We start from the raw sequence: 57,671 nt of genomic DNA on the forward strand, positions 1-57,671 counted from the left end.
CAAAGCCAGATCCCGGAACACCCATTCCGCAAACTCCTGCATCTGCCGCAGCGCTACGACCGCGAACATATTACCCGGAATATTGTAGTGAAAATCACAGGCATCATCACTGGAACGGAAGCCGGACCAGATCAACCCCGTATAGTTCACCGGCATGCCAAGCCCCTTGTTACGCAAAGAATCTGTCGGGATGCCGTTATTACGTGTGAAGCGGTAAGGAGATAACTGCGCATGATGCTGCTCGGTTTTGAACAGGTCCACAATTTTGCGCAGAGCGCCTTTAAAGCTGGCATCAAAAATGTCCGTTAATCCGGTTTCCTTCCAATATAGATAGGCCAGACGAATGACAAAGCATGGCGAGTCAATCTCGAATTTGCGCTCCCATACCCACGGAGACATGTCTGTTTCGTCTGTCGTATTCCAATGCCAGTCATTTGCCGACTCGTTAAAGGCATTGGCATAAGGATCAATATGAAGATATTGAATATGCCTTTTGATCAGACCGCCGATGATGCGCTGTAGATCCTTATCGTCCTTAGCCAGTGGGATATAATGAATGACCTGCTCCACAGAGTCTCTTAACCAGGAAGCCGGGATATCTCCGGTAATAACGAAGGTTGTCCCATCCTCCATCAGCTTGGTGGTCGTTTCCAGCGTGTTCGGAAAACAATTTTGGAATAATTGCAGCAGCTTCGGCCTGTCCTTCAGTTGCTCTTCGGCTTCTTTCAGCACTTGCTGAACAGCGCCGGGCAGTTCAAGTGTTGGCATCGGGATCTGGGGTAGTCGGAATTGTTCCATATCTAAAAATTTTGCACTCCTTTTCATCCATCTGTTTAGACGGGATCCTTCATCGGATAAGTATCGTCTTGATCTCGTACGGGGCAAAGCTCAGCTCCATCCGGCCGTCCTGCACGGAGATCGACTCCTCCGGCTCTTCCAGCGCATTGGAGAGCCAGGCCTGCTCATAGGGACGCGGCCATTGCAGTGATATGCGCTCACGCTTCCCGGACGATTCGTAGAAACGGAGGATCGTACCTTGCCCTTCTTCGGTGGTCTTGACTGTGTCGAGCACAACATGCTCACCGTCGAAGGTAAGCCATGAGCCTGTGCTTGCCGGGACTCCGGCATTCAAGGAACCGGTATTTGCAATTCGGATACGGTCGTCTCCTTCTCCGGTGTGGACGGATTCCTGCTGCTCCACAGCATACACGGTAGCTTCATGGTTCAACTCCGCAGCCTGGCGCACAGTATGGGCACTACGCCAATCTCCTTCATGCGGATACAAGGAATAGGTAAAATCATGCTCGCCCAGGTCTGCCGTCTGGTCCGGCCATTTGGGCGCACGCAGCAGGGACAGACGAATCGTGCTGCCCTGCACATCATAGCCGTATTTGCAATCATTCAGCAGGCTGACTCCGTAACCGTATTCGGATACATCCACAAAGCGGTGCCCGCATACTTCAAACTGGGCCTGCTCCCAGCTCGTATTGCGGTGTGTCGGACGCTCCAAGGTGCCGAATGGAATCTCATAGGTCGCTTTTTCGGTCCTCACATCGACAGGGAAACCAACCTTCAGCAGCTTATGATTTTCATTCCAGCTCACATGTGTCTTGAAATCAATGCGGCGCTGGTAATGATAAAAGATGATGTCCTGTGTAATTTCAGACTGATGCAGCCGCCAACGAAAGCGCAGCACATCCTTCGTCGCACCGGAGAGCAGCAGCCGGGATTCCAGCAATTCAGCTTCTCCCGCAGCCTGCTCTTCATACCGTGGGTCGATATCCCAGGCATCCCAGAGCGTCGGACGGTCGTGGAAGAAATGAAAACGATTCGCCCGCTCGCCGAGCTTCAGCACCTCACGTTCAGCGGCTTTATCGAACAGGCGAGTCATTTCGCCTTGTTCATTGAAGCTGACCTGGTACCATTCCGTTTCCCAGGTATGGATGAAGTCCCCTTCCGGCAACGTCACCTGTGCTTCAGACTCGGTAACAGGATTCTCTGTCACCATCTGCAGCCAAATCGTCTTATAACCAAACGCGGGAATGTCCGGCACAAGCACAGAGACGCCGCCTTCCTCCATATCCGACTTCAGACGATTGCCCTGGCTATCTAACGCGACCCACTGCTTTGTCTGCTGCGGCTGTGCAACTGCAGCTCCCACATCAGCAACTTCGTCAACCGGAATATGAATGACCGTGCTGCGGCTCCAGCCCAGACTGTTGAAGACCACGTATGGTGTTGCATTCGCCGGCCCCTCTTCTGCACGAATGGATGGAGCCAGCGCCTTCAACCCTTCCTGCAAAGCCTGCTGCCCCAGCTTGAACACCTGCTCATACTCCTTGTCCGAGGTCACGTAGGATTCGGTGATGGCCGAGCCTGGAATAATATCGTGAAATTGATTGAGCAGGATCAGCTTCCAGCCCGCGTGCAGCATAGAATAGACCTCTCCCTGCTGCTCCTGCCTCATGCCCGGCCAGGCGATCGTATTCCACAGCTCCGCTTCCCGGTACAGCACCTCTGCCTTGCGGTTGTTCCGCTTGTTGCGGCCATGTGTCGTATACGTGCCCCGATGCAGCTCCAGATACAGATCGCCGTGCCATTCGGGAATGCGTGGCTGCTCCCGCTCTATACCTGCAAAAAACTCAGCGGCCGTGCTGTAACGACTGGCAGGCTGACCAACCATCAGCTCAGCGCGGTCGATATATTCGAGCATCTCACGCGTGACCCCGCCGCCGCCGTCGCCGTGTCCGTAGAGCAGCATTTGCTCGGGATGGGCGGCTTTTTCCCGATAGGATTGCCAATGATCATGAATGTCCTTCGCATGCGTATGCTCGTTCACACCATGATTGAGGTAAGACAGCAGCGAAGTGCCGTCAATGCCCACCCAATGGAACAGATCATACGGGAACCTATTGGTATCATTCCAGCCCAGCTTGGTGGTCATAAAATATTGCACCTTGCCGTGCTTCAGAATTTGCGGCAGCGAGGCGCAATAACCGAACGTGTCCGGCAGCCACTCGATGCGGGAGGTCATGCCGAATTCCTCCTGATAGAAGCGCTGTCCGTACAGCATTTGACGCATCAGGGATTCACCGCTCGGAATATTCAGATCAGGCTCCACCCACATACCCCCGACCAGCTCCCACCGTCCCTCTGCAATTCTCTGCTTCACCCGTGAATACAGCTCGGGATCATGCTCCTTGAGAAAGGCATACAGCAAGGGCTGACTCTGTGCATATTTGTATTCGGGATACTCATTCATCAGAGCGTCCACAGTAGAGAACGTGCGGCTCGTCTTGCGCACCGTCTCCCGCACCGGCCACAGCCAGGCAATATCAATATGGGATTGGCCGACCATATGCTCCAGTCCTTCAGCATGACCTCCGATAGAACGAACGTCCTGCATGAGCTTCTCTTCAATAAAGCGTATGCTGCCGCCCGCGCGGACAGACTCTTCGTTCAGGTTGACGAATGCGTCCATAGCGGTATACAGCGCTGCAAGCAAACGCACCCGCCGCAGGTCTGCTTCAGGCAGCAGCGCAGCCGAATCTCTTATGACCGTCACGGTGTACATCAAGCTCTGTACCGCTGTATTCGGTCTGACCAGAAGACTGCGGATCGACATAATGGGCGGCTGTATGACAGCCTGCTGATTCAGAGGATCGACAGGCTCAGGCACCGGGTCGAACAATTCAATCTCAAGCTCAGGTGACATACCCACTCTGGCCGGATCAAGCGTTACATAAGTATGATTACGGTCCAGCCCCTGATAAGAGCGTCCATTCACACGCAGCAGTCCTTCCCCACCCGATTCAAAGACAAGCCCAAATGGAGAGGACTGCCATGCGGGAGGAACCTCCAGGCGTGTTCTAAAAAAATAAGTCGTTCCCTGCTCGCTCGGATAATGGTTCAAGTCTTCTCCCTGCGGATAAGGCTCTATATCCCTATAATCGCCCGGCACGTTATAATAAGCCCGCGTAATGTCCCAGCCGCGCAGCTCTTGCTGCTCCAGCCATTGCCGTTCGGACAGCTCGCGGATGAATCGTCTCATTCGTTCCATAAGTTATACCTCCCGTACCCATAAATCGACGGCCTGCGTATCATTCACATGTCTGCCTACATGCAGCTTGAATTGTCCCGGTTCTACGACAGGCGTCAAATCACGCCCGATATATTGCAGTTGTTCAGCTCCCACGCTGAATGTAACTGTCTTCGTCTCCCCCGGCTGCAGTGCAATTTTGCTGAAGCCCTTCAGCTCCTTCACCGGTCGTGTCATCGAGCTGACCGTATCGGATACGTAAAACTGCACAACCTCCGCCCCCTCGCGGTCTCCCGTATTGGTAACATTGACCGTTAATGTGACCGTTTCTCCAGCCCTCATGGAAGCAGCGCTCAGCTTCGGTTCGCTGTAATGGAAGCTGGTGTAGCTGAGACCATAGCCAAACGGATACTGCGGCTGCAGGTCCTCTTCCAGATAGCGCTTGCCACGCGAACGTTTGCCGTTGTAGTAGACCGGAAGCTGCCCGACATGCTTGGGAATGGAGAGGGTCAGACGCCCGGAGGGATTCACATCCCCGAAAATAATGTCTGCAATCGCTCGCCCACCTTCCTGACCGGGATACCAGGCCTCCAGAATGGCATCCGCATGCTCACCCACCCACGGTTCGGCAATAGGACGCCCGTTCATGTAGATCACGATCAGCTTCTTGCCCAGCTTATGAATCTCCTGCAGCAGCTCGAGCTGCACACCGGCAAGCCCCAGCGTCATCCGGTCGATGCCTTCACCACAATCCATATCATTCCAGGAATGATCCGATACGTTGGATGCCCCTGTCCGCAAATCAATGGTGCCCTCCCCGAAGTCTCGTGCGCTGGAACCGCCCATCACCATCACTACGGTATCGGCCTGCGCTGCTACGGCCAGAGCAAGCTCGAAGCCTGCACGGTCGTCTCCCTTGATCCGGCAACCCGGGGCATAGAAGACCCTGTCCGGTTCATCCGCCAGCTTACGGCGGATTCCATCCAGCACCGTCGCTACCTTGGATCTTGGCTGCGGGGAGGTATAGTCTCCCAACTGGTTATATGCCTGATCAGCATTCGGCCCGATCACGGCAATCCGCCCCCTGGAGCCGGACAGAGGCAATATGCCTTCCTCGTTCTTCAACAGCACTATGCCTTCCGCCGCTAATTGACGTGCCAGGCGAATATGCTGCTCCGCCCCGATGACCTTCTCCGCCCGGTCAGGATCGACATAAGGATGGTCGAATAGACCAAGCGTAAATTTCAGGTTCAGCACCCGCCGCACAGCCTGGTCCAGAACGGCGGGCGCAAGCTTGCCCTCAGCAAGAGCCTGCAGCAGATACTGACCGAACATTTCGCCCGACATTTCCATATCAATACCGGCCACAAGCGCCTGCACAGCAGCGTCCAGCCCGTTTTCCGCCACATCATGCCCACTCGCAAGCATATCAATGGCTCCACAGTCGGTAATGACCATGCCGTCAAAGCCCCACTCCTTGCGCAGCACGCCCTCCAGCAGCTCCGTATTCACCGTGCACGGGATACCGTCAATCTCATTGTAGGCAGGCATGATCGAACAGGCCCCTGCCTCAACTCCCTTCCTGAACGGATACAGATCGACCTCCCGCAGCTCCCGCCAGCCCATATGCACAGGCCCCGCATTACGTCCGCCTTCGGAGCTGCCATAGCCCACAAAATGCTTCAGCGTAACCGCTACGCTGTCTTCCTGATCCAGCCGCTCGCCCTGAAGTCCCTGCACAGCGGCCACCGCAAATTCCCCGATCAGATAAGGGTCCTCGCCAAAGCACTCCTCCGTCCGTCCCCAGCGGGGGTCCCGCACTACATCAAGCACCGGCGAGTAGGTCACTGCTCCGCCTTGGGCACGAGTCTCACGTGCCACCGTCCGGCACATTTCATAATACAAGTCCACGTTCCAGGTGCTTCCCAGCGAGAGCGGCACCGGAAATACCGTTCCGTCAATCGCCATATGCCCATGCGAGCATTCCTCGCCAAACAGGATAGGAATGCCCAGCCGCGAATGCTCGACCGCATAACGCTGAATTTGGTTGACCGCCTCAGCTCCTTGCCTGGCAGACAGGCCGTTGTCCAGCGTGACCCCTGTCCAGGGGTCTGCCCGCAGTACGCCATACAGTGAGCCTATGCCGCCCTGCTTGACCTTTTCTTTGAAATCTTCCGTTAATGTAATGCGTCCCTCATGCTGCTCATATATTTGCCAGCCGAAAGGCTGCGCCAGTTGACCGACCTTCTCTTCTGGTGTCATCAGGCTTAACAGATGCTCTGTCCGGTCGGCAATGGATTTCGTCTTGTCCTTGTAAGTCATCGATCGATCTCTCCAATCCAACTTCGTGATCTCCCTATTCCTTGACTGCTCCGACGGTAAGTCCCTGCACAAAATAACGCTGGAAGAACGGATACGCAAAAATAATCGGCAGTGTCGCCAGCACCACCATGGCCATACGCGACGTATCCTGCGGAATGGACTGCAGCGCCTGCAGGCTCATGGCACTGCCCGCTGAATTTTGCTGCAGGAACTGAATGCTGGACTCAATCCGCATCAGCATCGATTGCAGCGGCACCAGCTTGGGATTATCAATATACAACAGTGCATTAAACCAATCGTTCCAGTAGCCTAGTGTGCTGAACAAACCAATGGTAGCCAGACCTGGCAGCGACAGCGGAACTACAATTTTCAGAAAAATATAGAACTCCCCGGCCCCGTCAATTTTCCCGGACTCGATAAGGGCATCCGGCACGCTCGTGGAGTAGAAGGTCCGCAGAATAATGATATAAAAAGCATTCATAGCCAGCGGAAGAATCAGCGCCCACAGCGTATCCTTCAGACCGAGCAATTGAGACACGACCATATACGTAGGAATCATCCCGCCGTTGAACAGCATCGTCAGAATGGCAAAGACGGAGAAGAACCTCCTGTAGCGGAAGCTCTTGCGTGAAATCGCATAGGCGTAGAGCGACATCAGAATCAGACTGATGATCGTTCCCAGTACGGTAACCAGGATGGTCACCCCGTAAGCGCGAAGCAGCGCATCCCCGCTCTGCCATACAAATTCATAAGCCGCGAAGCTCCATTCGGCCGGAATCAGCCGGTAGCCGTCCCGCGCCAATGCCTTCTCATCCGTCAAGGAAATAATGACCACGAACAAAAAAGGAAACACGCATATAAAAGCAAACAAACCTGCAATGATATTCAGGATGATGTTCCATCCACGGGATATGTTATGAAAGTCCTTTTTTTTAGCTGCAGCCTGCGCCATCCCGGATCACTCCCCTCATCTTGTGTTTAGAACAGACTACTGTCTTTATCCATTCGGCGGACGACATAGTTGGAAATGAGGACAAGCACAAAACCGACCACAGACTGATACAGCCCCGCAGCGGTGCTCATCCCGATCTCGCCGGTCGTCTTCAAGCCACGGTATACATAAGTATCAATGACGTTGGTAGCCGCATACAGCGTGCCTGAATCACGCGGAACCTGATAAAACAGGCCAAAATCGGCATAGAAAATCCGGCCCACGGCCAGCAGCGTCATAATGATGATGATCGGCGAGAGCAAAGGAAGCGTAATGTTGCGAATCTGCTGCCACTTGCTGGCTCCATCGATCATGGCTGCTTCATACAACGACTTGTCAATGCCCAGAATGGAGGCCAGATACACAATGCTGTTGTAGCCCACGGCCTTCCAAAGAGCTACGAGAACGAGAATATACGGCCAATATTTCGCCTCCGAGTACCATTGGATTGGCTGAAGTCCGAACCAGCCAATGACCTGATTCAGCATGCCCCGGTCGAAGCTCAGGAAGCTGAATACGAAATATCCGACAATGACCCAGGACAGAAAGTAAGGAAGGAACATACCTGTCTGATAGATTTTGGCCAGCCGCTTGTTGATTAGCTCGGAGAGCAAAATCGCGAGGCCCACGGCAAAGATCAATCCCAGAAAAATAATCGCCAGATTGTACAGCAGTGTATTGCGCGTAATGAGCAATGCGTCATTGTTGCTGAAAATAAATTTGAAGTTGTCCCAACCCACCCAGTCACTCTTAGCCAAACTGGCCCAGAAGCCCTCACGGCTGAACCGGTACTGCTTGAAGGCAGCAACGGTTCCTACAAGGGGCAGATATGAGAAAAAGAAGAACCAGATAGCGCCGGGCAGCACCATGAGCAGCATGACTTTATTTTTGAGCAGGTTCTTGAAAAATGCGGCCATTCGTTATCCCTCCTGTCATGGGGTTGATATATAAAAGGACCGGGCGCACATGCGACCGCCCGATCCTTTCCTGTGACTTACTGATTTTCCGCTTTCCAGGCATCAAGCTGGGTTTGGGCTTCGGCCATCACTTTCGGCAGACCCGCCTCGTTAAACTTGTCGATCACCTGATCCAGATTCTGCTCGGGATCCAGTGTGCCGGTCATCAAGGCAGCCCAGAATTGCTCTTTCACATTTTGCACGGCTGCGAGCTCTGTGGACACCTTGCTGGCATCGAAGTTGAAGCCCAGGATCGGGGAATTGACGCCTTCTGCATTGAATTTCTTGAATTCATCCCATTTGTTATCAGGGTCATTGGCATTCAGGTACAGCAGCATATTGTTACCGAGTGAATACGACGGCATGTCGTAGCTCTTGGACTCCGGCAGATTCTCCATATACTTGTCATCAACCTTCTTATAATGGACTCCTTCAATGCCGGAATCCACCATATTGCGCAATACAGGATCGGTATTCAGCAGATTCAGAAACTGCATCGCTTTCTCCGGATATTCCGAATTGGCCGAGATGGCCATGATCGAGCCTTGTACCGACATATTCGTGATGATCGCATCACTTGCCGGCGTAGTTACGACCGGATAACCATAACTTGCAGACCATAGATTTTCCGCCAGGGGCTGTGTCTGTGCACGGTCCAGGAACCAGTTGCCCGAGGTGGTCAGATCATTGGTCGAACCCGTCGTGGCCGCTTCTGGTGACACATAACCTGCTTTGTAATATTTGTGCATCGTCTTGAGCGCGGCTTTCATTTCGTCTGTTTCGAGAATGTTGACGATCTTGTAGTCCTGAGTGTCCAGCTTCACAGCCATCGGCAGATTCTGGATAATATAGTCGTACGGCACATAAGGCACATACTGTTTATCCATGGCAAACGCCGTGACGGTAGGCTCTTTCTCCTTGATCGTCTTCAGCAGCGGCTCCAAGCTGTCCAGTGTGCGGACATTCGAGATATCCAGGTTGTATTTGTCCAGCAGCGTTTTGTTGAAACGCCATACCTCCTGCTGCGGCAGCTCCTTGTTGGCAGGGATGCCATAATTATGTCCGTCAACCTTGGAGCCGTTCAGGAAGGCCGGATCCAGGACCTGTGTCAGCTCCTTGCCATGTTGCTCAAGCAGCTCATCCAGCTCCAGGAAAGCTCCCTTGCGGGCATTCTGTACATAATCAAATCCGCCGGAAGAGGTAAAGAGAATATCCATCGGCTCACCGGAGGCTACATTGACCTGCATCTTTTGCGCGTAGTCGCCCCAATCCACCATTTTCATGGTGACGGTAGCATTGATTTTCTCCTGGGTATACTTGCTGACTTCCTCCATAACCCTGTCCACGTCTTTTTGCGGAGTACCGATGGTGTACCAGATGAGCTCGACCGGTTTTTCACCACTGGAGCCATCCGCACCGCTATCACTTCCGCCACCTCCACCACAGGCGCTCAGGACAAGCACGAGCGACATCAGTGACGCCAGAACGAAGGACAATCGTCTTTTCTTCTTATTCATCGAATTATGATCCTCCCTTTTGCAAATGCCTTTAGCTCTATCGTTTGCTTCTTTAACTCTAACGAATGAAAGCCGTTTCATAAAGAATACAAACTTAATAAATCCGGGTACAAATTAAAGGGAAGCCCCGAATTTCTAACACAGAGCTAACCCAGCGTTTTGAAGTCGGTAGGCGATATTCCCACATACTTGCGGAATTGCTTGTAAAAATATCCCGTCTCCCAATAACCCACATTACGTGCGATCTCATGAACCTTGAGGCTGGTATTCTTCAGTTGCTCCTTGGCCCGCTCAATACGGTATTTATTGATATACTCCGCGAAGGTCTCTCCTGTTTCCTTTTGGAACAATTGTCCCAGATATACCGGGTGCAGATGATACTGCGCGCCCAGCAGCTTGAGGGACAACTCGTCCGCGTAGTGGGTATGTATATGGTTCAACACCTGGCTGACCGTCGGATTTTTCATATCCTGCAGCAGAGACTGCACGGTCGCCGCACCCACTTCCTGCACAGCCAGCACCAGCTCCTCCAATGTCGTACTGGACATTACCCGCTGTAGCCCAGTCTGGAAGATGGCCGATTCATCCGTATGCTTGATCTGCTCCAGCTCCATCTTGAAGCGGATGACCAGCTCCAGCGCGGCATGCTGAAGCTCGGCGGGGGTAATCCCGTCACTGTGCCGCTCAAAATCCGTCCGAATTCTGCTGGCGATCCCTGCCTGATTTCTGGCCATCATCAGCTTCGCGTAATCACTCCATGACACGGTAAAAGCCGGCGCCCCGAAATGGCCAGCTCCAAGCCGTTCGTAATCAATGATCTGCAGCTCGGGATAGACCATGACATACTCCATGGCTTTCTTCGCTTCACGGTAGCTCGTCGGAGCACCCTCCAGGCCCTGGGTAATGCCCCCAATGCCGATCAGCAGCGACGGATACGCCGGTGCAAGCTCCGCCGCCATAACCGTAAGCCAGTCTTTGAAGGCCTGAGCGCTCTCGTCGCGATTTGGCAGATTGGCAATGATCACGGTATCCCCGTCCACATCGTGGAATAGAACCGGATACGCCGCCTCCAGCGCCCGCTGCTCCACTCCTTCGAATAGGGTCGTTTGCTTGGAATCCGCATGTATGGAGGCTACTCCGATATAAGGACCATCCAGCGTAATGCCCATGAACTCGGCGCGCTCCTCAAACTCTCTGCATGCAATCTGTCCGGTTAATAGCCGGTGCAGCGTATTATCCTTCAGAATCTGCATACCGTAAGCATCATTTGGTGTCCTTTTGTCCAGATTGGTCACGATGTTGCGCAGCGTGGCCTCCAGCTCCTCAATATTAATCGGCTTCAACAGATAATTGTCGATCCCGAGCTGCATGCCTTCCTTCAAATAATCAAAATCATTGAACCCGCTAAGAATAATGACTTTCAGCTCATGCTGCCTTTGTCTCATCTCACGTATTAATTGCAGGCCGTCCAGCACCGGCATGGAGATGTCGGTAATCAGGATATCCACCGGCTGGGACGACAGACGCTCCAGCGCAAGCTGCCCATGGCCTGCGTGACCCACGATTTCCAGCCCAAAGGCAGCCCAGTCCACGATATCGTACAGCCCTTCAATAATGAATGGCTCGTCATCTACAATGAATACTTTATACATCTAAGCATCTGTCCCCTCTTCAACAGGATAACGCACCTGAATGGTTGTTCCTTCATCCGGCTTGCTCTCTATGGTGATGCCGTAGTCTGGCCCATACAGGAACCGCAATCGGCTATGCACGCTGCGCAATCCGAACATCCGCCCCGATTCCTCCTGGCACGCCAGCTCCTGATGGATTTCGTCCAGACGATCCGCCGTTATTCCTTTGCCATTATCACGCACTTCGATCATCAGCATGCCTCGCGCTTCCTTTACCTCAATGTCCAGCCTGTTGTCCGCACGCTCGGTGCGGATACCGTGGATGACATAATTTTCGACAAGTGGCTGCAGCGACAGCTTGACGGCCGGGCAAGCATAGAACCTGGAATCCACCTTGATCTTATAGATAAAAATATCTTTATAGCGAATGCGGAATAACTCCAGATAGAGACGGCAGGCCTCCAGCTCATCCTTCAAGGTATGATTGCTCTTTTGCTGTACCTGGCTCTTGAATAAAACGGACAGACTGTAGATCATATCCCCAACGTCTCTGGCTCCCTGCGACACAGCTCTCATGCGGATGACCTCCAGCGTATTGTACAGAAAATGCGGATTGATCCGCGCCTGCAGCGCCACCAGCTCCGTCTCCTTCTGCCGTATTTCGGCTTTGTACACACGCTCTATATATTGATTCATCTCTATGAGCATATCGTTGAAGCTGCTTGCAATCTGCCCCAGCTCGTCCTCACGCGGATCATGGATACGAGCAGTCAGATCGCCTTCCTTCACTTTATGCATGAACCGGATAATTCTGCGTGTCCGTTTGGCAAAATTCATGATGAATAACGCCGGTACCAGGACGGCAAATAAAAGGCACAGGAAACTGAGCAGCAGAATCGTATGACGAATGCCCGCATAGGCCTCTACAATTTCGCTTGCCGGGACGGCCCCTATCACGACATAACCCTCATCAGCAGAGATTAACTGATTCACATACCGGTCCTGAACCTTGTTGGCGGTACCTGATCCTCTGCTGTCAAACAGAGCCTCCTCCACGTTCACATAAGGGTAGCTGTGCCCGTAATATTGTCCACTGGAGTCGAAGAGAACTGTGCCCTGCGCGGATAACACGACGATATCTCCCTTGAGGCTGTTCGTGTAGTTCGCAAGCGCCTGGCCAACCGACTCCGAATCGAGAAACACCATGAACTGCCCGACATTTTTGAGCGTCTGTTTATTGTTGATCGGCACACGAATCGCATAAAGCGCAGGGTCCCACTCATCAATGGACTTTCGGACCCAGTAGTTTGGTGCGCTGATATTAGGTGTCTCCATCGCCATCACGTCAGGCACAAAAGAATGGGCAGCATTCACATACCGCTGCTTGAACTCCATGTTCCGGCTAAAATTCGACAGATATTGCTGGTCCGCGCTGTACAGCAGCACATGACGGATACTTGCATGCTCAACCACCAGGTTCTGAAAATGAGTCTGTGCATCCGTGGAGTAATCATCCCTGTTGGTGTAGAAGCCTTCTGTCAGATGCTGTACATAATCGGCATAAGGATGCTCCATGAAATAGGAGGTATTCGCCGACAACGCCTCATTCCGGTGCAAATCGCTCACCATATCCTGCACCGCCTCATACTGCTGGCGGATATAGCGGTCCACGCTCTCCATAGCTGCTTTCTGCACTTCAAGCTCCCGGCGAATCGTTGCATCCGCAACGGATCTGAATACGATATAGGACAATGTGATAATCGTAATAATGGAGATGAATGAAAAAATGAACAGCATTCTCATGAACATGTTGTTTTTAATGTAATGCCTGTAAACGCTCACAATTTTAAAAATACGGCTCTACCTCCCATTCACCCAAAAGTATAGCATCCTGCCTCTCACATGAACCTATCACATTCATATTTTCTTTAGTTTGCACCTGAAATCTTTAATTTGGCCCTATTTGAAATGGCTTTCTTCCAGTATGTTATCCATAAGCTTTTGCAGCAATGGAAGCGAATACATAAACACCATTCCATTATGAAGGAGGAACTACATGACACGCAAAAGGTTAAACAACAAGCGTATGCCCAAGATGACTGCGCTGGCACTGTCGGCTGTGCTGCTGAGCCAACTCTCTGCCACACCGGCTCTCGCCGGAGATACGCTGCCTTATGAGGGCATCAGCGCCAAAGGAGAGAACCAGCCCTATCAGCATGGCTATACCAGCGCCCAGATCATGGACTGGACCCCGGAAAGCGATATCTACGGAGAACTGCTGCGGGCACGTGTGCCGCTGCAGCCGCGCAATGCTGCGTTCGCCCCTACCCAAGCCTCCCCCGAGCTTAGCCCGGATACACAGATGTTCACCATGAGCGGAGATTATGGCAACGCATTCTTCGACAGCACACCGTACACCAATAAATTCGGCCAGTATTTGTATAATTATTGGCAGTACACCGACTATTACGGCTATTGGCACGGGATGGCGTCCGCAGGCGTGCCTGAGGAGCTGTACGATCCGAAAAAGGATTGGACCGAGCGCTACTTCGAGTTTGGTATCCTGAACATTCCCAATCCCGCTTATACGAACGCTGCTCACAAAAACGGCGTACTCTCCATCGCCAATATCTTTTTCTCGGACAATGACCGCGGACCTCAAACCTACAAGCAGATGCTCGTACAGGATGAGAACGGAGAATTCCCTGTGGCCAGGAAGCTGGTGGAAATGGCCGAGTATTACGGCTATGACGGATACTTTTTTAACCAGGAAGAGGTCGCCAAAGGCGTAGCTCCTGCGGATATTCCCACCTACAAAAGGTTCATGAAATACATGAGAGATCAGGGAATGTACGTGCAATGGTATGATTCCACTGTGGATGGTACCGGGAAGATTGCGTATCAGAATGAGTTTAACTCCGCTAACAGCCCGTTTGTAAAGGATGCTCAGTTGGGGCAAGTATCGGACTCGATTTTCCTGAACTACTGGTGGAACCATGATATGCTGACGAAATCCCGGTCGCATGCGGAAAGTCTGGGGCTTGATCCGCTGGAGACCGTCTTCGCCGGCGTGGAGGGCGGGAACGACAGCTTCGGACGCTGGAAGCAGAAATACGACCTGCGCTGGAACCTGGATGAGAACGGCCAGCCAATGAACAGCATCGCTACACTTGGCGCAGACTTCACCCACAATGGACTGGATGAAGATATGGGCAATTCGAGCGCCAATCACCGCGCGGACAGCGAGTACCAGTGGATGACCTTCGTTCGTGACCGGGCATGGTGGTCAGGACCGAACCAGGACCCGACCGATGCCCGCCGGAACGCAAATGCCAACCTGGCCGATGTGTACGCATCCGGCGCGAATTGGGACGGCATTGCCGCCTACATTGCCGAGCGTTCCGTCATTCGGGGCGGCAACTTCTTCACAAGCTTTAACACCGGGCATGGCCTGGACTATGTGAGGAACGGCACCGTGTCCAGTGATCAGGAATGGTCCAATATCAACATTCAGGACATTCCGGTGACCTGGCAGTGGTGGATCGATACCGCAGGAGAGCGGCTTGACGTGGACTTCGACTACGGTCCGAAGTACGAGAAAGGCGCGCGCTACGATTACCAGTCCATCGGCGCTTATAACGGTGGCAGCTCCCTCGTGGTGAACGGGAACCTGAATGCCGAGAACTTCCTCCGCCTGTTCAAGACAGATTTAACGGTCAATGAGCACTCCAAGGCCACTCTGACTTACAACAAACCCACCGCTGCAGACGCGTCTTCCCTGAGCCTGGGATTGATCTTTGCGGAAACGCCGAATGAAGTCGTCAAGGTCGAAGTGCCGGATTCCGGGCAGCAGACAGACGGCTGGAAGACCGTGTCGCTGGACCTCAGTCCTTATGCTGGCAAAAACATCGCCGCGCTTGGTCTGTCCTTTGATAACAACGACAGCACTATCAATACGTACCAGATGAATATCGGCGAGCTGCGCATCACGGACGGCTCCGCAGCCAAACCTGAAGCGCCGGAGGGCTTCCGCATCGACAAGGCCCTGACGAACACCGACGAAATGGTGGTTACTTGGGATATCGAGGATTATGACAAAGTGAAGCAATATAATCTGTATGAGAACGGCGCCTTCGTCGGCGGTATCTACGATTCCACGTACTACATCAAATCTCTGAAGCATATGCGCGGGGAACTGGCCATCACGGCTGTTGCAGCGGACGGCACGGAAAGCGAGCCCACCACACTGCCTTACGATCTGACGGCCGGGGTGCAGGACGTGGAGGTCGCATTTGATGTGTACGGAGATGCGTCCGTCACCTGGAAAAATCCGGATGACACTGCCGGACCGATTGAGTTGACACTGGAGACCGAATATACGAACGAGCCGTTCACCACCACTGTTCAAGCAGACGCCGGTGAACAACAGGCCGTAATCACCGGCCTGCCGAAGAACGGGCAGCATTACGTCCTGAATATTTCCATCGACGGCCAGGCTCCGGTCACCGTCACGGGACAACTGGCCGATCTGGAGATCACTCCTTATGCTAAGGAGCTGGTTACCGTAACAGGCAAAACCTATACGCTGGCTCTGCCTACCTTGACTGACTGGCATCGTCTCTACGTGTATGAGAATGACGTACCGAGGGAATTCGGAGTCACCTATGTCAGCAAGAAGTTTCCGTATATTGTACGGGGCAGAACAAAGCTCAGCGAGCTCACCTTCACACCTGCATCTACGACCAGCTCCCTGAAACTTGTCATTGAGGACTATGCCGGGAACCGGGCGACCACGATTCTGAGGTAGTTTGCTATAGGCTGCAGAAGAATAAAATTTGGGATACACAGAAGCGGAAAATGAACCACTGCTGCCACGAAGACAGCAAATAAAGCAGCCTCAGTCCGGAATCTCCCGGACTGAGGCTGCTCTACGTTCAGACTCAAGATAAATATGTTTCGGTTAGTTCAAGTATCAATGTAGTTTTTTTAAAGATAATCGTCCCGCCTGAACTGAATTTTACAGGAGCAATTCCAGCAAAACGAGCCAGCTTATAAAGACAGGAAAATCGGTGAATGTCTCCGATCTCATCTACTTTTTCGATAGAAACCCATTATGAGATATTGAACTTTTGTTTAATTTCCTCTAATCGAGCTTCAACCTCATCCTTAGCATTCGGATGTCGAATTAAATAATCCGTGCTTGCTTCTTTTAAATAATAATAGAAAGTAGGGTAATCCAATACTATAGTCTGGTCTTCGTCTACTGCAGGGTAGTCAAAAAAATAACAAACTCCCGTCTCCCCAAAATACCCTTCATCCCATTCCTCTAACTCACCTGCAAAAACACACCAAACGCACTCACTTCCACCAAACCCATTTCCGTTACAAAAATTTTTAAGTGCATCTAAAAAATATCTTCCTTCCAGATGTCGATAGTACATGTCCATTAATTCTTTTTCTGCTAATTTTGGCATTCGGCAAATCACACTCCTAAAATTATTCTGATATGGTCGGGAAGAAATTCGTCACTTTTCCGTTTTCATCAAGATACCCTGTGAATTTAAGCCCATTTGATGCTGTTCCTCGAATTTCCCTTCCTACAATTTCGCCATGCTCCGTCGCTTCTTTACCCCATTTTATCATTTGATCATTCGAGATCACATTTGGATCATATACAGTTTTAGGGTGTGGAATATTTTTATACTGACCAGGTATTACGTTTAACTCTCTATCAAGAGCTGGAAGTCTATATTGAACCTGATATACTCCAGGAACTGTTGGATGTGGGGTTCTTGAAATCATGATATCATCTAGCTTCCAGCCTTGATCTGTTAGAATCTTTTCGAAGTTTTCTAAATTATGGCCTCCGACAACGCCTTTATTCCCTTTTCTAACAATACCTTGTGCATTTATCATGTGATCATCAAAGCCATTTACAAACTCGAAATTGTTCTTTATTACTGGGACAGCATTACCCATCCCCTCAGAAATCTTATCTTTTAATTTATCTTGATCCTCTCCTCCAAGTGTATATTTTCCCCCGTCTCCCAGCCTCCCCTTGATACCTACTCTTCTACCAAGAAACTGAACAGCCAATGTCGAGGCTGCTGTCCCCGTATAAAAGGCCGCACCCTGCTCCTCGAATTGTTGTTTTTCCGTCTCTATATATTCTTTTGCCTGTTCCCTCGCTCCGCCCGTGCCCCAGAGAAAGTTCCACCCGAAAGTCGCACCGTTCACTGCACCTTCGACTGGGGCGGCGATTGTATCTCGTGCCATTCCGCCAATCGTGCCTACCGGGTCTTCCTCTATCTGTTCGCCCAGTTTAACTATATTATCATTCAATGTGCTGAGCGGTTTCCATGCCCCTTCGAAAAAATCATGAACATGGTCACCGAACCCTTTCTCCGGTTCTTCTCGCGGTGGTCTTTCGGTAGAATCGTTTCTAACATTAGACAGCTCATTCAGTGGCGCAAAACCGGTATGCGCAGGCCCAATAGTTCCAAAGTCCGGTTTGAAAAAATCTCCAGCATAATCATAAATGCTCTTCGTCCCAATGAGATCTGGAATATGGACTATGCCTGAGTCTGCATCAACAAACTTGTTTACAATGCTTTCTAATTCTTCCGCTGCTCTTTGCAGATTTGCCGGGACCAGGCTCAGTGTTCTCGCATTCTCTTCGTGCAGGGATCGGAACCTTCTCGCTGTCTCTCCTTCAAACTCATTCAACAATGCGGTCGTTCTTGAAAAATTCTGCTCCAATATGTATTTTAACTGATCTTTCCCAACTCTGATCCTTCGTGCTACCTCCATCATCAGATCCGCAGGTATCTGTATTTTCCCCATGACCCTACTCTCCTACTTCTATTTTATGGAATTCAATTCTACTAAAATAGAAACTCATGGCACAGCGGCATTAGGTCCAACTTTAATGTGACTTTCGTGCTATTTCTTTCCCTCCCCCGTGTTCGATGTTTTATGATGGTTTTTTTAGTCAGAATAATCTCCAACGGTTCATTTTCGAGAAGTAAACAGCCTGCGTCCCGGTAGCCCAACTTTCGATAAAAATGCTGTGCTTCCTCGTTGGCCAGGGTTGATGTCATGACCAGCTTATAGCCGTTATTTTTTCATTCTATCTTCCCAAAAGCGGACAACCATCCTCCCCTACCCCGATAGGATTCGTCGATCCAGAGCCCGGCATGCTGCTAATCCCAATCATAGGACAGCTTTTTTTGAGAAAAAGAGCCGCAGGAAGCGGCCCTCTACTAATAGGTTTAGGAGTTTACACCATTTATTTTACAGACTCTTCTTGTTAAGGTTGTAAATCCTATAGAATAATTATTCGTAAACAATAAATACCTTGTTTCCAATGTCATTTGCTTGCTCTAAGAATGTAATAATATCACTCGTAAGTGTTGGAAGTATAGATTTTATGTTCTTTGATGCTTTAACCCCATCTTCTTCTGTTAATTTATTGGGATCAAAAGATTTAAATAATTGTATTGCTTGTTTAATGTTTTTTATTTCCCAGGGACTTTCCTCATACCAGCCCTCATAAGCGCAATATTCATGCAAAATTCCACTTCGGTCATTTGCTTGCTCAATCAAACAATCTAATAGGGTCTCAAAGTATCCATTCCACAGTTGTAACTCGTATCTAACATTTAAATTTTCATACATGAATATTAACTGAGGCTCTCCTTCAAACCCAACGTAATATGAGTTATTTATCATTTCTGAACTCACCATAATTACTCCTTCCAATGTCCTTGATCCAAAATTCTCATTTGTTCAGGGGTAGCAGTTCCCGCTTTTCTAGCATCTATTGCATCATACCATTTAGATCCTTCTGCCCACTCATCCTCTCCAATCTTAAAAAAGGTCTGTGGTTTCTGTCCGCCACTACCAGGAATCTTCCTCTGAATAACCCATGTATTACCTTGATCAATTGGAGCGCCCGGAGTTCTAGTATGCCACCTCACTTCATACTTATATGTCCCGTCATTCCAAGTATAGGTTATTTGTTCATAGCCAACATTCATTGATTTAGCCTTCATGTTTGCATTCTCTGGAATTCCAATTGGTGCTTTTTGAGCATACTGCTTTGCTACGGCTAATTGTTCATCGGCACTCATATCTGAGAATTTTTTATTAGCATTAGGCGTCCTCTCAGAAACCTTGCCTCTTAACCTATCTTGATCCTCTCCTCCAAGTGTATGTATATTTTCCCCCGTCTCCCAGCCTCCCCTTGATACCTACTCTTCTACCAAGAAACTGAACAGCCAATGTCGAGGCTGCTGTCCCCGCATACAAAGCCGCACCTAATCCTGATCATAGGGCAGCTTTTTTGAGAAAAAGAGCCGCAGTAAGCGGCCCTCTACTAATAGGTTTAGGAGTTTACACCATTTATTTTACAGACTCTGATCTTGCCAGAAGCTTCTAAAGCTTTCAACGCATTATGTATTGCAGCAGCAAGCTTCCTTGTTTTATACACCACAAAGGAATATATATTTCGTTCTGGACTTATCGGTTCGGAATGAGATATACTACGTTCGGGAGGTGCATACTAATGGTCCGTCCACGTAATTTTGACGAAAACGACGTATTAAGGGAAGCGATGACACTCTTTCGGACCAAGGGCTATGAAGCTACGTCCCTGAGTGATTTGCTGCATGCAACTGGACTTAGCAAAAGCAGTCTTTATGAGACGTTTGGCAACAAACACGATCTCTTTATTCGAGCATTTGCATTGTACCGGACTAAACGCATGGCTGGTTTAATCGATTGCTTGAGCGACGAGAATGTGTACCGGGGGATTGAAGCCTCCTTTTATGGGCTCCTTAGCGGTGAGAGCAGCCAATTAGGCTGCATGACTTCCAATGAAGCGATTGAATTGGCGCCTCATGACGAGAAGTTTCGCAAGATGGTCGAAAGCGATTTTGACGATGTCGAGCAGGCGTATCTGGATGCGATTGAAAGAGGGAAAAGCAATGGCTCTCTCTCTACTGACATCGAATCGTTAAAACTTGCCCGCTTCCTCACCGTGTCTTTGCAAGGAATTAACGTCATGGTGCGAGCACAATCCAAGCGGGAAAGAATCGAGGATTCGATTTCGGTGATTTTGGAAAAGTTGAAATAACCGAAGCGAACTTCTCGCTTTCTTTTTTCACCGTTATGGACCGATCGGTTCGTAACATATGAAACACCCCTGTTTTTTATCTATTATGGACCAATAGGTCCTTAATAAGAATATATGCAGAAATGAGGAAAGAAATATGAATCAAAAGTATGAACCCCTTTTCAAATCGTTTACTCTACCTTCAGGTGTGCAATTGAAAAACCGGGTGCTTATGGCTCCCATGAGCATGACGGCATCCGGCGCAAATGGAGAATTGACGGATGTAGAGCTAGCTTTTTATAAAGCACGCGCTCAGGGAGTTGGGGCTGTAGTGACCGGCGCACTGGTGTCGCCAAACGGGAAGCTGATTGAACACGGTATTGGTATCGACAACGATACGCTGCTGCCTGGATTGCAAAAGCTGACGGCTGCTATACAGGAAAATGGAGCCAAAGCGATTGTTCAGCTTTATCATGGCGGACGCTTGAGCAATCCGGCCCTGGTTCCGGGCGGTCATGTGCTGGGCGCAAGTCCTGTCGCGGTAGAACGTGAAGGTGCAGCCGTTCCAAAAGCAATGACCGATGCGGAAATTGAAACCGTGATCGAAGAGTACGCTCAGGCGACGCGCAGGGCGATTGAGGCCGGTTTTGACGGCGTTGAAATTCACGGCGCCAACGGATTCCTGATGCAGCAATTCTTCTCCCCCCACTCCAACCGAAGAGAGGACAAATGGGGCGGAACGTTGGAGAAACGCATGACTTTGCCTCTGGAAGTCATAAGACGTGTAAAAGAAACGGTTGCAGCACATGCCACGTCGCCATTTGCAGTCGGATATCGAATCTCGCCTGAGGAGAACGAAACCCCAGGAATCACCATGACGGATACGCTTCATTTCGTTGATGTACTGGCTGAACAAAACCTGGACTACATTCATATTTCCGTGGATCGTTTCTGGGCTGGCCCGAGACGGGACGACAGCATTAAAAAATCAAGGATCGTCATGATACAGGAACGAGTGGGCGACCGTGTCCCCGTGATCGGCGTCGGGGGATTGTTGACTCCCGATGATGTCGTTCAGGCCCTGGAAACCGGCGTTCCTTTAATCGCACTTGGCCATGCGATGGTTATGAATCCGGAATGGGTTGCCTTGGTGCAAAGCGGCCGGGAACAGGAAATTAAAACGACGCTCTCCCATTCCGCGCAAAAAGAGCTGATGATTCCAGATGTTTTTTGGGGAATAATCACCAATACACCGGGCTGGTTTCAAGTAGTGGATTAAGCGAGTAAAATTATAGTGAGGCGGGGCTGAACAAAGTTAAACGTTCGGTCCCTGCAACCGGCAGCGGGCAGCACAGAAATTAAGCATGCCCCTGCTTGTCTTGAATGGTTCACACGGCCTTCCACAGGAACCATTACTGCAAGCTGCCAAACAAATAGCTATCCAGGTACAGCATTCAATCCTGCAAAATGCCGGACATACGCTCGCTGAAGATAATCCAGATGAGCTGGCTTCGATTTTGAAAGGATTCTTTATATGACATAACCCATCAACAAAAAACAGACAAAATCGAAGTAAAAGCGCTACTGACATAACGATGTCAGTAGCGCTTTTGTATAGTTGAGATAGATCAAACAAAAGGAGGCTATAAGAAGATGACTGGTACCACACCTGAATTCGTGATCAATGAAAGCAATCGTTTTTGGATCGGGGTCGTCTCTGCATCCCACGTTAGCCATGCGATTGAAGAAGGGATCGCACAGACTTGCAGCGGAAAAGCCGGACCACTCGGAAGAATGCGATCAGGGGATTGGCTGATCTACTACTCCCCACGAACAGATAAGAAGAGTGGAGAAGTCTTGCAAGCATTCACGGCTATCGGCCGGGTCGCTGACGATATCGTCTATCCATTTAAAATAAACGATGATTTTATTCCACATCGTCGGAATATGCGGTATCTGCCTTGCCGGTCCGTAAAAATCGCCGATCTGTTGGACAAGCTGACGTTCACCAAAGGGAGACGCAATTGGGGATACTCATTTCGCTTCGGGCAATTTGAAATCAATCGTGAAGATTTTATGACAATAGCGAATGAGATGCTGAAGGTTAGCTAAGATTGGACATTTCGCCCATCGAAAAAAACTGCATTCCCAAGCCTCTGGGGATGCAGTTTTTTCAGCCATGTCTTAATACACCTGTCTGCTTGAAATATCCTCATCCACAGTATGGATTCGCCAGATTTCGTCCGCATATTGTCGAATCGTACAGTCGCTTGCAAACTTCCCCGCATGCGCCATGTTCACAATTGCCCGCCGAGTCCAGTCCGATGGGGAGTGGTAGACCTGATCGATCTCCGCCTGCGTGTCTGCATAAGCCGCAAAATCCTCCAGCACAAAATATTCGTCATTGTGGTCAACCAATGAACGGTAGACGGCTTCAAACTCCCATTCATGACTGGCAAAAGGACCTGTCTGAATGAGTTGATCCAGCAGCCTGCGCAGACGTCCGTCCTCTTCGCTCTTCCGGCGTGCGGAATAACCTCCCGTCCGGTAATATTCAAGCACCTGCTCCGCACGCAGACCGAAGATAAACATGTTCTGGTCGCCCACCATTTCATGCATTTCAACGTTAGCTCCGTCCATCGTGCCGATGGTTAAAGCTCCGTTCATCATGAATTTCATATTTCCGGTGCCGGAGGCTTCCTTGCCCGCTGTGGAAATCTGCTCGCTGACATCCGCTGCGGGGATAATGAGCTCAGCCAGCGACACGGAGTAATTTTCTAAAAAAACGACCTTGAGCCGCTCTCTTACCAGCGAATCACTGTTAACCGTGTCGGCCACATTGTTAATCAGCTTGATAATCTGTTTAGCCAAATAATAGCCGGGAGCGGCTTTGGCCCCAAATATGAAGGTACGTGGAGTCATATCCTGCAAGCGATTCTCTTTAAGCTCATGATATAAATGCATAATGTGCATAATGTTAAGAAGCTGTCGCTTGTAACCATGCAGCCGCTTGACCTGCACGTCGAAAATAGACGAGGGATCGACGGATATGTTCAGTTTATGCTGAATATATCCCGCCAGTCTCCTTTTGTTATCCTGCTTAATGCCTTGAATGCGCTGCTGAAAGGAGGAGTCCTCCGCATAGGGCAGTAGTCCGGTTAAAGCGCGCGGATCACGAATCCAGGCTTCCCCAAGCGTTTCCTTGTAAAGCGCGGACAGCTCCGGATTGGCATGCATAAGCCAGCGCCGGTGCGTTATCCCGTTGGTTTTGTTGTTAAACCGGCCGGGGAATAGCTCGTGAAACGGCCTCATCTCCCGCTGCTTTAATATTTCGGTATGCAGAGCAGCCACACCGTTCACGCTGTAGCTTCCCACAATAGCTAGATTGGCCATACGGATCTGATCCCCGTAGATGATCGCCATCTCCGCCATCCGCCATTCATCGCCCGGATATCGCTCCAGCAGCATAGCGCAGAATCGCTTGTTAATCTCTTCGATGATCATATATACACGGGGGAGCAGCTCACGGACCATGGGAATCGGCCACTTCTCCAGTGCCTCGCTTAGCGTCGTATGGTTCGTATAGGATACGGTTCTGCTTGTAATATCCCAGGCTTCGTCCCAACCCATGCCCTTCACATCGATCAGGATGCGCATCAATTCCGGGACGACCAGCGTCGGATGTGTATCATTAATATGAATCGCAATTTTGTCAGGCAATTGGCTGTAAGACAACTGCTGTTTGTCAAAGGTGCGCAGAATGCTCTGCAAACCAGCCGAGCAGAGAAAATATTGCTGCTTCAAGCGCAGCCTTTTGCCTTCCTCATTCGAATCATCTGGATACAAGAACTCCGTAATCGACTCAATGGATCGGCTGTACTCCAGATATTTATAGTAGCCCTCCCCGCCCGGAAAATGGCCTGCCGCCGGGTCCAAAGCCGATTCCGCGCTCCATATGCGCAGCGTGTTGACATTGCCCCGTCCGTAGCCGATCAGAGGAATATCATACGGCACAGCCCAGATTTTCTCAGCGTCTTTCGTTTCGAAAATGGTGCGGCCATGCTCCTCGCGGCTCTCCACCCTGCCCCAGAAGTAGACCTCGACCTGCTTCTCCGGCCGTCGGATTTCCCAGACATTACCCTTCTGCAGCCAGTAGTCCGGCAGCTCCACCTGATTGCCGTCCATAATCCGCTGTTCGAAGAGACCGTATTTATAGCGGATACCGCATCCATGTCCGGCATAACCGAGCGAAGCAAGCGAATCCATAAAGCAGGCGGCAAGCCGTCCGAGGCCGCCGTTGCCAAGACCCGCATCCGCTTCCTGCGTTTCGATCGCTTCGAGCTCCCAGCCCAGCTCGCTCAGCCCTTCCCGCACCAGGTCAAGAACACCCAGATTCAGAAGGTGGTTGCCAAGAAGCCTTCCCATCAGGTACTCCAGCGAGAAGTAATAGACCTGCTTCTCCCCGCGCTCCTTATAGGCCTGATTCGTCCTGGCCCAGTTTTTGCCGACATATTCCCTGATCATGCTCCCCAAAATTTTGTACACATCATCGGCTTTCGCTTCCGCCATCGGGATGCCTAGACGACCGACAAGATGCAGGCGAAATGCTTCCTTGAACTCTTCCTTATTGCTGAACAAAGGTGTGTACCTCCTGATCATAGCCGATTTATTCTGCTGTGCCTCAGCCAAAGTAGTTAGGCTTTACTTACATCTTCGTATTTTTTGCAATGACATAGGGGCTTTTGGCGCTGCCGATCAATGTGCTCGCTTCGGGTAATTTAACATCCTTATCCAAAATGACATTCTCAATGACGGCCCCTTCACGAATAACACATTTTTGCATAATGATCGAATTGCTGACACGCGCCCCCTTGTGAATCTGTACTCCTCTGAAAATGACACTGTTTTCTACTTTCCCGCCGATCATACATCCGTTGGCAACCAATGAATTTTGGATTTCAGCCCCGTCCAGATATCTTGTAGGGGCTTCATACTTGATTTTGGTATGTGCCGGTCTTTCCTGGAATAACGCCTGGTACTGCTTCTGATCCAGCAATGCCATGCTGTTCTTGAAATAACTCTCCACGGAATTGATTACCGCATGATAGCCTTCATAACGGTAAGCGTGAATATTGAGCTGACCTGCATTGCGCTGGATGGCGTCACGGAAAAAATTGCTGTCACCATGTGCAATACAGCGCTCTGCCTGCTGTAAGTAGAGCTTCTTATCCATGATGAATATTTCCAAGTATATATTATGGTGATCCTGCTCCTGATGTATCCCGGTGACCCGGCCATCTTCATCTACCTCCAGACGAATGCAGGCCCCATACTCCGGCTCAAGCTGTTCAACATGCCGGTATATCAGCGTGACGTCGGCCCCGGTCTCCTTATGGAAGCGGTAAGCGTCCGCAATATCCACTTTGTTAATATGCTGCGTGCCTGAATGCACAATCGTCTCTCCCGCGGCACGTTTAAAAAAGTCCAGATTATTATGCACATGCTGCAAATCCCCTTTGGACGTATCCGTCGGATCATTCCAGTCCGGAGGCAGCACGAACAGTCCACCGCGTTTACGGTCCAGGTCCCACGGGCGCCCATCTCCCAAATGATCCAGCAAGGAACGGTATTTCCTACGGATGAACAAGGCCGTATCCAAAATCCCCGCATACATCATATTGGACAGTGCAAAGTCGATGAGCCGGTAACGGCCAGCAAATGGAACGGCCGCTCCACAGCGGAAGTAGGTAAGCTCCTTCAGATGATCCAGTTCTTTATCCAGGTTAATAACGCCGATCAATCGGTTCATGCTTTTCACCGTCCTGTTCCTCAATAATTTTGGGCCGCCCGGATTTCGGTATCCTGATCGACCAATAGGATATCTTCAGAGTCGCCGCCAATGACGGCATAATCTTCAATCACTACGTTCTCGTTCAGAATGGCGCGATGAATGCGGGCATGACGTCCGATTTTGACACCCGGCATAATGACAGAATCCGATACATAACTGCCTTCTCCGACTTCCACCCCGTAGAAAAGCACCGAATGCTCTACTCGGCCGTTTACGATGCAGCCTTCGTTCACGATGCAATTGTTGAGGATGGCCTGGGGAGAGACATACTGTGCTGGCTGGTTCGGGCTTCGCGTAAAAATGCGCCAATCCGGGTCGTTCAGGTTCAAGGGTGGGTCCTGCGCAAGCAAATCCATATTGGCTTCCCATAAGCTTTGAATCGTGCCCACATCCTTCCAGTATCCCTGGAACGGATAAGCGTACAACGTCTTGGCTTGGCTAAGCATAAGCGGGATAATATCCTTGCCAAAATCATGGGAGCTTTCGAGATTTTGCGAGGCTGTGATCAAATACTCTCTCAGAACGCTCCATTTAAACAAATAAATGCCCATGGACGCGAGCGTGCTTTTCGGCTGCGCCGGTTTTTCTTCAAATTCATAGATTTCCAGATTTTCATCTGTATTCAGCACCCCGAAGCGACTTGCTTCTTCAACGGTGACATCAATAACGGAGATCGTGCAATCCGCATTTTTCTCTTTGTGATACTCCAGCATGGCGGCATAATTCATTTTATAGATATGATCGCCGGACAGAATGAGCACGTGCTCGGGATTAAACTGTTCAATGAAATTGAGATTTCTGAAAATCGCATCCGCCGTGCCCCTGTACCAGCTGTTTCCTTCCTCCCTTTCATGAGGAGGCAGCACATAGACTCCACCATTTCTGCGGTCCAGATCCCAATCACTCCCCACGCCGATATAGGAATGAAGAACCAAGGGCTCATATTGTGTCAGTACACCAACCGTATCGATACCAGAGTGAGCGCAGTTACTGAGGGGAAAGTCAATAATTCTGTAGGTTCCGCCAAAATATACCGCGGGTTTGGCGAGTGTTCTCGTCAAGCCCTTCAAACGTTTGCCCTGCCCGCCGGCCAACAGCATGGCCAACACTTCCTTGTTCTGCATCAAAATTCCTCCTTCAATGTGCGAAAATGCGAATCATTTTGCAGCTTTGGATATGAACATTTATGCAACAACATATTCGACTGGTCTAACGTCAATGCTTATGAGATTCAAGGAGTGTGTTGTGTGTGTAAAGCAGGGAAGATGAAGCTAAATAAACTTAAAGGAGGGATTTCTAATGGCAATGACTAACAAGAAGTTGGTGTTCGCTGGGCTTGAGTTCGAATACGCCCGCTAAACAATAGGTTATACACGCTGCTGTCCGGTCCCTCTGACTTCGGTCAGAGAGACTTTGCAAACAGCGGCTATGGCTTTAGCTAGATTTTAAACTGTTTTATCGTATTTTGCAGATCATCCGCCAGACCTGCAAGCGCTTGGGAGGAAGAAGTGATTTCCTCCATGGAGGCAAGCTGCTGCTGTGTTGCACCGGAGATGCTTTGTGAATTGGCAGCAGACTCCTTGGCAACAGAGTTTACCTCCAGCATAGCTGAGTTCACATTTTCCGTACCTTCAGCAAGCTTGACCAGCGCTTCTGAAATATCCTCAATTTGAGAAACTACTCCGTTAACCGCCAGATCTATACTGCGGAAGGAGTTCCCAGCATGCTGGACAACATTCATGCCGGAGTGGACCTCTTTCGAGGCTTTTTCCATTGTCTGCAGCGTATGTTCTGTTTCGCTTTGGATCAACTGAATAAGCCCGGAAATTTGCGCTGTGGATTTCTTGGATTCTTCTGCCAGCTTCCTCACTTCATCGGCTACAACAGCAAAGCCTTTGCCATGCTCTCCTGCCCTGGCGGCTTCGATCGCCGCATTCAAGGCCAATAAATTGGTTTGCGCCGAAATATCTGTTATGACATTGGTGATTTTTCCAATTTCATTGGAGCGCTCGTTCAAGCTTTTCACCGCCTCCGCCAGGCTATTGACATTGGCATGGATCGAATTCATTTGTTGATTTACTTCCTCGATCGCCTGATTGCCTTCGGAGGACTTTTGCGAGGCCTGCAGCACATCCACTTTCATTTTCTCCGTATTTTCAGCGATCGTTCTTGTATGCCCGGTTATATCCGCGATGACGCTGGAACTCTCATCTACTTGGTCAACCTGTTTTTCCGAACCGTAGGCGAGCTCCTGGGCAATAATCGTAATATGTTCACTGGCTTTGCTGTTTTGTTCGGCATTGGCGCTTAATTCCTCCGAAGCTGAGGCTACCAGTAATGAAGACTCCTGTACGCTGTTGAATACAGTTTGAAGCCTGGAAGTCATATGGTTAAATGAGGCAGACAGCTCACCGATTTCATCCCTGGAGTGATAGCTTCCTTTAACCGTAAAGTCCCCGTTCTCGGCTTGCTGCAATAAGCTTACTACTTCCTTGACCGGTTTTACAATCATGCGCGCAATACCCATACTGAGCAGTATTAATAGAAGCAGAGCCACAATAATAACTACCGTTACAAATACAGTGATGTCGCGCGAGCTTTCCTGATTGATACTGTTAATTGAACCTGCATTCGTTATATTGGATTGCTGCAGTGCCTTCAAAGTATCGATAACCTGGTCATGGTAGGCCTCAGCGACCTCCAGATACACACGGTAAGCTTCCTCATTGCTATTTTGTGTCGCCAAATCAGTGACCTGATTCCTGCTTGTGTTCAGCATCTGAATTTGTTCTTTGTATTGATTGAGCAGATTCTGCTGTTCCGGGGTTAATTTTGTGCTTTCAATTTCAGTAGCGAGACGCTCATTTTCTTTCACTACCGTGGCAATCGCATCCTTCAGTTCTTTATTCCTGACAGGATCTTGAGTGACCAGCATCTCCAGCATATAACCAGAGCCAGCTCTTTCATTCACTCTCAATTGCATGATTTTCTCTAAAGGAACCAGATTTTCTCTATACATGGTCTCTGAGTTTTTGGTCAGGGCGAGAATATAGCTCAGGCCCAGAAATCCTATTGAACCGAGCGCCACTGCGCTTACAATAATGATAACTAACAGCTTCTTGGTAATAGATAGATTTTTTAGCAGCTTCAACTTAGGCGTCTCCTTTGAATATGATATTCTTCGGAGATTATATCGGTTTAATATCAAGAGATTTGAATGGATAAAATTATCCATTTTTTTAATAAGGCCGTCATGATAGCTCGATGCCTTGGTCTCCATCCATTATAACAACGGCATCAGGCCAAATACCACTACAACTCACACTAAACTTCGGGCATACCACCAAAGACCTTCCCGCCTCTGTGCAAAGCATGATATCTTGCCCGGTATTCCTGCGGAGTAATGCCCTCCTTCTCTCTGAAAACCTTGTTAAAATGCTTGGCGTTCTCAAATCCGACGGCTGCTGCCACCTCATAAATTTTGAGCCCGGTGCCTTCCAGCAGCTCCTTGGATTTATAAATCCGCACGTTCTTCAAATATTGAACAAAGCTTACACCGGTATAGGACTTGAAGGCTTGACTGAAATACGTATAATTCAACGATACGAGGTTGGACACGACCGCCATATTCAAATCCTCCCTGTAATGCTTATGAATATAGTCCACAGCCCGGTCAAGCTCGCACAGCTTTCCTCCATTGCCTGCCGTTCCCGGCCTACCCGCAGACTGCAGCGCTTGCTTCGCCTGTACATAGCTCTCTTTGAAATGACCCGGCTTTCCTATATCGGCGCTGGTTCCCATGTGGAAACGTTCCAGACCCGCGGCCCGCAGCCGGTCAGGCCAGGACTGCAGCCATTCGCCGTTGTCCGTAACCAGCACAGCCCTTCCTTCCATATCGTTGAAGGCAACGGCATGCCCTCCGCTTTCGAGCTCGGTTAAAGCCGTCGTCAGCACTCCAGAAATCGTGCCCAGTCCGGTATCAAGCACTGCTACTCGGCAGTCTGAGGCCGCCCAGTCCATTTCCACCCGCTTCAGCCTCTCCATCACTTCGGCGGCATCATGCTGTGCGCTCATCAGAATATAATTCAACTGAGCCGCTCGGAAATCCTCCTTCCGCCGTTGCAGCAGCTCTCGTTCCTTGTTCATCTGCTCTCTTGCGTTTAAAGTCTCCTCCATGTCCTTAAGCATGGAGAACAAGTCGTCGCGGATGACCGGCTTCAGCAAATATTCCTGCGCACCGCAGCGGATGGCCTCCTTTGCATACTGGAATTCGCCATAACCGCTTAGCACGGCAACCAGCGGCCTTGGTTGCAAATGACGAAGTTGGCGCATCAGTTGGATGCCGTCCATACGGGGCATTCTGATATCTGTAATAACGATATCCATGGGCGTCTCATTGGCCTGATTCCAGGCCTGACGCCCATCCTGGGCTGTGTAACATTCGAAATCCCCAGGGAACTCCCGCTCTACCATAGCCTTCAATCCAAGCCGAATGTTTTTCTCATCATCCGCAATCAATACTCTTTTCATCCTGGTTCCCTCCCTTGGCGGATATAGCCTGCGGAAGCACCATATGCACGGTTGTAGAGCTTCCCTGCCGGCTGTCCACATGAATGCCGAAGCCCTCCCCGCAGTGAATCCGTATTCTTGTCTGCACATTCCGCAGACCGATTCCGTGATTCTGCGATCGCTGACCGGCCAGAATCTGCTGCTGTAGCTCCTTATCTCCGAGCTTGAGAGCCGCGTTCACTTCATTCATTTTCCATTCCGGCATGCCCGCTCCGTTATCTGTGATCAGAATATGCAGGCTCCCTCTATGCTCGAACGCTTGAATCTTGACCGCAAAAGCCTCTCCCTCGGCTCGCTCCGGCTTCCAGCCGTGCTTAACCGCATTCTCTACAATCGGCTGCAGCGTCATCTTCAGCACACTGCGGGCATGAAGCTCATCTGGCACCTGCACCTCCAGCCGCAGCCTGTCATCATACCGAATGTTCATCAGGGCCATATAATTGCGGATATGACGAATTTCATCCTCCAAAGAGACCGAATCGGCGGACCATTGAAAGCTGTATCGCATCATAGAACCGAGGGAGGTCAGTGCATCTGACAGCGGATAATGTCCTTCCACCTCAGCCATCATCTTCAGATTTTCGAGCGTATTATAGAGAAAATGCGAGTCGATCTGATTCTTGAGTGAATTGAGCTCCGCTTCTTTGGCTGCCGCCTGTTTGTGAACGGCCTCAGCGATCAGCTCTTTGATCTTGCCCAGCATCTTGCGGAAATGGCGTGCCAGCTCAGCAATTTCCCCTTGTCCATATACCGGAATCCGAATTTCGAAATTCCCCTCATGCACCTGCTTCATGGAATCCCGAAGGGTGGTCAACTGTCTCAATATAAGAGCATGCAGGCCATATGAGATCAGCGACAGGAAGGCAATCAGCACAACTACGATGCTCAGGAGCTGATTGCGTCTGCCGCGGATGTCCGACAAAGCCGGCTCCAGCGACACTACATTCATCAGATAAGCGTCAGGTCCGTCGATATATCTGTACAATCCCAGATAGGCCATGCCATGATAGGCAAAGCGGAAGCTTCCCTGCTTACCCTCTGCATGCATCAGTAATTGTTCCCGAATCACCGTTGTTGGGAGGCTACCGGGCTGCCTACGGTCCGTGCGATAATACGGCTGGGCGTCACGGCTGAAGATAACCATCTGCGATTCCCTATCCTGCAGACTACCAAATGTCTTAGGCGAGAACTGCTCCAGCTTCATATCGATCTGCACGACACCACGTTGCGCGCCCTCCCTGCCCTGTATTTCTCTTAACAAAGAAATATAGGCCGTCTGTTCCTGAATATCCACCTCTCCGTTTCGCAAAATATCCTCGGGTCCACTGTACATCTCCCACCACGTCATCCCGTTTCTCGCACTCACCCTGGGCAGCCAATGCCGGTTGTAAATGCGTTCTTCCCGGAAAATGATAGGCCAAATTTCGTTGACATGCGGATTGTCTGTAAACAGCCGGATATTCGATAGGTTGGGGTTGCTGTACAGCAAATGCTGGAGATTGGGAAAAACATTCATATTAAAGTTCACTAATTCTTCCGCCGCAAGCTCCCTGCTGCTCGTTAAATAATTCAGCACTGCACGGTCCGAAACCGCAAGCTGCGCGGTCCGTTCCATAATCTCCATATTATTCAGGATATCCTTCAGCTCGCTATCCAGCGCAAACTCATTTTTCCTCTTAATCTCCAGCAGCGTATTATCGTATAGCTGCTGGAAGGTATATATCGAAAATAGGACGACAGGAATCAAAATGACGCCGATATACGCGACAATCAGCTTGATCTGTAGCGGCAATCCGCCAAGCCTGCCGACCATTTTCCCAATCGTATTCCGTATGATAGCACGCATGGGATCACTTCCAGCATCTCATTTATGGGAAGGCTGCAGGCAGCCGCTCCTTTCTATATCAACTCGAAAAATCCCGACAGGTCGGGATTTTTCGAAGCAGACGCTTGCTCATAGCAGAGCAGATGATGCGTCCCTTTTTCAGTTATTTCACAAACGATTCTATTTTTTTCTGATTCTCCGCAAAGGCCTTGGCCTGATAAGCTTTTACTTTATCGTAGCCTGCCTCGTCACGGTCCTTCAGAAATTTCTCGAATAACTGATCAAACTCGCTGTCCGACGCAGCCAGCAGCAGCTTCGGCAGCGTTTTGCTCCACGCCTGATCGATTTTGCTTTTGGCAATTCCTTCTTCGGAAGTTCCGGTAGGATCTGTATTATCGTATTGCGAGAAGCTGTACGTTTTGCCTTTCGTCCAATCTTCAGGCTGCTTCACGGGCTCGACGCTCGGCGGTGCCCACTTCAGATTCATATTCGTATCCATCATCATCCAGAAGGTAAAGGAAGCACCGTATTTTTTATCAAATGCTGTCCGGTCCGTGTTCAGCAGGTCCAGCACCTCAGGCTTGAACGTTTCCTTGCCGTCCACCATGTCCCAAGTTACGCCTTCTTCACCCAGGTAAAGATCCTTATTGCCTTCCTCACTCATGAGATAAGTCAAAAACTCGATCGCCCGCTCCTTGTCTTTCACGTCTTTGGAGATAAGCGTCAGCGTCCAACCCGAAATGCCGGGACCCGCCAGCGTAGGCGGATCCAGCTTGCTGTTGGCCGGACCTTCCACCGCAATATATACGGAATCCGGGTCATTGACATAACGTGTCGCCTGCTGGGAGGCCATATCGGAGCGCTGGAACAGCATGGCGAAATAACGGCCCTGAGCAATTTTCTCCTCCATTTGCGGACGCTTGTCGATAAAGATGTCCTTCGCCAGCAGCCCCATTTCATTCGCCTTCCGCAGCGTTTTCAGCCACTTAGTATATTCTGGGTCTGTCATCCTGTCATACATCTGACCATCCTTCTCGTAAGGAATCGCGAGAAAATTCTGCAGGTAATCCTCAAGCGAATAATTCCCCACATCTGTGAACTCATGGAGTCCAAGCGGAATCAGCGGCTGACCGTTGACCTCCGGGAACATCTGCTTCGCATCCTGAAGCGCTTTCAAGAAACCCTCTGGTGTTCTCATATCCGGCTTGCCAAGGGCTTCATACATATCCTTTCGCACCATGAACGTTTGATTGGACACGAAGTTCTGGCCATATTTCTTGTAGTCCTGCGGCGAGGACGATGAGTTTGGATAACCGTAAATGTTGCTGTCCGGCTGCTGATACCATGATATTTTGGCCGCGTCCGCCACCTTCATGAAATACGGGTCGTATTTTTCAGCCAGCTTATTGAGCGGCAGCACCATGTTGCCTTCAATCATTTTTTTGACAGCATCCTCGCTCCAGCCCAAGGTGATAAAATCCGGCAGCTTGCCGGAGGCAATCATCGTGTTGAGCTTCTCATTTTCATTACCCGCCGGCACGATGAAATTAAGACTGACCCCCGTTTTTTTCGTCACATACTGGGACGTGGCATCCACTCCCCACTTATTAGGAAACCAGGAGAAGTTCAGATACCAGTCGAACGTTATCGGGTCCGTATCTGCCTTCCAGCCCGGCTCATCGGCGGTCGCCGGTGTCTTGGGCTCCTCCAGCGAGGCCGGTGTGGAGCTCCCCCCTCTGGATGTGCATGCCGTCAGCATGAACACCGTAATCAAAGCCAGGATGCCTGCCCGCCATTTGCGTGTAAACATTGAAATCCCCCTTTTAATCTGCTTATCCTTTGATCGAACCGATCATCAGACCCTTAACAAAATACTTCTGTAAAAAAGGATACGCCAGCACGATCGGCAGTGTTGTGACGACCATCGTCGCCAGCTTGATCGACTGCGAGGTCACCGTCTGTGCCGCCACTCCCGGCGCGGCCGCCATCATCTGATTGGAGCTGGATTGGGCCACAACCCGGTACAGATACGTCTGAATCGGCTGGAGATTGGTATCGTTGATATAAATCATGCCTGTGAAATAATCATTCCACTGGTGCACACCGTGAAATAGAGCAATCGTCGCCACAACCGGCATCGAGCAAGGCAGCACGATGCTGTAAAAGATTTTGAAGTCGTTGGCCCCGTCCATCTTCGCCGCCTCCTCCAGTGCGTCCGGCAGCTCGCGAAAGAAGGAAAGGAAAATAATAAGGTCAAAAAAGCTGAACATGGCCGGAATAATATACACCCAGAAGCTGTCCAGCAGCCCAAGGTCCCTGATCAGCAAATAGGTCGGAATAAGCCCGCCGCCAAAAAACAGTGTAATCGTGCCGACAACCATGTAAAATTTGCGCCCGATCAATTCGCGGCGTGAATAGGCGTAGGCCACCATAGCCGTAAAAAAGACGTGCACCACCGTGCCGACCAGTGTTTTGGCAACCGTAACGCCCATAGCCGTCATAATGCCGCTGCTGGCGAATACCGCCCGGTAATTATCCAGGCTGAACACCCTCGGCACCCAGAAGATGCCCCCCTGCATGGCGTCCGCTCCGTCATTGAAGGAATTCACAAGCACATACCAGATGGGATAAAGCGTCAAGAAACAGATGATGAGCATCACGATATTGTTAACCGTATCAAATACTGCCTCTCCCGCTGTCTTGCGCTTAAGAAACGGCATCTTTGTCTCCCCCTTTCAGAACAGTGATGTATTGTTGAGCCGTTTGGTGACGCTGTTGGCCAGCAGCAGTAAAATAAGCGCAACAACCGCCTTGAGTAGACCTACAGCGGTGGAATAGGAGAACCGCCCCTGCTGAATGCCGACCTGATACACATACACGTCAATCACACTGCTCGCGCTCTCATTCAGCGAATTGCGCAATACGAGGATCTGGTCGAAGTTTGAATTTAAAATGCCGCTGACCGCAAGAATAAACAGGATGGAGATGGTGCCTTTAATAGATGGCAGCGTGACATACCACATTTTCTGAAACCGTCCCGCACCGTCAATCGTCGAAGCCTCATACAGATCCGGTGAAACCCCCGCCATAGCAGCCAGATAAATAATGGCCGACCAGCCGAGCTCCTTCCAAATATCCGAAGTGATGACAATGGCCCAGAAGTAACTAGGCTCCGCCAGATAGCTGATGGGCTCACGGATCCATCCCAATCCGAGCAGCAGCTCATTCACGAGCCCTGTATCCGAGAGCCAGGTCGCGAGAATGCCGCCAAGGATGACCCATGACAGAAAGTGCGGCAGGTAAGAAATGGTCTGAATGGATTTCTTATAGCGTATAGAACGGACTTCATTCAGGAAGAGGGCAAACAGAATCGGCAGTGGAAATCCGATCATCAGCTTGAGCAAACTGATACCGAGTGTGTTTCTCACAACATCCCAAAAATTATCGTCCTCAAGGAAGGCCTTGAAATGCTCCAGCCCCGCCCAGGGCGCTTCCTGGATCGTGCTGATAATATCGAAATTCTTGAAAGCGATCACAATCCCATACATGGGAAGATAGTTGAAGATGATCATCCAGATCAGCCCAAGCAGCGCCATCACCTGCAAATACCGCTGCTCCAACAGCTTTCTGAACAGATAGGCCGCTCCCTTCTTCTTCGGAACGAGTTCTGCTGGCAGCCCTTGGCCCTCTATGGCACCATCCGGTGATACACTGGCAGCCTTGAATTTGGAACTCATGCGTTATGACCTCCCTTCACTGATGTAAGCACTTACATTTATATTTTATAGGGTGCTCACTTCAAATCCTAGGGTTCATATTTTTGATTCGGTGCGCATTTTTCAGGTGCCGGGCAAATTGATTATTTCGTTATCTTGCTGTTACATTCCAAATTGAACACACATGACTCTGTTCAGAGTTATACTAAGCACAACAACACTTGCAGGAGGCTCTTCCACATGACAACAAAAATCAGTGAATCTCTGTATTGGTCCTTTTTTTCTTATGGGGACTGGAACCTATATATCGCTGCAACGGATGAAGGACTTTGTTTTGTCGGTTCTCAAAATCAGCCGTTTGAAGAATTAACATCTTGGGCAAACGCCCGATATCCGGGACGAGCCTTAACTCAGGATGATAAAAGGCTGCAGCCTTATGCGGTTGAACTTACCCAGTACTTGCAAGGCAACCTTGAACATTTTTCAATCCCGCTCGTTTATCAAGGAACGCCTTTTCAAGAGGCAGTATGGAGAGCCCTTTGTGACATCCCTTACGGGCAAACCCGCTCCTACTCGGATATTGCTCAGCGTATTCAAAAACCGGCTGCGATTCGAGCGGTTGGCTCAGCCATCGGCGCGAATCCGATCTTAATTACGGTTCCTTGCCATCGTGTCATCGGCAAAAACGGGGCGCTAACTGGATATCGTGGTGGAATCGATATGAAAACAAAGCTGCTGGAATTGGAGAAGGAGCCGCATCAAGCCTGATCCTGGACGACATGATGTCCAAGGGCACGCCGGAGCAACGCGAGCGTGTTACACAGTCTTTTTTGAAAATGAAAAAGTTTGACCTTGCGGAATTGCAGAAAGCATTTCGCGGGGAATGAATATATAAGCTCGAGGTATTTGAACCGAGCAGGCGGCGCACCTTCTTATTGGGCGCCGCCTGTTTTCTACCAGAACGGAATGCGGATTACAAGGTTACCCCATTTTTAAAGATCGCCAACTCCCTGAATTGATTCTTTTCGTTGTTGACAAGCTTGCCGCTGGCGACCTCGATGATGTAGCGGATCAGATCACGGACAGTCTCCTCCATGGTGGACCCTTCCAGCAAATCGCCGGCATTATAATCAATCCAGTGCGGCTTCGATTGATACAGCGGCGTGTTGGTGGACACCTTCATCGTTGGCACGAAGGAACCAAACGGCGTCCCCCTCCCTGTCGTGAAAATAACGAGCTGGCAGCCCGCTGCTGCTAGAGCCGAGGAGGCAACCAAGTCATTCCCTGGCGCGCTTAGCAGATTAAGTCCTTTCGTCTGCAGCCGTTCACCATAATGGATCACATCATTCACCGGCGAAATCCCGGATTTCTGTGTGCAGCCAAGCGATTTATCCTCCAGCGTGGTGATGCCCCCAGCCTTATTGCCTGGAGAGGGATTCTCGTATACAGGCTGATTATAATCGAGAAAATACTGCTTGAAGTTATTAATGAGATCCACAATTTTGTCGAATACCTGTTCATTCGCAGCCCGTTCCATCAGAATCCGCTCAGCGCCAAACATTTCCGGCACCTCGGTCAGCACAGTGGTTCCTCCTTGGGCCGCCATAAAGTCGGACAGCCTGCCCAGCAGCGGATTAGCCGTAATGCCCGACAATCCGTCAGACCCCCCGCATTTCAATCCAATGCTGAGCTCAGATAGCGGAACCGTCTCCCTATGGTCGCCCTGGGCATTACGATGAATCTCATGCAGCAGCTTAACGCCTGCCTCCACCTCGTCCCCTACTTCCTGAGAAAGCAGAAATTTCACCCGCCCCTCGTCATACTCGCCGATGGCTTCCCGGAATTCATTCATGCTGTTATTCTCACAGCCGAGCCCAAGCACCAGCACTCCACCGGCGTTGGCATGCTTGACGGCATCCGCCAGGATCGTGCGGGTCATGACATGGTCGTCACCCAACTGGGAGCAGCCGTAATTATGCTTAAGCACAAGCGTTTGTTCAAAAGGAGCAATCGAGCCCGCCTCTTCCTTGAAACGGTTTATGATCATCTCGGCTACTCCGTTTACACAACCCACCGTTGGTACGATCCACAGTTCATTCCGTATGCCGACACTGCCGTTTTTCCTAACATAGCCCTCGAAGGTCAAATTTTCGTTGTGGTAATCATTCTCCAAAAGCTTCGGCTCATAACGGTACTGCTCCACGCCGGTCAGATTGGTTTTCGTATTATGGGTATGCACATGGCGACCAGGGACGATCTGTTCAAGAGCATGCCCGATCGGATAGCCATATTTCAGCACATCCTCCCCAGCTTGAATCGCAGCGAGTGCCAGCTTATGGCCACGGGGAATATCATCAACAAGCCTGATTTCCGTCTCATCAATCCGGACGGATTCATCCCGACTGAAATCACGCAGCGCAACCGCTACATTATCCCGTTCGTGGATACGGATTACTTCCAGCATTTCAATCTTCCCCTTCCTGTGCCGCAATCAGACGGTCTGAGGTATCCAAAAAATGGGCCAGCGCCTGAGACATCCCCAGTTCTGCAATCTCATGCACATGATCTGCAACTCGTTCGGAAAGCCCTGCAACTGTCCCCAGCTCACCACCGCACACGCGCGCATCCGCCAGAATGCGGCTCACGAGCCGGTCTGCCGCTTCGCGTGTACCGTCATACTGCTCCCACTCCTGCTGGAACAGCTCAAGAATGGCGGGATCGTCGGACAGATTAATCCGCTCAGAGCCCCTGCTCCCTTTATACATAACGATCAGCGACGCGAGCGAGAACACCATTCTGTCCGGCAGTCGCTCCTGCTGCTGCACAAAGCTTAACAATGAAGGCTTCAGTCTGGCATCAAACTTGGACCACGAGTTCAGCGCTATGCTCAGAAGCTGGTGCCGCAGGTACGGATTCCTGAACCGTTCCAGCACGGAATCCGCATATTGATGCAACTCCTGTGCGCGGATGTCCAGAGCCGGTATAATTTCCTCACGAATCAAAGCTTCTACAAATGCTCCGCTTAACTCATGATTTACGGCCTCTTCCACCGTGTTCAGATCATTTAAATAGGCGACCGGCGTCAACGCCGTATGGGCACCATTCAGAATGCGCACCTTCCGGATCCGATAAGAGCTTAAATCATCGGTTATGATCACATTCAGGCCCGCCTGATGAGCCGGAAACTCGGCGCGGAGCCAGTCCGGTCCTTCAATCACCCACAAATGATAAGGCTCCGCTACCGTCAGAAATGGGTCCTGATAGCCTAACTCGGCTTCCATTTCGGCCGCCCGCTCTTGGGGGTAACCCGAAACGATCCGATCAACAAGGCTGCTGCAGAATAGATTATGCTCCCGCAGCCACCGGGAAAATGGCTCTTCCAGCTCCCATTTTGCAGCATGACGCAATACGATATCCCGCAGCGTCTCCCCGTTACGTTCAATCAGTTCGCATGGAATGATAATAAGTCCCTTTGCCGGATCTCCATTGAAAACTTGGTATCTCCTGTACAGCAGCGCTGTTAATTTCCCGGGAAAAGTGCTTTGTGGCTGATCTTCCAACCTGTCTTCTTCCGCATACACGATGCCTGCTTCCGTCGTATTGGACAGAACAAACCGCAGCTCAGGCTGAACGGCCAATTCCGCATAAGCCTCATAATTCTTATATGGATTCATTCCCTGCACAACCGACTCCACCAGTGTGTATTCCCTGACCGTTTGGCCGTCCCGGTAACCTTCCACACAGACGGTGAACAGCCCATTCTGTTCATGTAGCTGTTCTGCGGATCGCCCTCCCGCCCGGTTCTGCAGCACCGCTACCCCTGCATTCCAGTCTAGCTCGGTGTTCATGATATGAATCTGCCAGTCTGCAAACGCCCGCATAAAATTCCCGTCTCCAAACTGGACGACTTTAACCGGATAAGGCGTTCTTCCCTGCTTTCCCTGTCTGCTTAAAATATTCATCATTTTCCTCCAGTCAGGTGCTTAGCGCTTCAGTGCGGCCGTCGCCGGAAATTTAAAATAGGTGGTGGCGTTTTCATAACAGATGCCCCGGATCAAGCGGCCCAGTAATACTTCATCCATGGGCGCTTCTCCCTCCTCAACCCAGGTGCCCACCAGATCACACAGCAGTCTGCGGAAATATTCATGTCTTGTATAAGAAAGGAAGCTGCGGGAGTCCGTGAGCATGCCGATAAAACACGACAGCATTCCAAGGTTGGACAGCACCTTCATCTGCTCCAGCATGCCTTCCTTGTGGTCATTGAACCACCAGGCGGTTCCGAACTGGATTTTGCCCCGGACGCCTCCAGATTGAAAGCTGCCTGCTACGCTTGCAATCACATGATAATCGTTCGGGTTAAGCGAATACAAAATGGTTCGCGGCAGTCCGCCTTCCAGCTCAATGGCATCAAGCAGTCCTACAAGCGCATTCGCAATTGGTCCATCGTTCACGGCATCGTAACCTGTATCCGGCCCCAGCGTCCGGAAGGAAGCCGTATTGTTGTTGCGAAGTGCGTGGATATGATACTGCATTGCCCAATCCAGTTCGGCGTACAGCTTACCCAGAAATACCAGCGTATAGGTTTTGTACTTCGCTTCCTCTCCCGTTGTCACTTGCTCACCAGACATCGCTTTAGCAAAAATGGCGGAAGCTTCCTCAAGCGTCGTCTCTGCAAAAACCACACTATCCAGCGCATGATCCGATACACGGCAGCCGATCTCATGGAAATAACGGGCCCGCTGCTCAAGCGCTTTCAAAAATTGTCCGTAATCGGAAATGACCGACTCGGACACCTCTTCCAATCTTCTTACCCAAGGCACAAAGGTGCTTCTGGCGATTTCAAACCCTTTGTCCGGCCGGAAGCTTGGCAACACCTGGGTCTGAAAATCCTCCAGCTCCTGAATGGCCAGATGGTATTCCAGCGAATCGCAAGGATCGTCTGTCGTACACACGACCTCCACCTTGGATTTGGTGATCAGATCGCGTGCTCCAAAGCCTTCACCCTGCAGTTGGCGGTTGACCTTTTCCCAGATGGAAGGAGCAGATTCCTCATTCAATAGCTCATGGACCCCGAAAAAACGCTGCAGCTCCAGGTGAGTCCAGGCATACAAAGGGTTGCCGATCATGTTGGGAACCGTCCGCGCCCATGCCATAAATTTGTCGTAATCGTCCGCGTCCCCTGTAATGAACCGCTCCTCCACCCCGTTCGCCCGCATCATTCTCCATTTGTAGTGATCCCCGTACAGCCAGGCTTCGGTCAGGTTTTTGAAGCTTTTGTTCTCCAAAATCTCCTTGGGACTTAAATGGCAGTGGTAGTCAATAATCGACATATCCTTCGCATACTTTTCGTACAGCATTACAGCGGTTTCCGAGCTCAGCAAAAAATTCTCATCCAAAAACGGTTTAACCATGTACAAAACCATCCTCTCCCAGGCAAAATGTTAACGTGAACATTTTTCAATGCAACATGCTTACTTTTATTATATGACATAGCGGGAGCTAGATTGCAACAAAAATGTTAGCGTTAACAATAAAGCCAGTCAAAACACCAAAATAAAGTGTTAGACTGGCTTGTGGTTTTGCTCCTCAAGGTTGGACTCTGTTAATGTTTCGCCAAATCATACTCCAGTGCTTGACGAGCAGGACTATTCTCCAAACTGCCTCCTTCTCCCGGTTTCAGGTCGAAAATCCGATCAACAAATTGATTAGCCTCCAGCAATAAAGCCTCTCTTCTTTCTTGTGTGATTCGTGGCACTGCATAGAAAATTTGAATTTCAGCATCTGAAAATTCAGCGAACCCAAACAGGTTATCGTTTGCCGCATAAATCATATCGATTTGACGTGAAATACGAACATAATCCTCAGATGATCCTGTTGTGAAGATCGTATATGCACGCTTGTCCTTAAGACCATATTCCCCTTGAGGAGAACGTAGAAGGTTGGTAGTGAAAACTCTGTCAATGTAGCCCTTAATTACAGCCGGGAAACCACCCCACCACAAAGGTGAAATAATAACAAAAGCATCGGTCCATAATAAATCTTCTTGCTCTTTAGCAATTTCTGCTGGTAACACCTTAGTAGCTTTAGCGGCCAGATCATCAATCCCCATTGTGGGATTAAATGATGTTTCAATAAGATCCTTAACTTTTACATCAGCACCACGTGATTTCAAATGAGAGGTGACTTGATCCAAAATGGCTTTGTTAAAGCTTTTGTTGTACGGATGACCGTAAAGAATCGTGATATTCATGCTTTCTTTTCCTCCAATAGTTAATTTTTTGACAGAATCAGATTACTCATGTAATGTTATTCCTAAAGTTCGATTATAACAAGTACGATGTTTCATGATATATACTATCTAAAATCATACTATTGGGAAAATTACTAAGCATTTAACGGAGGGCACACCTTATGTCGAAAGAAAAAGAATACACTTCTACCTGCTCACTTGCGATGGTTCAGAAAATAATTGGTGGCAAGTGGAAATTAGTAATACTGTGGTATTTGTCACGGGGACCCAAAAGATTCGGAGAAATCAAGCGCACATTCCCTGACATCACTCAGGCCATGCTCACTAAACAATTACGTGAACTGGAAGAGGATGGTTTTATTCATCGTGAGATTTATAAAGAAGTCCCTCCACGTGTTGAGTACTCTTTGACATCTGTTGGCGGAGATTTTGTTCCTATCCTGCACAGCATTTACGATTGGGGCGAAATCCACTTGAAATGATGGGTTCATTTCGCACCGGGTAGCCCACCAAAGTAAAAACCTCGAAAGGCACGAGGCCAATCAAGGTTTGGAAGTTAATCAATAATCTCTATATTCTTGGCAACTAACCCCAAAAGCTCATTCTCGGATAGCAAGTAGCTTATTCCGTTCTGTGATACTTCTTGTTCGACTTTTTTTCTTCTTGAGAACCAAATAATAAATCCGTTATTCTCGGTAACAATATTATAGGTTTTTACAGACGGAGTGTAAGTGCATGATACCTTGGAACTATCATGATCTGTCCCAATCTCTTTTAATAATAGCAACGTAAGTACTCCTTTCGAGTTTTACTTGAAACTACCAGGTTGTACGCCAACAATCTCTTTTTTTGATGGGTTGACATAAACCTTAGTATTGGCGGCTGAACTCCCCCAAACTTTAAGCTCTTTAAGACTCGAACGCTGTTCTTTCCGGAAACTTTCCACCTTCTCTAATTAGACAAACTGCCAATCTCTGCGCCGCTCTGTCAAAATAGAACTTTGATGGAATGTTAGGATCAGGTAAACCTTCAAGCTCAGAAAATTTTCTGGTTAATTTGTTTAACTCGATTTTTCCCATTACATTTTCACTCGGTCCAAATTTGTAGACAACAGTTTCATCGTTTTCAAATTCTTTAAGTAACAATACATATGAAGCCAAAATTACTCCTCCTCTGGCGGATACCACGGACGCCCGGAATCTACTGTTCTGTCGTGTGCAGTCCTGTAATCTGTCTTAAATATCCCTTCAAATTTCGATTCAAAAAGTTCATGATTCAATAAGTCGATGTCATTCTGTTTGTAGGTCCCTTTTTGAAGTCTATCCCAAGCCTGAGCAATTTCATAATCAGCCTCAAAACGTCCAACACCATGTTCTTTGATGTGTTCTTTGAAGAATACATGTTCTTTAATTTTTCGTATTCTATGTTCTTCCATTCCTGTATTCTCACTAATAAACTGAACATCAAAATTTGACTTTCTAAAGGATTCATACATTTCATCCGCTTTGTCTAACCGTCTCAGGTATTCATCAACGGAGAGTTCTCTACCACCAGTTTGAACTTTATGCGTTCCCTCAGACACCTTATCTTTTAGCTTATCTTGATCTTCTTCTCTAGGTGTGTATTTTACTCCGTCTCCCAACTTCCCCTTGATACCTATTCTTCTCTCAAGAAACTGAACAGCTAATGCCGAGGCGGCTGTCCCCGCATAAAAAGCCGCACCTTGCTCCTCAAATTTTTGTTTTTCCGTCTCTACATGTTCCTTTGCCTGTTCCCTTGCATCGCCCGTGCCCCAGAGAAAGTTCCACCCGAAAGTCGCACCGCTCACTGCACCTTCGACTGGTGCGGCGATTGCATCTCGTGCCATTCCACCAATCGTGCCTACCGGGTCTTCCTCTATCTGTTCGCCCAGTTTAACTATATTATCATCCAATGTGCTGAGCGGTTTCCATGCCCCTTCGAAAAAATCATGAACATGGTCACCAAGTCCTTTTTCCTGCTCTTCTCGTGGTGGCCTTTCAATAGAGACGTTTCTAGCATCAGACAGCTCATTCAGTTGGTTAAAATTGATATTTACAGACCCGAATGTTCCAAAGTTTGGATTAAAGAAATCAGGAATATGAACTATGCCTGAGTCTGCATCAACAAACCTGTTCACTATGGTTTCTAATTCATCCGCTGCTTTTTGCAGATTTACCGGGACCAGGCTCAGTGCCTTCGTATTCTCTTCGTGCAGGGAGCGGAACCTTCTCGCCGTCTCTCCTTCAAACTCATTCAACAAGGCAGTCGTTCTTGAAAAATTCTGCTCCAATATGTATTTTAACTGATCTTTCCCGACTCTGATCCTTCGAGCGACTTCCACCATGAGATCCGCAGGTACCTGTATTTTCGCCATGCCTACACATCCACTTCTATTTTATGGAATTAAATTATACTAAAATAGAAATTCAAGGCACAGCGACATTAGGTCTAACTTTAATATGACCTCCGTGCGATCTTCAAAAGATTCCCACTTCATTTGACAGTTTTCTTTCACTTTTGTGCATTTAAAAATCCACGCTTCTGCATAAGGAGCGACAGCGGTCAATTTAGGCCTTGTAGCACAAGGGATTGGCCTTGCAAAAGTGCGAACCTCATTGCTTTTCCTATAGGAAAAGCACAGGACGAATTTGCGTCCTGTGGTTTTGAATTAATCAGTCATGCTTCTTTACGCTTTCAGGTTATTCTTTATATTTTGTAAAATTTCTTCTACATTTCTCTTTTTATCATCCTTCAACATGATTTGATCCAAGAAATCTTCGATAAAACTTTTTACAGTCGACTCAAATATGCCAATCGGTATATATTCAAGCCCCGCTGGATTAGTAAATGATATTCCTTCAGTAGAGTATGTTGATTCATTATTCCAAGCAATCTCTATTTTATCGTTAACTCTTCTGAAAAAAATATCAGCCAAAAAAGAACCTGCTCTACTTGAGAACCAAGAGTGTTGAAATTCCCACTCTTGTTTTGTGTCAAACCATGCATCAAATTCATCATCATTATCTGATTCAAACGACAAACAATTATCCAATAGCTCGAGTGAGTGCTGGCCTTCAACAGGGAGAGGGAATGAGTCATCGCTCAAGATATACTTTAAATTTTCACTGAACCATTCAACAATGTATATTAAATTCCATTGGTAAGTATTTAAACTATTTTCTCTCTTATACTGGCAAATATCTATTCCTCTAACAAAAAGTTCAAACCTCCCCCATGTTTCTCCTGCCAAAGTGCTTTCATTAAAAGGGTTAGTTTCAAATTTATACTGAATAGAAAATACGTTTTTTTCTCCAAAGCTTCTCAGCATTAAGCACCTCACTTGTTTTTTAGAAACTTACTGTACTCCACTTTTGTAATCTGACCATCTTTAAGTAACTGCCTTAACACATCGGCAGGTACCTCTTTAGCCGGATTTGCAACTTCATATGGATGCCATCCTGTTTCTCCGTCTGGCTGAAATTTAATAAGCTTCCCCTCATAAATATTGTAGAGCTGCTTACTCTTTATTGAAGAGTAAGCTGAATCCAACAATTTTTGCCCTGTTTCAGTATCCGGTATTGGATTAGGACTCCCCCAACCGCTTTTGGGATCATGCTTAGGGCTTGGCTCATAAGTTCTTTTCGGAATTTCGTTTTCTTCCTGAGAGGGGTCTTTTTTTATTCCTGATTGCCCCTCACTATGAGCATGTGCTTGTCCCAAATCCCGTTTATTCCCGACTCTTCTGCCAAGAATGTGCATTGCAAGACTCGAAGCTGCTGTTCCTGCGTAAGAGGCTCTGCCCTGCTCCTCAATTTTTTGTTTTTCTGTCTCTACATATTCTTTTACCTGTTCCCTTGCACCACCCGTGCCCCAGAGAAAGTTCCACCCGAAAGTCGCACCATTCACTGCGCCTTCGACTGGTGCGGCAATTGCATCTCGTGCCATTCCGCCAATCGTGCCTACCGGGTCTTCCTCTATTTGCTCGCCCAGTTTAACTATATCATCATCCAATGTGCTGAGCGGTTTCCATGCCCCTTCGAAAAAATCATGAACATGGTCACCGAACCCTTTCTCCGGTTCTTCTCGCGGTGGCCTTTCGGTAGAATCGTTTCTAGCATTAGACAGCTCATTCAGTGGCGCAAAACTGGTATGCGCAGGCCCAATAGTTCCAAAGTCCGGTTTGAAAAAATCTCTAGCATAATCATAAATGCTCTTCGTCCCAATGAAATCTGGAATATGGACTATGCCTGAGTCTGCATCAACAAACTTGTTTACAATGCTTTCTAATTCATCCGCTGCTTTTTGCAGATTTACCGGGACCAGGCTCAGTGTTCTCGCGTTCTCTTCGTGCAACGAGCGGAACCTTCTTGCCGTCTCTCCTTCAAATTCATTCAACAACGCAGTCGTTCTTGAAAAATTCTGTTCCAATATGTATTTTAACTGATCTTTCCCAACTCTAATCCTTCGGGCAACTTCCATCATGAGATCCGCAGGTACCTGTATTTTCGCCATGCCTACACTCCCACTTCTATTTTATGGAATTAAATTATACTAAAATAGAAATTCAGGGCACAGCGACATTAGATCTAACTTTGATATGACCTTCGTGCTACCTTCAAAAGATTCCCACTTCATTTGACAATTTGCTTTCACTTTTGTGCATTTAAACTTGGGTGAGTTTGATACATCAGTGTTATATAGATTGATTAAGAACATTCGCTCCTAGAATTTCAATTCACGCTCTTGTGGCACAAGCAAGTGCGAATCTCCCAGGGATTTCATGTCAGCTTGGCGTTTCGTACCAGCCTATCATAGTATTGGATTACGAGGCTTACTTTTTCTTGCTTACACTCGTAGCAAAACGTCTCCAAGCATGGGCTCACTATAACGCTCATTTCACCATGATTACTTGGCAGTTTTCGATCCTGCTTTCTCGATATGTAGTGCTCTCACCGCCGGGTCTGTGATATTGGCCTTCAACAGAACATCGTATATGGAATGAATCTCTGCTGCGGAATACACCGGGCTCTCTTCCTGCTCCTGCAACCGATTCAGTTTTCGCTGGATATATTCCGATAACTCCACATCATATACAATCAGTTCATCGGAACTAATCTGCCGAAGCTCCGGATCAACACTAAACCGACAACGCATGGTGAATGAGACCAGAGATATGGCACGAATTCCTTCAAAATCTCCCAGATGCCCTTTGATCGCCTGAATGTGTCCGAAGTTTTGCATAAAAGGATTATACATATTAAACCGATTGCTAACTCTCCAGTTTCTCTCTTTCCTGCTACCCTTGATTTCACCGTTGTAATTCTTCGTTTCAATCACAAATAACCCTCTAGGCGTGATTGCAACATGATCGATCTGTGAGTAGCCGGAGCGGGCTTTGGGATTGGTGATCAATAGATCACTAAGATACTTACAGCCCTTCGGGAGTTGATCAAGCTGGATGTTAATTTTATACTCCCCCAATTCTCCGATCCGGGTGGGCTTTACTTTAGGGCCGGTTTTGGAGACAGTTGGCTTGGAAGTATTCTGGTCCTGCCTTTTCGTAGCTGAATTCTTGCCAGGCGTGAATAAAGATATAAATTTCTTAAACATGTCCTTTGCTCCCCCTTCTTCCTTCTTTTTGTATATCGGATGAATTGGGGATTTTTATAAAAAACCTGCCAATCACTGATTCAACTCTAGCGTCCTCAGGGAGGAAGCGGCGAGATACGAAGCCAGTGACAATTGGGTGACCTATGAGGAGTTTCTCGAGTTGACCGAGACATCGGAACAACGTTTTGAACTGATCGACGGTGTTGTGTATAATCTCGCCTCTCCTTCGTACAAGCACCAGCATGCTGTAAAAGAACTGATTGGTACCTTTTACAATTGGTTTAAAGGAAAACCCTGTACACCGCTGACGTCTCCATTTGATATCACATTGGAAAAGGAGAAAACGAATATCTGTGTCGTACAGCCAGATGTGGTTGTCATTTGTGACAAAGACCAAATTGATGCGAATGGCAAATACAAGGGCACGCCGCAACTGGTTATCGAGGTGTTGTCTCCTTCCACACGAAGCAAAGATTTGATCCGAAAGCTCGATTTATACAGGCTATGCGGTGTCAAGGAATATTGGATCGTCGATCCAATGAAGGAGCAGATGACGATTTACACTTTAAAAGAGGGTGAGATCGCGGATATAGCCTATTACTCGAATACCGGGGAACCGTTTGCGGAATCGCAGCTATTTAAGGGAATGCGCGTTTCGATGCGGGATCTCTTCGCCTGATTGGGCTCCTTTTTGATCAATCGGATCACAGGCAACGAGCCATTTACTCCGCGATATTTACCATTGGCCGGTGGGCTGAAGGACCTCTGCTATTCCCCTTCTCCCACCGGCCCAACTAGACGTTAACCTTTCATTCTGCCTCCCCGGGGCAGCCAGTTTTGTTGCAAAAATTTTAGTCATAAAATGTCATATGCGTTTTGTCCGCCCGGTAATATGCCAGCCGGTCTTCAAGCGTGCCTGTATGCAATTCGAACAAATGCCCATCCGGGTCTAGGAAGTAAATCGACCTTTTGTCTCGCAAGTCCCGTTCACGTCCTTCTAATATCTCCACTTCAAGCGCGGTCAAACGTTGCAAGAGGTCATCAAAATCTTGTTCGCCGACCGTAAATGCTGTATGGGTATAGGAACGAGGCCTTGCCTCTCGCTGAATATCCTCCTCGTTAAGGGCCACCCAAAGCCCACCAATGTCGAAATAAGCCAGCCTTCTTCCTTTGACCAATAGTTTTCCATCGAATACTTGCTCATAAAACCGGACAGACCTCTCCAGATCCGACACGGAAAAGCATAAATGGTTAATTTGCTTAACTTTCACACTCTCACTTCTCTTCTCTCACATTTTTGCAGCATCCATCCCGGACTCTTCGTGCGAAGATCGGCTCTGCCGTCAAGTATCGGATGCACTGACACAGGCTGCTTCACGCTGCAACGAATACTAAGGGTGAAAGCTAGTCGCGCCGAATGTCCGATGCTTTTCGATAGGCTGTCGGCGATTGGCCAAGGACCGATTTGAAGTCTTTGATAAAATGCGCCTGATCGAAATACCCGAGTTGCACCGCCAGCTCCACCCATTGCGCCGACTCGTCCCGTTCGAGCCGTTCCGCCGCCTCCTGCAACCGAAACCGCTTAATGACCCACTTCGGAGTAACGCCAACATATTTGCGGAACAGGCGCTGCAATTGTCGGACCGACAATCCAGTGCGGTCACTCATTTGCTCTACTCTTATGATGCTTCTGTCGTCCAACGTGTTCCGAACGATGTGATCCGCCAGTTCTGCCTGCGCATCACGCCCCGGCAACTGCGCCGATAGGGCGAACTCCGCCTGCTCAGCCATCGCCGCATCGCTGCCCGCATCAAGTATAGCGTCCAGCCACTCGTCCGCACAGGAGCCGAACACTGCGGACGCCGTGATCGTCGTCCCGGTCAACAGCGAGACATCCTGCTGCCAAAACGGAAAAAAACCGCCTGCGCGAAACTTGACGCCAAGCACCCGCCCTGCTCCACGTAATTCGCGTACAAACGGCCGCTTCGGAATGCCATACAACAGCGCCCGACGCCCCACGTCATCCTGCTCGAAGGCCAGGTGAACGTTCGGAAACGATAAGACCGTTTGAGTATGCCGCTGCCCGTCCGGCAAATGGTAGCGAATGCTCCAGTAATGCTCGACGAATGGTTCGAGCATCGGTCCTGGTGCAAAGCGGTTCAACACAAACTTGCCTTGCCCGGCGGCTGCATGCACAATGCCACGCGTCGAGGAGCCCTCTACATTTTTCATGCACACCAACCTCTCTGTCCTGCTTGCGACGTCGCCTTTTTACAATACATACGAAGTGCCTGTCCCTTACAATGGAGACTACCAAATGCAAGCCGGTTTCGCAATGCAAAGCGCAAATCCCGGGAAATCGACGCTTGACTTTGAATTTTGTCAATGGGAGGAATAAGATGACGAGTCACAACAACCATACAGGCGTGAGCGGGGATTATACCCGAAACGGGACACCTAACGGATATACTGCCATTACACCGTTTATCGCAGTGAACAATCCGGCCGAAGCGATCACCTTTTACGAAACCGTTTTTGGAGCAATAATGAAAAGTGCAACAGAGATGGACGATAACGGCAATAAAATCATCGTCCATGCGGATATCGATTTTGGCAACGGCTTTTTGCAACTGGGAGCTGCCAACCCTGCGTACGGGCTGGTTCTGCCGCCGGGAGACGGCAATGCATGTTATTCGCTTGGAATTTACGTTCCCGATGTTGACCAGACCTTTGCCTTGGCCGTAGCCAACGGAGCGACTGTCAGAGAGCCGGTTGCAAACTTTGTTTCCGGAGACCGGTACTGCAGCATTCTGGACCCGTTTGGCATCAGATGGTCGATCATGACCCGAATTGAGGATCTTTCGGAGGAAGAAAGCTACCGCAGGGTGACCGAATGGAGCAAGAGCCTGTAATGCTCTGAATCAGCCAATAAAGATACACAAACCCTGAAATCAATCGAAGTGATATTCAGGGTTTGGTTTGGTTTGCTTTAACTTAGCTACGTCACCTGAAAATTGCGACGACTACATCTACGACAGTTGCAAAATGTCGACACCGTAAGGCGCAAGGCTAAGCACATTGCCCCGCTCTGCTCCGTACAGCAGACTGGAGTACGCCGCAGGCAGTGTCACCTGGTGCGGCTCACGGCTTAAGTTGAGCACAAACAAATAGCTCCCCGCTGCCCCGGTGCGGATGGCGATTTGCACACCCTCCGGCAGATCGGACACAACCATTAACCCCAGCTCTTCGGCAATCTCCCGGAACAGACGCTGCAGGTAGGCTTCCTCGAGATGTATGCCCAGATAATAGACTTTTCCCTGCCCGAACCTGTTAACCGCAGCCGCCGGTGTGCCCTTATAAAATTCTTCGTCATACCAGAGAATCGCCTCGGCACCGTGCAGGCTCAGCACATCACACCACTGCGAGCCCTGGTAGGAGTGTTCCATGTCATCGACGATACGCACGGCCGTCCGGCCGATCGGATCGTATTCCTCCACTTTCACGCCGGTGCATTTCGCCAGCAGCCCCGGCAGCGGCAGCATCACATGCTGATTGTTCATATGTTTTACACCGGAACGGCTCGTTACGATGACGGTCCCCCCCGCTGCGGCAAAACGCTCCAATGCGGCGGTCACCTCCGTGTTTAGCAAGTAGAAGCTCGGTGCCACGACAAGCTTGTACCCGTCCAGTCCCTGCGTCCATTCGATCACATCACAGCCGATGCCGAGCTTCGTCAAGGCGCGGTGATAATCCTTTACATTTTCATAATAGTCAAAACCTTCGGCCTGCGGCTGAATCCGCAAAGCCTCCAAATGCTCGTGCGAGAGCAGAATGGCCGCTTCAGAGACGGGCACAGTTCCCTGGAGCTTGTCGGCCAGGGTGTTAACTTCGCCGCATAACTCGGCAAATTCGTTGAACCGGCGCCCAGGCACGTTGCTCTGATCGATCAACCCGTGCCAGAACTGTTCCGCACCGGCAACCGCCGAGCGCCAGCGGAAGTGCACAACCGTGTCGGCGCCCCGTGCGATCGCCTGCCAAGAGAACGCGCGGATAAACCCGGGATAAGGCGTCCTCCAGGTCGGGAACCAGCAGCCCGGTGGCCCGCTCAGTTGTTCCATAATCCAGAAATTGCGCCGCTTGATACCGCGTGTCACATCCAGGGACAACGCGCCGCTGTAGGGACCTGTCGCCTGTTTGCCCGGATCGGTATTCGGGTAATAGTCGAAGGAAGCCACATCCAGATCAGCCCCGATCTGGTACAGGTTCAGGCGCTGTGGATAGGTATGAAAATTGTGGGTCACCCAATGCCCGGGACAATTTTCACGGATAATACAAATTTGGCTGCGTTGAAACTCGGCGATGCAGTCCCATTGAAAGCGGGCAAAATCCAGCAAATAGGACGGATTCTGATGTCTTGATCCGCCGTAAGGCACGCCAACCTGGCTCCAATCGCTGTATTCCCCGCTCCATACGACCGTCCCCCACTCGCGGTTCACGTTCTCCAGCGTACCGTATTTCTCCTGCACCCATTTCCGGAAGCATCGATTGCAGGTGTCACAGTGGCAATCGATGACCCAATACTCATTGTCAAGCTGCCAGCCGATCACGGCGGGATGGTTTCCATATCGCATGGTCATCTGTGTGATAATCCGCGCCCCGTAATCGCGGAGCGATTCACTGTTGTAGCAGCGATGCCCCCTTACTCCCGGATGATGTGTATCTCCATTAGCGAACACCGGCAAAATATCCGGCTTCAGCTCCGTAAGCCAGCGTGGCGGCGTATTAGTCGGAGTACACAGGACGACATGTATTTGATATTTGGAAAACAAATCCAGCACCCGATCCAGCCATTCAAAGGTGTATTGTCCCGGCGACGGTTCCATCCGGCTCCAGGCAAACTCCGCCAACCGGACCAACCGGACACCCGTCTCCTGCATCAATCGAATATCCCCCTCCCAGAGAGAAGGCTCCCAATGCTCCGGATAATATACAACACCGATTTGCATTTGTTGAGCATCGATGTATTTGTTCTTCACGTTTGTTCCCCCTTCGACCGAAAACGGATTAAATAGGAAAAGGCAAGAGCCGCCTTCAGGCACTTCTCCTTCAAGGATACGTGCCTGGAGGCGGCCTGCCTTTAGATCATCCAATATTCATTGCTTGCATTTACTTCAGCTTATCCCATGCGGCTTGCATATTTTTCTGCCAGCTTTCGACATCACTTTTGCCTGCCAAATATTGTTGGATCGCGCTGCCGAATTCCTGAGCGACACCATCCGGGAATTTACCGGCCTGATGCGCGAAAATGTTGCCTTCCTCTACGTACTTCACCAGATCGGTAGCAATCGGCCCCATATCTTCTGGCGTAGCTTGAATCGTAGTCATGGCCGGGATGAACTTGAATTTCTTCACGAGATATTCCTTGCCGATATCCGAGGTGACGAGCCAATTCAGGAAAATTTTTGCCTCTTCTTTGGCATCGGATTCTTTGTTCACAACCAAGTTCACCGGTACGCCGATCGTTACTTTACCCGTCTTGGCCGCATCGTCGCTCAATGGCATCGGCAGAATCCCGATATTCATGTTTGGTGTAATGCCGTCGATCATCGTTTGCGCCCAGTTGCCTTCCTGCATCATCGCCGCTTCCCCATTGGCGAACATCGTTACCTGTGTGTTATAGTCGGTGGTCAGCGGATTTTTGTTGCCATAATCCAAGGTCAGCTTCATCAATTTCGCCCAGTTGGCAAACTGCTCATTGCCAACAATCGAAGCTGTCCCCTCATTCATACCTTTAATGAAGCCATCGACATCATCCTGGTTGGCAAAAGCCACGCTGATTCCCTGGCTGCCTACCAGCCACCATTCCTGATAAGCATTGGCGAATGGGGTGATGCCCGCAGCCTGCAATTTCTTAGCAGCCGCTTCCAGCTCGGAGTATGTTTTCGGCAACGTAGTGATGCCTGCTTTATTGAACAAATCCTTATTGTAAACGTAACCAAAACCTTCTAAATCAAGCGGTAATCCATAAACCTTGCTATCTTTAGTGATCGCTTCTGCCGCGAGTGGCACCAGATCCTTCACCCAAGGCTGATCAGACAGGTCTTCCAGCTTCTCCTGCCACATGTCCAGCTTCGCATAACCGTTGTTCGAGAAAATGTCCGGCGCATCGCCGGAAGCGAATTTCGTTTTCAGAGCCGCATCGTAATCCGCGCCGCCGCCGACGGTTTGAATATCCAGCTTGATATTCGGGTGTTCTTTTTCAAACTCGACCTTCAGCTCATTGAGCCCTTCCACGATTTCTGTTTTGAATTGGAAGATCGTCACAGTCTTTTGTCCCTGTTCGTCGCCGCTGTTGTTATCGCTTACAAGATTGCCGCCGCCGCCACAGGCTGCGAGTATAAGCGACATCGTTAACAGAACCGCCAGCATGATAGAATACTTAGGCTTTTTCATAACCTTGCCCCCCAAAAATCTATTGTAGTGTATTGGAACAGCGGATCGGTCGGCGTTAGCCTTTGACCGACCCGGCTGCAATTCCCTCAACAATGTAACGCTGCAAGAACAAGAAGAACACGACGATCGGTGTGATGCCCAGTACAAGCGCCGGCAGCGCAATATCCCACTGCTTCGTGTACTGTCCGAAGAATGCGAAGGTAGCCAACGGAATCGTCCGCATTTCCGGCCGCTGCAGAATCAACGATGGCAGCAAATAATCGTTCCATACCCACAAACAGTTAAGCACGATAATCGTCATCAGCATCGGCTTCAGCATCGGCAGCACGATTCGGAAAAAGACGCTAATCCCGGTGCAGCCGTCCACTGTCGCGGCTTCTTCGATCTCCAACGGGATCGATTTAACGAACCCATGGAACAAGAATACCGCCATTGGTGCTCCCAAGCCAAGATAGGTCATGATCAGCCCGGCACGGGTATTGTTCAGACCCAACTCGTTAATGACCCGAAGCAGCGGCATCATAATCGTCTGAAACGGAATGACCATGGAAGCAATAAGCAGCATGAACAAGACACGGTTAAACCACGTATTGGACCGGACCATGCGGTACGCGCCCATCGAGCTAATCAGCGCCAGGATGGCCACACTCACAACGGTAATAACCAGCGAATTCGCGAATGCCTGCGGGAATTGAGTCAATTCCCAAGCCTTCGAATAATTCTCCCATTGAAATACCTTCGGCCAACTGGCCGAGTCGGACATAATCTCGCCAAAAGGCTTGACCGAGTTGGCAAAGAGAAAATAAAACGGGGACAAGAACAGCAGTCCGATAAGCCCCATAATGATCTCCGTTACCAGCATCCGTCCGGTATATCTTTTAAGCATCAGGCTTCAACCTCCTTATTCTTCGTCGCGCGCACTTGAAGCATCGTAATGGCGGCCACGATCACGAAGAACAGAATAGCCTTGGCAGTACCCAGACCGTAACGGTTATTCTGGAACGCTTCGTTGTAAATGTTCATCGCCACGGATTCCGTCGATTTGAACGGCCCGCCTTTTGTCAGCGACAGGTTGAGATCAAACATTTTGAACGCCCAGGAAATCGCCAGGAACAGACAGATCGTCACGGCAGGCATGATCAGCGGAATAATAATGCTGCGCAGCATCTGCCAGCGGCTTGCCCCATCAATTTCCGCAGCCTCCATGACTTCAGAAGGAACGTTACTCAGCGAGGAGATATATACGACCATCAGATAGCCCGCCGAGTGCCACACGAAGACAATCATGATTCCCCAGAAGCCGGTGACGGCATCCCCGAGCCAAGGAAGTCCGAAGAAGGACCAGCCGGTCAGTTCAAATACCGTATTAAAGCCTTTGATAAATATGAACTGAAAAATAAACCCGAGCAGCAATCCGCCGATCACGTTCGGCATAAAGAAAATCGTACGCAAAATGTTGCGTGTCTTCAACCCCTTCGTTAAAAAATATGCGAGGAGGAAGCCGACGACGTTGGTCAACACAATACCGACCAGCGTAAATTTGGTGGTAAACCAGAAAGATGACCAAAAATCGGGATCATTGGTGAATATCGTTTTAAAATTATCTAACCCTACCCAGTTTACCGTGCTTGCCACGCCATTCCAATCGGTCAGCGCATAATACATCCCGAGGAAGAACGGTATCACCATGATGATTAGAAAAAACAGAAAAACAGGTCCTACGAAAAACATCTGCAATCCCCATCTTGATGCTCTTTTACTACTCATGGCGCAGCCCCCTTTCTTTCTAGCGAATAACTGTTGTATTGTTATTATGATTTGAATAAGCCTTCGTAAACACTGACTGAGGTGAACAGTCAGGTGCAATTTATTGATCGGGAGAGAAGCGACTTGAAATGGAACAGCATCCGCACCAAACTGATCGTCTTTATGCTGCTGGCAACGATTCTTCCAATTGTGCTAACCATGTTCATTACCTATTCCTACACGACGCAATCGCTGCGGACACGGGTTGCCCAGGAGGATGCAAACCTGCTATACCAGGGCGGACGTAACCTTTCCAGTCTGCTGGACGATCTGAACCGCAGCTCATCCAGCGTGTACAGCATTTCCAATCTGCTGCATGCCGGCTACGAAGACGTCCAGAACAATTCGCAGGTTTATGCCGTGTTATCCAGCATTTCGCGCTCCGTCCCGGATATTTTCCAGGTGTACCTATATGAAAATACGAGCCGCAAAGCGACGCTGGTGACGCTGAACACACCACAGCGAAATTATAATATCGCTCCTTTCAGCGATACGCTGGGCAGCGGCCAGCACAGTGTATGGGTGCAGGAAAGCCATATGAGCCATACGTATGGACTGACTTCTTTGCAGCCGAAATATCCTTCGGAGCCGGTGTTTACACTTCATCGCAAAATCGAGAAGGTTCCCTCGAGCGACATCATCGGCTATCTGTCCATCGACGTCAAACTATCGGCTTTGAGCGACATCGTTGACCAGCTGTATGAACAAAACCGCGAGAAAATCTACATTCTCGACGACAATGGCAACATCATCTACAGCGACGCTCAAAACATGCTGGGCCTACCGCTCCGGGAGCAGTGGTATACCGACCAAATTGCCCGCTCGCCGAATTCCAGCGGAAACTTCGAGCAGGACGGAAACGTGTTCGTCTATCAGCGGATTTCCAGCATCGCGACCCGCTGGACGCTGGTTAAGCAAGTTCCGGTCTCTTACCTGACCCTTGAAGCGAACCGTGCAGCCTTTATCAATATCCTGGTACTGGCGGTGTCGCTCATCATT

At 49.5% G+C, this 57,671-nt stretch carries 45 protein-coding genes and 2 pseudogenes (2 of these 47 cut by a window edge); 9 read left to right on the forward strand and 38 right to left on the reverse strand.

Annotation, left to right across the window (positions count from 1 at the left end; genetic code table 11):
* The 8 genes from OIN60_RS11090 to OIN60_RS11125 form a co-directional block, all read right to left on the reverse strand.
* A protein-coding gene (locus OIN60_RS11090; RefSeq protein WP_305754930.1) for a glycoside hydrolase family 125 protein crosses the window boundary here: on the reverse strand, positions 1-798 show its 5' portion. The gene continues 522 nt to the left of window position 1, outside the view; 798 of the gene's 1,320 nt are visible here — the first part of the coding sequence; its start codon is at positions 796-798; its stop codon lies off the left edge, out of view.
* 49 nt (positions 799-847) lie between these two features.
* The gene (locus OIN60_RS11095; RefSeq protein WP_305754931.1) at positions 848-4,060 is read right to left on the reverse strand and encodes an alpha-mannosidase; all 3,213 of its coding nucleotides are present in this window, start codon (positions 4,058-4,060) and stop codon (positions 848-850) included.
* 3 nt (positions 4,061-4,063) lie between these two features.
* Positions 4,064-6,361: a glycoside hydrolase family 3 N-terminal domain-containing protein gene (locus OIN60_RS11100; RefSeq protein WP_305754932.1), complete on the reverse strand. Its 2,298-nt coding sequence runs from the start codon at positions 6,359-6,361 to the stop codon at positions 4,064-4,066.
* 34 nt (positions 6,362-6,395) lie between these two features.
* Entirely contained in the window at positions 6,396-7,313 is a 918-nt protein-coding gene (locus OIN60_RS11105) for a carbohydrate ABC transporter permease (protein WP_305754933.1), read from the reverse strand.
* Positions 7,314-7,339: 26 nt separating this feature from the next.
* Complete coding sequence (locus tag OIN60_RS11110) at positions 7,340-8,269, reverse strand: ABC transporter permease (protein ID WP_305754934.1); 930 nt, start codon at positions 8,267-8,269, stop codon at positions 7,340-7,342.
* Positions 8,270-8,346: 77 nt separating this feature from the next.
* Positions 8,347-9,825, reverse strand: a complete 1,479-nt coding sequence (locus OIN60_RS11115) for an ABC transporter substrate-binding protein (protein ID WP_305754935.1) — start codon at positions 9,823-9,825, stop codon at positions 8,347-8,349.
* A gap of 146 nt (positions 9,826-9,971) precedes the next feature.
* The gene (locus OIN60_RS11120) at positions 9,972-11,477 is read right to left on the reverse strand and encodes a response regulator transcription factor (RefSeq protein WP_305754936.1); all 1,506 of its coding nucleotides are present in this window, start codon (positions 11,475-11,477) and stop codon (positions 9,972-9,974) included.
* On the reverse strand, positions 11,478-13,253 hold the full coding sequence (locus tag OIN60_RS11125; protein ID WP_305754937.1) for a sensor histidine kinase: 1,776 nt from the start codon (positions 13,251-13,253) through the stop codon (positions 11,478-11,480).
* Positions 13,254-13,512: 259 nt separating this feature from the next.
* On the opposite strand from OIN60_RS11125, the gene OIN60_RS11130 reads away from it, so the two are divergent.
* On the forward strand, positions 13,513-16,263 hold the full coding sequence (locus tag OIN60_RS11130; RefSeq protein ID WP_305754938.1) for an endo-beta-N-acetylglucosaminidase: 2,751 nt from the start codon (positions 13,513-13,515) through the stop codon (positions 16,261-16,263).
* Positions 16,264-16,456: 193 nt separating this feature from the next.
* Here OIN60_RS11130 and OIN60_RS22735 read toward each other — a convergent pair.
* The 6 genes and pseudogenes from OIN60_RS22735 to OIN60_RS11160 all read right to left on the reverse strand — a co-directional run.
* A pseudogene (locus tag OIN60_RS22735) lies at positions 16,457-16,549 on the reverse strand (transposase); the annotation flags it as partial.
* A gap of 18 nt (positions 16,550-16,567) precedes the next feature.
* On the reverse strand, positions 16,568-16,930 hold the full coding sequence (cdiI, locus tag OIN60_RS11140) for a ribonuclease toxin immunity protein CdiI (protein ID WP_305754939.1): 363 nt from the start codon (positions 16,928-16,930) through the stop codon (positions 16,568-16,570).
* A 22-nt stretch (positions 16,931-16,952) separates the two neighbouring features.
* Positions 16,953-18,299, reverse strand: coding sequence for an EndoU domain-containing protein (locus OIN60_RS11145; RefSeq protein WP_305754940.1), 1,347 nt, complete (start codon positions 18,297-18,299; stop codon positions 16,953-16,955).
* Positions 18,300-18,340: 41 nt separating this feature from the next.
* A pseudogene (locus OIN60_RS11150) lies at positions 18,341-18,646 on the reverse strand (GNAT family N-acetyltransferase); the annotation flags it as partial.
* 145 nt (positions 18,647-18,791) lie between these two features.
* Complete coding sequence (locus OIN60_RS11155) at positions 18,792-19,202, reverse strand: hypothetical protein (RefSeq protein WP_305754941.1); 411 nt, start codon at positions 19,200-19,202, stop codon at positions 18,792-18,794.
* 2 nt (positions 19,203-19,204) lie between these two features.
* Positions 19,205-19,588, reverse strand: coding sequence for a hypothetical protein (locus OIN60_RS11160; RefSeq protein ID WP_305754942.1), 384 nt, complete (start codon positions 19,586-19,588; stop codon positions 19,205-19,207).
* Between the two features lie 434 nt (positions 19,589-20,022).
* Between OIN60_RS11160 and OIN60_RS11165 the strand changes: the two genes are divergently transcribed.
* From OIN60_RS11165 to OIN60_RS11175, 3 genes are all read left to right on the forward strand, one after another.
* On the forward strand, positions 20,023-20,592 hold the full coding sequence (locus OIN60_RS11165; protein WP_305754943.1) for a TetR/AcrR family transcriptional regulator: 570 nt from the start codon (positions 20,023-20,025) through the stop codon (positions 20,590-20,592).
* Between the two features lie 136 nt (positions 20,593-20,728).
* A complete protein-coding gene (locus OIN60_RS11170; RefSeq protein WP_305754944.1) occupies positions 20,729-21,850 on the forward strand; it encodes an NADH-dependent flavin oxidoreductase in 1,122 nt (373 codons plus the stop codon).
* 374 nt (positions 21,851-22,224) lie between these two features.
* Positions 22,225-22,683, forward strand: coding sequence for an EVE domain-containing protein (locus OIN60_RS11175; RefSeq protein WP_305754945.1), 459 nt, complete (start codon positions 22,225-22,227; stop codon positions 22,681-22,683).
* 72 nt (positions 22,684-22,755) lie between these two features.
* Here OIN60_RS11175 and OIN60_RS11180 read toward each other — a convergent pair whose 3' ends face one another.
* From OIN60_RS11180 to OIN60_RS11220, 9 genes are all read right to left on the reverse strand, one after another.
* Positions 22,756-25,209 carry a glycogen/starch/alpha-glucan phosphorylase gene (locus tag OIN60_RS11180; RefSeq protein WP_305754946.1) on the reverse strand — a complete coding sequence of 818 codons (2,454 nt, stop codon included), beginning with the start codon at positions 25,207-25,209 and terminating at the stop codon, positions 22,756-22,758.
* A gap of 67 nt (positions 25,210-25,276) precedes the next feature.
* The gene (gene glgD / locus OIN60_RS11185; RefSeq protein WP_305754947.1) at positions 25,277-26,380 is read right to left on the reverse strand and encodes a glucose-1-phosphate adenylyltransferase subunit GlgD; all 1,104 of its coding nucleotides are present in this window, start codon (positions 26,378-26,380) and stop codon (positions 25,277-25,279) included.
* A 20-nt stretch (positions 26,381-26,400) separates the two neighbouring features.
* Entirely contained in the window at positions 26,401-27,546 is a 1,146-nt protein-coding gene (locus OIN60_RS11190; RefSeq protein WP_305754948.1) for a glucose-1-phosphate adenylyltransferase, read from the reverse strand.
* Between the two features lie 314 nt (positions 27,547-27,860).
* The gene (locus tag OIN60_RS11195; protein WP_305754949.1) at positions 27,861-29,573 is read right to left on the reverse strand and encodes a methyl-accepting chemotaxis protein; all 1,713 of its coding nucleotides are present in this window, start codon (positions 29,571-29,573) and stop codon (positions 27,861-27,863) included.
* Between the two features lie 173 nt (positions 29,574-29,746).
* Positions 29,747-30,952, reverse strand: coding sequence for a response regulator transcription factor (locus OIN60_RS11200; RefSeq protein ID WP_305754950.1), 1,206 nt, complete (start codon positions 30,950-30,952; stop codon positions 29,747-29,749).
* Positions 30,927-32,837, reverse strand: coding sequence for a cache domain-containing sensor histidine kinase (locus OIN60_RS11205; protein ID WP_305754951.1), 1,911 nt, complete (start codon positions 32,835-32,837; stop codon positions 30,927-30,929). The genes OIN60_RS11200 and OIN60_RS11205 overlap by 26 nt, the downstream gene beginning before the upstream one ends.
* A 142-nt stretch (positions 32,838-32,979) precedes the next feature.
* On the reverse strand, positions 32,980-34,626 hold the full coding sequence (locus tag OIN60_RS11210; RefSeq protein WP_305754952.1) for a type 2 periplasmic-binding domain-containing protein: 1,647 nt from the start codon (positions 34,624-34,626) through the stop codon (positions 32,980-32,982).
* Positions 34,627-34,648: 22 nt separating this feature from the next.
* Complete coding sequence (locus OIN60_RS11215) at positions 34,649-35,536, reverse strand: carbohydrate ABC transporter permease (protein ID WP_305754953.1); 888 nt, start codon at positions 35,534-35,536, stop codon at positions 34,649-34,651.
* Positions 35,537-35,551: 15 nt separating this feature from the next.
* A complete protein-coding gene (locus tag OIN60_RS11220; protein WP_305754954.1) occupies positions 35,552-36,553 on the reverse strand; it encodes an ABC transporter permease in 1,002 nt (333 codons plus the stop codon).
* Positions 36,554-36,772: 219 nt separating this feature from the next.
* On the opposite strand from OIN60_RS11220, the gene OIN60_RS11225 reads away from it, so the two are divergent.
* Positions 36,773-37,300 (forward strand): methylated-DNA--[protein]-cysteine S-methyltransferase, encoded by a 528-nt coding sequence (locus tag OIN60_RS11225; protein ID WP_305754955.1) that lies wholly within the window; start codon positions 36,773-36,775, stop codon positions 37,298-37,300.
* 205 nt (positions 37,301-37,505) lie between these two features.
* Here the strand turns inward: OIN60_RS11225 and OIN60_RS11235 are convergent, their stop codons facing one another.
* The 4 genes from OIN60_RS11235 to OIN60_RS11250 form a co-directional block, all read right to left on the reverse strand.
* Positions 37,506-38,996 carry a UxaA family hydrolase gene (locus OIN60_RS11235; protein ID WP_305754956.1) on the reverse strand — a complete coding sequence of 497 codons (1,491 nt, stop codon included), beginning with the start codon at positions 38,994-38,996 and terminating at the stop codon, positions 37,506-37,508.
* A 1-nt stretch (position 38,997) separates the two neighbouring features.
* Positions 38,998-40,494: a tagaturonate reductase gene (locus OIN60_RS11240; RefSeq protein ID WP_370872492.1), complete on the reverse strand. Its 1,497-nt coding sequence runs from the start codon at positions 40,492-40,494 to the stop codon at positions 38,998-39,000.
* A gap of 21 nt (positions 40,495-40,515) precedes the next feature.
* Positions 40,516-41,943 carry a glucuronate isomerase gene (uxaC, locus tag OIN60_RS11245; protein WP_305754958.1) on the reverse strand — a complete coding sequence of 476 codons (1,428 nt, stop codon included), beginning with the start codon at positions 41,941-41,943 and terminating at the stop codon, positions 40,516-40,518.
* A 191-nt stretch (positions 41,944-42,134) separates the two neighbouring features.
* The gene (locus OIN60_RS11250; RefSeq protein WP_305754959.1) at positions 42,135-42,782 is read right to left on the reverse strand and encodes an NAD(P)H-dependent oxidoreductase; all 648 of its coding nucleotides are present in this window, start codon (positions 42,780-42,782) and stop codon (positions 42,135-42,137) included.
* 161 nt (positions 42,783-42,943) lie between these two features.
* Between OIN60_RS11250 and OIN60_RS11255 the strand changes: the two genes are divergently transcribed.
* Positions 42,944-43,264: a winged helix-turn-helix transcriptional regulator gene (locus tag OIN60_RS11255; RefSeq protein WP_305754960.1), complete on the forward strand. Its 321-nt coding sequence runs from the start codon at positions 42,944-42,946 to the stop codon at positions 43,262-43,264.
* A gap of 426 nt (positions 43,265-43,690) precedes the next feature.
* Here OIN60_RS11255 and OIN60_RS11260 read toward each other — a convergent pair whose 3' ends face one another.
* The 5 genes from OIN60_RS11260 to OIN60_RS11280 form a co-directional block, all read right to left on the reverse strand.
* Complete coding sequence (locus OIN60_RS11260; protein ID WP_305754961.1) at positions 43,691-43,942, reverse strand: hypothetical protein; 252 nt, start codon at positions 43,940-43,942, stop codon at positions 43,691-43,693.
* A gap of 2 nt (positions 43,943-43,944) precedes the next feature.
* The gene (locus OIN60_RS11265; RefSeq protein WP_305754962.1) at positions 43,945-45,177 is read right to left on the reverse strand and encodes a WXG100 family type VII secretion target; all 1,233 of its coding nucleotides are present in this window, start codon (positions 45,175-45,177) and stop codon (positions 43,945-43,947) included.
* A gap of 312 nt (positions 45,178-45,489) precedes the next feature.
* Entirely contained in the window at positions 45,490-46,131 is a 642-nt protein-coding gene (locus tag OIN60_RS11270; protein WP_305754963.1) for a DUF5984 family protein, read from the reverse strand.
* A gap of 8 nt (positions 46,132-46,139) precedes the next feature.
* On the reverse strand, positions 46,140-47,315 hold the full coding sequence (locus tag OIN60_RS11275; RefSeq protein ID WP_305754964.1) for a WXG100 family type VII secretion target: 1,176 nt from the start codon (positions 47,313-47,315) through the stop codon (positions 46,140-46,142).
* Between the two features lie 393 nt (positions 47,316-47,708).
* Positions 47,709-48,413, reverse strand: a complete 705-nt coding sequence (locus tag OIN60_RS11280; RefSeq protein WP_305754965.1) for a nuclease-related domain-containing protein — start codon at positions 48,411-48,413, stop codon at positions 47,709-47,711.
* 136 nt (positions 48,414-48,549) lie between these two features.
* On the opposite strand from OIN60_RS11280, the gene OIN60_RS11285 reads away from it, so the two are divergent.
* A complete protein-coding gene (locus OIN60_RS11285) occupies positions 48,550-49,092 on the forward strand; it encodes a Uma2 family endonuclease (RefSeq protein WP_305754966.1) in 543 nt (180 codons plus the stop codon).
* A 172-nt stretch (positions 49,093-49,264) separates the two neighbouring features.
* Here OIN60_RS11285 and fosB read toward each other — a convergent pair whose 3' ends face one another.
* Positions 49,265-49,684, reverse strand: coding sequence for a metallothiol transferase FosB (gene fosB, locus OIN60_RS11290; RefSeq protein WP_305754967.1), 420 nt, complete (start codon positions 49,682-49,684; stop codon positions 49,265-49,267).
* A 133-nt stretch (positions 49,685-49,817) separates the two neighbouring features.
* A complete protein-coding gene (locus OIN60_RS11295; RefSeq protein ID WP_305754968.1) occupies positions 49,818-50,645 on the reverse strand; it encodes a helix-turn-helix domain-containing protein in 828 nt (275 codons plus the stop codon).
* A gap of 167 nt (positions 50,646-50,812) precedes the next feature.
* Here OIN60_RS11295 and OIN60_RS11300 point away from each other — a divergent pair, with 167 nt between their 5' ends.
* Positions 50,813-51,325 (forward strand): VOC family protein, encoded by a 513-nt coding sequence (locus tag OIN60_RS11300; protein ID WP_305754969.1) that lies wholly within the window; start codon positions 50,813-50,815, stop codon positions 51,323-51,325.
* 117 nt (positions 51,326-51,442) lie between these two features.
* Here the strand turns inward: OIN60_RS11300 and OIN60_RS11305 are convergent, their stop codons facing one another.
* The 4 genes from OIN60_RS11305 to OIN60_RS11320 form a co-directional block, all read right to left on the reverse strand.
* Positions 51,443-53,449, reverse strand: coding sequence for a beta-galactosidase (locus OIN60_RS11305; RefSeq protein ID WP_305754970.1), 2,007 nt, complete (start codon positions 53,447-53,449; stop codon positions 51,443-51,445).
* Positions 53,450-53,579: 130 nt separating this feature from the next.
* Positions 53,580-54,866, reverse strand: a complete 1,287-nt coding sequence (locus OIN60_RS11310; RefSeq protein ID WP_305754971.1) for an ABC transporter substrate-binding protein — start codon at positions 54,864-54,866, stop codon at positions 53,580-53,582.
* Between the two features lie 55 nt (positions 54,867-54,921).
* On the reverse strand, positions 54,922-55,752 hold the full coding sequence (locus OIN60_RS11315; protein WP_305754972.1) for a carbohydrate ABC transporter permease: 831 nt from the start codon (positions 55,750-55,752) through the stop codon (positions 54,922-54,924).
* A complete protein-coding gene (locus OIN60_RS11320; RefSeq protein WP_305754973.1) occupies positions 55,752-56,633 on the reverse strand; it encodes a carbohydrate ABC transporter permease in 882 nt (293 codons plus the stop codon). The genes OIN60_RS11315 and OIN60_RS11320 overlap by 1 nt, the downstream gene beginning before the upstream one ends.
* Before the next feature lie 123 nt (positions 56,634-56,756).
* Here OIN60_RS11320 and OIN60_RS11325 point away from each other — a divergent pair, with 123 nt between their 5' ends.
* Positions 56,757-57,671, forward strand: the 5' portion of a protein-coding gene (locus OIN60_RS11325; RefSeq protein WP_305754974.1) for a cache domain-containing sensor histidine kinase. It continues 894 nt past the right edge of the window; only the first 915 of its 1,809 coding nucleotides appear in the window; its start codon is at positions 56,757-56,759; its stop codon lies beyond the right edge, outside the window.

The sequence above is a fragment of the Paenibacillus zeirhizosphaerae genome, assembly GCF_030705605.1.
Lineage (GTDB): Bacteria > Bacillota > Bacilli > Paenibacillales > Paenibacillaceae > Paenibacillus > Paenibacillus zeirhizosphaerae.

Bases quoted from the DNA above. Each gene is read 5' to 3' on its own strand.
- uxaC (WP_305754958.1), bottom strand. From the start codon at position 41,943: ATGGTTAAACCGTTTTTGGATGAGAATTTTTTGCTGAGCTCGGAAACC.
- OIN60_RS11175 (WP_305754945.1), top strand. From the start codon at position 22,225: ATGACTGGTACCACACCTGAATTCGTGATCAATGAAAGCAATCGTTTT.
- OIN60_RS11190 (WP_305754948.1), bottom strand. From the start codon at position 27,546: ATGCAGAACAAGGAAGTGTTGGCCATGCTGTTGGCCGGCGGGCAGGGC.
- OIN60_RS11120 (WP_305754936.1), bottom strand. From the start codon at position 11,477: ATGTATAAAGTATTCATTGTAGATGACGAGCCATTCATTATTGAAGGG.
- OIN60_RS11130 (WP_305754938.1), top strand. From the start codon at position 13,513: ATGACACGCAAAAGGTTAAACAACAAGCGTATGCCCAAGATGACTGCG.
- OIN60_RS11320 (WP_305754973.1), bottom strand. From the start codon at position 56,633: ATGAGTAGTAAAAGAGCATCAAGATGGGGATTGCAGATGTTTTTCGTA.
- OIN60_RS11125 (WP_305754937.1), bottom strand. From the start codon at position 13,253: ATGCTGTTCATTTTTTCATTCATCTCCATTATTACGATTATCACATTG.
- OIN60_RS11110 (WP_305754934.1), bottom strand. From the start codon at position 8,269: ATGGCCGCATTTTTCAAGAACCTGCTCAAAAATAAAGTCATGCTGCTC.
- OIN60_RS11265 (WP_305754962.1), bottom strand. From the start codon at position 45,177: ATGGCGAAAATACAGGTACCTGCGGATCTCATGGTGGAAGTCGCTCGA.
- OIN60_RS11155 (WP_305754941.1), bottom strand. From the start codon at position 19,202: ATGGTGAGTTCAGAAATGATAAATAACTCATATTACGTTGGGTTTGAA.
- OIN60_RS11215 (WP_305754953.1), bottom strand. From the start codon at position 35,536: ATGCCGTTTCTTAAGCGCAAGACAGCGGGAGAGGCAGTATTTGATACG.
- OIN60_RS11100 (WP_305754932.1), bottom strand. From the start codon at position 6,361: ATGACTTACAAGGACAAGACGAAATCCATTGCCGACCGGACAGAGCAT.
- OIN60_RS11145 (WP_305754940.1), bottom strand. From the start codon at position 18,299: ATGGGGAAAATACAGATACCTGCGGATCTGATGATGGAGGTAGCACGA.
- OIN60_RS11310 (WP_305754971.1), bottom strand. From the start codon at position 54,866: ATGAAAAAGCCTAAGTATTCTATCATGCTGGCGGTTCTGTTAACGATG.
- glgD (WP_305754947.1), bottom strand. From the start codon at position 26,380: ATGAACCGATTGATCGGCGTTATTAACCTGGATAAAGAACTGGATCAT.
- OIN60_RS11210 (WP_305754952.1), bottom strand. From the start codon at position 34,626: ATGTTTACACGCAAATGGCGGGCAGGCATCCTGGCTTTGATTACGGTG.
- OIN60_RS11165 (WP_305754943.1), top strand. From the start codon at position 20,023: ATGGTCCGTCCACGTAATTTTGACGAAAACGACGTATTAAGGGAAGCG.
- OIN60_RS11250 (WP_305754959.1), bottom strand. From the start codon at position 42,782: ATGAATATCACGATTCTTTACGGTCATCCGTACAACAAAAGCTTTAAC.
- OIN60_RS11225 (WP_305754955.1), top strand. From the start codon at position 36,773: ATGACAACAAAAATCAGTGAATCTCTGTATTGGTCCTTTTTTTCTTAT.
- OIN60_RS11255 (WP_305754960.1), top strand. From the start codon at position 42,944: ATGTCGAAAGAAAAAGAATACACTTCTACCTGCTCACTTGCGATGGTT.
- OIN60_RS11115 (WP_305754935.1), bottom strand. From the start codon at position 9,825: ATGAATAAGAAGAAAAGACGATTGTCCTTCGTTCTGGCGTCACTGATG.
- OIN60_RS11315 (WP_305754972.1), bottom strand. From the start codon at position 55,752: ATGCTTAAAAGATATACCGGACGGATGCTGGTAACGGAGATCATTATG.
- OIN60_RS11205 (WP_305754951.1), bottom strand. From the start codon at position 32,837: ATGCGTGCTATCATACGGAATACGATTGGGAAAATGGTCGGCAGGCTT.
- OIN60_RS11095 (WP_305754931.1), bottom strand. From the start codon at position 4,060: ATGGAACGAATGAGACGATTCATCCGCGAGCTGTCCGAACGGCAATGG.
- OIN60_RS11220 (WP_305754954.1), bottom strand. From the start codon at position 36,553: ATGAGTTCCAAATTCAAGGCTGCCAGTGTATCACCGGATGGTGCCATA.
- OIN60_RS11170 (WP_305754944.1), top strand. From the start codon at position 20,729: ATGAATCAAAAGTATGAACCCCTTTTCAAATCGTTTACTCTACCTTCA.
- OIN60_RS11275 (WP_305754964.1), bottom strand. From the start codon at position 47,315: ATGGCGAAAATACAGGTACCTGCGGATCTCATGATGGAAGTTGCCCGA.
- cdiI (WP_305754939.1), bottom strand. From the start codon at position 16,930: ATGCCAAAATTAGCAGAAAAAGAATTAATGGACATGTACTATCGACAT.
- OIN60_RS11240 (WP_370872492.1), bottom strand. From the start codon at position 40,494: ATGAATATTTTAAGCAGACAGGGAAAGCAGGGAAGAACGCCTTATCCG.
- OIN60_RS11235 (WP_305754956.1), bottom strand. From the start codon at position 38,996: ATGCTGGAAGTAATCCGTATCCACGAACGGGATAATGTAGCGGTTGCG.
- OIN60_RS11200 (WP_305754950.1), bottom strand. From the start codon at position 30,952: ATGAAAAGAGTATTGATTGCGGATGATGAGAAAAACATTCGGCTTGGA.
- OIN60_RS11105 (WP_305754933.1), bottom strand. From the start codon at position 7,313: ATGGCGCAGGCTGCAGCTAAAAAAAAGGACTTTCATAACATATCCCGT.
- OIN60_RS11295 (WP_305754968.1), bottom strand. From the start codon at position 50,645: ATGAAAAATGTAGAGGGCTCCTCGACGCGTGGCATTGTGCATGCAGCC.
- OIN60_RS11280 (WP_305754965.1), bottom strand. From the start codon at position 48,413: ATGTTTAAGAAATTTATATCTTTATTCACGCCTGGCAAGAATTCAGCT.
- OIN60_RS11300 (WP_305754969.1), top strand. From the start codon at position 50,813: ATGACGAGTCACAACAACCATACAGGCGTGAGCGGGGATTATACCCGA.
- OIN60_RS11160 (WP_305754942.1), bottom strand. From the start codon at position 19,588: ATGAGTGCCGATGAACAATTAGCCGTAGCAAAGCAGTATGCTCAAAAA.
- OIN60_RS11270 (WP_305754963.1), bottom strand. From the start codon at position 46,131: ATGCTGAGAAGCTTTGGAGAAAAAAACGTATTTTCTATTCAGTATAAA.